Genomic DNA, 53255 nt, shown 5'->3' with positions numbered 1-53255 from the left:
CGGCCGGTGATCCTGCGCTCGATCGTCGCGATGGCGCACGACCTCGGCATGGACGTCGTCGCGGAAGGCGCGGAGACGGACTCCGACGCCGTCGAGCTTTACCAGCTCGGCTGCGAATACGCGCAGGGCTATGCGTTCGGCGAGCCGATGGAAGCCGACAAGGCCGGCAAGCTGATCGGCAGCGAGGCGCCCGTCAGCGGCGGCGCGCTCGCGCGGGAAGCCCGCTAGATTTTCAGAAATCCGAACGCTCAGGCGTGGCCGGCTTCGCTCGACAACATGCCGGGATCGATGCCGATCTTGCGCAACGCGCGGTCGTATTTGGTGTCGATGTCGGCGCCGAAGATGAGATCGGAATCCGCCGTGCAATGCAGCCAGCCGTTGTCCTGGATTTCCTGTTCCAGCTGGCCGGGCGCCCAGCCGGCATAGCCGAGCGCAAGCACAGCGCTCACGGGGCCCTCGCCGCGCGCGATCGCCTTGAGAATGTCGAGCGTGGCAGTCAGGCACACGCCCTCGTCGATCGGCAGCGTCGAATTCTCGATGAAGTAGTCGGACGAATGCAGCACGAAGCCGCGGCCGGTTTCGACCGGACCGCCCTTGAGGACTTTGACGCCTTCCGCGCGGCGCGGCAGCTCGATGCGGTCGCTGTCCGGGATCACGTTGAGCTGCACCAGCAGATCGGGAAAATCGACATCCGCCACCTGCTGGTTGACGATGATGCCCATCGCGCCCTCGGTCGAATGCGCGCAGACATAGATGACGGCGCGGGCGAATCGCTCGTCGCTCATCGACGGCATCGCGACCAGCATCTGCCCGTCGAGAAAGCCGCGGGCCGGCTCGGCAGACATGGATTCAAGCTTGGGTTTCGATTTACGCGGCATATGAAAAGGTTATCCGATCAAGGAGGAGATGGAAGCGAAACTTGCCAAAAATTGCCAATATGTAATTTGACCACGTCCTATTCGAGCAGAATCGTTGGCTGGAATTGTGGCGGCAGATGTGACCGAAACTTAACCGCGATGCTCACAATCAGTTCAATGGCGCGTGTCCGGCGGTCCGGCTAGAGCAAACGGCATGACACGGCTTCCCAACGGTCCCGGCATTGTGACAACCGCGGCGGCCTTGATGGCGGCACTGGCCGCCGTCCTGGTGACGCAGGCCGCGGCTGGCGCGGCGGAGCATTCCTCGATTCGCCTGCTGGCTGGCACAGGACACAACGATGCCGGCCAGTTGCGCGCCGGCGTCGAAATCCGCATGCAGCCCGGCTGGAAAACCTATTGGCGTTATCCGGGCGACTCCGGCGTACCGCCGCGCTTCGACTTCTCCGGCTCGACCAATCTTGCTTCCGCTACCGTGCTGTGGCCCGCGCCGCACATGTTCAGCGACGACAGCGGCAAGTCGATCGGTTACAAGGGCACCGCGATCTTTCCGCTGGCCGTGACGCCGAAGCAAAAAGGGCAACCGGTCACGCTCAAGCTGAAGATCGATTACGCCGTCTGCGAAAAGCTCTGCGTGCCGGCCGAAGGCGAGGCGACGCTGACGCTCGACGGCAAGTCTGGCACATCAGGGAGCGACGACAAGCTGCTCGCCGCCGCGGAGGCGCAGGTGCCGCGGCAGGTCTCCGCCACAGCCGCCGGCCTCACCGTCCAGCGGGCGAGCGGCAAAGCGAAGCCGACGGTCGTCGTTGCGTTGCCGGACGGCAAAGCCCACGAGATCTTCGTCGAGGGGCCGACCGCCGAATGGGCGCTGCCGATCCCCTCAGCCATGCCCGGCGCGCCGCCGGGACGCAGCCAGTTCAGCTTCGCGCTCGACGGCCTGCCCGCCGGGACCGATCCCAACGCGCCGGTTCAATTGACTTTCACGATCGTCGGCGGCGACAGGCCGGTCGAGGTCAAGACGCGTCTCGACTAATTTTCCTAGGCGAGTAAGGTTCGCTCCGAGTTTCAGTCCAACGCGAGAGGAACCCGATGGCGATCAAGGTCGGCGACAAGCTGCCAAACACCACCTTTTATGTCATGAGCCCGGAAGGCCCGAAGGCCCAGTCCACCGACGACGTCTTCAAGGGCAAGAAGGTCGCGCTGTTCGCCGTGCCCGGCGCTTTCACGCCGACCTGCTCGAACATGCACATGCCGAGCTTCGTGAAGAACATCGACGCCATCAAGGGCAAGGGCGTGAACACGGTCGCCGTCACCGCGGTGAACGACGCCTTCGTGCTCGCCAACTGGCTGAAGGCGACCGGCGCCGACGGCAAGGTCGAGGCGCTGTCGGACGGCAACGCGCAGTTCGCCAAGGCGGTCGGCATGGAGTTCGACGGCTCGGGCCGCGGCCTCGGCACCCGCTCCAAGCGTTACTCGATGCTGGTCGAGGACGGCGTGGTCAAGCAGTTCAACGTCGAAGAAAATCCGGGCCAGTGCACCGTGTCCGGCGGCGACACCCTGCTGAAGCAGCTCTAAGGCGACTTTCGCGGCGCGGATGAGAGCGCTCCTCGGGCGCCCGCCCGCGCCGCAACCAGCCCCTCGCGGGCAAGCTCATCGGCACGCTCGTTCAGCGCATGACCGGCGTGACCCTTTACCCAGTGCCATCGCACCTTGTGTTCGGCCAGCGCAGTGTCGAGCCGCTGCCACAGGTCGATGTTCTTGACCGGCTTCTTGTCGGCGGTGCGCCAGCCGTTCTTCTTCCAGCCCTTGATCCACGACGTGATACCGCCGCGCAGATATTCGCTGTCGGTGTAGAGATCGGCTTCGCATGACCGCTTGAGCGCCTCGAGCGCCGAGATCGCGGCCATCAGCTCCATGCGGTTGTTGGTGGTATGCGCTTCGCCGCCCTTCAGCTCCTTGCGGTGTTCGCCGAACATCAGGATCGCGCCCCAGCCGCCGGGGCCGGGATTTCCCGAACACGCGCCGTCGGTGTAGATCGTGATGCGCTCGCCGCTCATTACTATTCAAATCCATAGTCGCGCACGCCCGCCACCGACTGGTGGAAGCGCAGCTTGCGGAAATATTCGAGCGGATCTTTCGGCCGCACCAGCGCGCCGTCCGGCACGCGCAGCCAGTCGACCAGCCGCGTCAGCAGAAAGCGCAGCGCCGAGCCACGCGCGAGCAAAGGCAGCGCCTCGCGTTCCGCCGCGCTTAAAGCCCGCACCGCCGAGTAGCCCTGCAGCAGCGCCCGGCCCTTGGTGACATTGTAGGAGTGATCCGGCTCGAAGCACCAGGCGTTGAGGCAGATCGCAACGTCATAGGCGAGCGTATCGGTACAGGCAAAATAGAAGTCGATCAGTCCCGACAGCTTGTCGCCGAGGAAGAACACGTTGTCGGGGAACAGGTCGGCGTGGATCACGCCCTGCGGCAGACCGCGCGGCCAGCTCTTTTCCAGCGCATCGAGTTCGCGCGCGATCGCCTCGGCGAGTCCGTGCTGCACGCTGTCGGCGCGGCCGTCGGCCTGCGCATAGAGCGGCCGCCAGTCGCCGACGGTCAGCGCATTGGCGCGCGTCATGCCGAAATCCTGGCCGGCGAGATGCAGCCGCGCCAGCGCCTCGCCGACCGCCGCGCAATGCTTGACGCCCGGCCGCCTGATCCACAATCCGTCGAGAAAGGTGACGATCGCCGCCGGCCGGCCGGCGATTTCGCCCAGCACGACGCCCTGCCTGTTATGGACCGGCTGCGGACAGGTGATGCCGCGATCCGCCAGATGCTCCATCAGCGCGAGGAAGAACGGCAGATCGCCCGCCGCCACGCGCTTTTCGTAGAGCGTCAGGATGTAGTGGCCGCGCTCGGCATGGACGAGGAAGTTCGAGTTCTCGACGCCCTCGGCGATGCCCTTGAACGAGAGCAAGGCGCCGATGTCGTATGAGCCGAGAAACCGTGCGAGTTCGTCCTCGCTGACGTCGGTGTAGACCGCCATGAACGCCCTACTCCGCCGCCTGATCCTCCCGCAGCGGCCGTGGCAGCGGGAAGAACACCGCCTCCTCGGCGGCCGAGACGGTCTCGACGTTCACATCGTAACGCTCGGCGAAGGCGCCGATGATTTCCTCGACCAGAATTTCCGGCGCCGAGGCGCCGGCTGTGATGCCGAGGCTGCCGATCGCACCGAAGTCGTTCCAGTCGATGTCGCCGGCGCGCTGCAGCAGCACCGCATGGCGGCAGCCAGCGCGCTCCGCGACTTCCTTGAGGCGCTGCGAGTTCGAGGAGTTCGGCGCGCCGACCACGATCATCGCGTCGACGCGCGGCGCGACGCGCTTGACCGCGTCCTGCCGGTTGGTGGTCGCGTAGCAAATGTCTTCCTTGTGCGGGCCGACGATCGCCGGGAACCGCGCCTTGAGACATTCGACGATCGCCGAGGTGTCGTCGACCGATAGCGTGGTCTGCGTCACATAGGCGAGCTGCGCCGGATCGCGCGGCGCAAAAGCCTGCGCGTCGGCCAGCGTCTCGACCAGGCTGACGCTGCCAGCCGGCAACTGCCCCATCGTGCCGATCACCTCAGGATGCCCGGCATGGCCGACCAGCACGACCTCGCGGCCGCGGCGGTGATGGATCTCCGCTTCGCGGTGAACCTTGGTGACCAGCGGACAGGTGGCGTCGAGCACGAACAGATTGCGCCCCTGCGCCTCCTCCGGCACCGAACGCGGCACGCCATGCGCGGAGAAAATCACCGGCGCGCTGGTCGCGGGAACCTCGGACAGTTCCTCGACGAAGATCGCGCCCTTGGCGCGCAGGCTCTCGACCACGTAACGGTTATGAACGATCTCGTGGCGGACATAGACCGGCGGCCCGTAGACCGTGAGCGCCCGCTCCACGGAATCGATGGCGCGCACCACCCCGGCGCAGAACCCGCGCGGGGAGCACAACAGCACCTTCAGAGGCGGTCTGGCGGGTCCGCTGGCCATGATTTCCCCGGAAATACCGCCCCCGACATGGGCCGGGCGGCTAAAACTGTCAAGCCGAGCCGGTTGCGTGGGCAGGCTTATGTCCCTATATTCCGGCCACTTTTTCCGATCATCACCGATGATCTGGTGCTTCGCCCGGAGGGCGGGCGAAGCGCAAGGGAGATTTTGTCATGGCACAAGCAGCTCCGCTGATGCCCAAGGCCACCGCCGTCTGGCTGCTGGACAATACCGCACTGACGTTCGACCAGATCGCGGAGTTCTGCAAACTGCACCCGCTCGAGGTGAAGGCCATTGCCGACGGCGACGCCGCGCAGGGCATCAAGGGCCTCGACCCGATCCAGACCGGCCAGCTGAGCCGCGAGCAGATCGCCGATGCCGAGGCGCATCCCGACAAGAAGCTGGAAATCGCCACGCCGAAGGTGAATCTGCCGACCCAGGAACGCTCGACCAAGGGCCCGCGCTACACCCCGGTGTCGCGCCGCCAAGACCGGCCGAACGCGATCCTCTGGCTGGTGCGCAATCATCCGGAACTCAAGGACGCGGCCATCATGCGTCTCGTCGGCACCACCAAGAGCACGATCTCCGCGATCCGCGACCGCACCCACTGGAACTCCGCGAGCCTCGCGCCGATGGATCCGGTGACGCTCGGCCTGTGCTCGCAGCTTCAGCTCGACATGGAAGTGAACCGCGCCAACAAAGAGAAGCCGCCGCAGCAGGCCGCCGGCGCGACGTTGCTCTCCGCTGCGGAAACCACCGCGCGCCGCGAGGCGAAGGAAGCCGAAGCAGCCGCCGAAGCCGAAGCGAGCGGCCGTCCGGGCGGCGACATCGACGTCAACGCGGTGTTCGCCAAGCTCAAGCAGCTCGGCGGCAACAAGCCGAGCAGCGACGACGACGGCCAGTAAGACCGCTTCGCGCTCTTTCCCGACAAGTTTAGACAATTGAGAGCGGGTGCGGCGGACGACGCCGCGCCCGTTTTCGCGTCTGCTCCGTGAGAATGCCGATACCGTCGGATGTTTTGCCGACGCAACCCGGCGGTAACACACCGGCAAGGAATTCAGCGCAGCCTTTCAGGGACACTCACCGACCACGCAAGGACAAAAACCATGCGCGATTCAGTCGGAGACCTGAAGGTCAATGTCCGCTGCCCCGAATGCCGGCGGACGTTCCGCGAGCGTATTCGCCGCATCGCGCACAGCGACCCGATCCGGTGCTGCTCCTGCGGCCTCGAAATGCGGTTTCGCGACGTCGGCCACAAGCACGAGAAAGAAGACATCGTGCATTACATCCGCCACGTCGAAGAACGCACACGGCATCCGCATTTCCGCCGCGCCCCATTCATCTGACACTTCCATTCCTGTCCGATCGCGCCAGCATGCGCCCATCGGCCGCATGCGTCGCGCCACGCAATGCGCACCAGGCTGCGCTCCGCAGCCGTTTCCCGGATTCACCAATTAACAGGTTAGGCACGCCGTTAAGTTTATTCGAAATTTATACGCCGTTAGGTTTCGCGTGGGCGACCCACTCACACTGACGAGAACGAGTCCGCGCATGTTCAAACCGCGATCCGAAGCCACCGGAACGCCGCACCGCCGCGGCGTTGCCATCGCCGCATTATTCGCCGTACTTGCCCTCTGCACTGTCGCCGCCGCGCCGGCCGAAGGTCAGACGCGCGGCCGTGCGATCGGAGTCGCCGTTGTCGGCGACTCGCTCGCCAACGATCTCGGCCAGGGCATGGAGGCGCTGCACGCGCGCAACAGGCGCGTCCAGGTCGTCAAGCATACGCGGTTCGCGACCGGTCTCGTCCGCGACGACTACTTCGACTGGAACAAATCAGTCGATCTGTTTCTCGATCATCACCGGCCCGGCATCATCATCGTTGTCATCGGCGGCAACGACCGGCAGACCATCCGCGAAGACGGCCGCCGCTTCGATCCCGACACCCGCGCCTGGCAAAAGGAATACGAGAAGCGGGTCGCGAGCTTCATGAACGAACTGAAGAAGTCGCGCGCCAGGGTCTATTGGGTCGGACTTCCCGCCGTGCGCTCGCCGTCGATGAGCATCAGCTTCCGCATGCAGAATGGCATCTATCGCCGCCAAGCCGCCAAGCACGGCTTCAAATACATCGATATCTGGAACACCTTTCTCGAAGACGGCGCCTACAGCTCGTTCGGCATGAGCCTGTCGGGCGTCAAGCGACAGCTGCGCAAGAGCGACGGCATGCACTTCACCGACGAGGGCAAACTGCGCCTCGCCAACCGCATCAGCCGGGCCATCGGCCTGCGCTAGGGGACGCCGCCATGCTGTTTCCCACCGCCACTTTCGCGTTCTTCTTTTTCACCGTGTTCATCGCGAGTTGGGCGCTGCGCGAGCGCATGGGCTGGCGCAAGCTGCTGCTGCTCGCGGCGAGCTACGTTTTCTATGGCTGGTGGGACTGGCGCTTCATGGCGCTGCTGGCGGGCAGCACGGCATTCAACTATCTGGCGGGTCTCCTGATCGCCGATAGCTCCGGCAAGCTCAGGCAGCGGGTCGTTGTCGCCGCGGTCGCGGTCAATCTCGGCGTGCTGGCGCTGTTCAAATACTACAACTTCTTCATCGACAGCCTGACGGACGTGCTGGTCGCGCTCGACTGGCAGCGCGACCTGCCGTTCCTCGAAATCATCCTGCCGATCGGCATTTCCTTTTTCACGTTCCAGGGCATCTCCTACGTCATCGACGTTTCGCGCCGGCATATCCCGCCGGTGCGATCGCCGGTCGACCTGTTCCTTTACATCTCGTTCTTTCCGCAGCTCGTCGCCGGGCCGATCGTGCGCGCTTCGCACTTCCTGCCGCAGCTCGAGAGGAAGCCGGATCTGTCGCGGACCGCGCTCGCCTGGGGCCTTCTTCTGGTGCTCAGCGGCATGCTGAAAAAGACCGTGATCGCTCATTATATCGCGGTCGATCTGGTCGATCCCGTCTTCGCGCAGCCCGACATCGCCGCGAGCGGCGACCTGATCGCCGCGCACTACGCCTATGCGGTGCAGGTCTATTGCGATTTCTCCGCCTATAGCGACATCGCGATCGGCGTTGCCGCGCTGCTCGGCTATCGCTTCCGCAGGAACTTCGACCGGCCGTTTGCCGCGGCCTCGCTGCAGCAGCTCTGGCAGCGCTGGCACATCTCGCTCTCCACCTGGCTGCGCGACTATCTTTATCGCGCGCTGCGCGGCGACAAGCGCGATGCCGGCTGGCGGATGTATCGCAACATCTTCCTGACCATGCTGCTCGGCGGCCTGTGGCACGGCGCCAACTGGACGTTCGTGCTATGGGGCGCGATCCACGGCATCGGACTTGGGCTGGAACGCTTCGTCAAGACGCGCTGGCACGCGTTCAAAACCGCGCGCGCGGACGCGACACCCCCGCTGCCGAGCCGTCGGCCCGGCGCCGCGCAGCCGCCGGCGGATACCGCTTCGGCCTGGGCCGGCGCGTTCACCGGCTGGTTCGTGACCTTTCATTTGTTCACGCTGTCGGCGATCTTCTTCCGCAGCCCGGACATTCAGGCGGTGTGGAGCTATTACGCCAAGATGCTGTCCTTCACCGGCGGCTTTGAAGCGCTGACGCCGTTCCTGCTGCTGCTGACCGCGGGCGCGGTCGCCGTCCAGTTTTTGCCGGGCAACCTGTTCGAGCGCGCCGCCGACAAACTGTGCGACGCACCGGCATTCGTATTCGGCCTGATGCTCGGCGGCGGGTTGGTGCTGATCGATATCGCCGGCCCCGAGGGTGTCGCACCCTTCATCTATTTCCAGTTCTGACCGGGAGCGCACACTGATGGCACACGACGCCCTCTCCTACCGCGCCGCCGACACCGCGGCATTGCGCAAACCGCAACCGGCTGCGAGCCTCTGGCAGCGCATCAAGCGCAGGCCGGAATCCGCCGACAAGGCGACGGAAACGCGCGCCAATGTCCGCGTCGCGATTGCCGCGATGCTGATCGCCTTCGCGGTCTTCGCACCGTTCGGCTCCGCCGGCATGCGGCATGCCGCGCGCAACCTGCCCGGCAACGCTGTCAGCGATATCATCGTCGACGCTGCCGACCGCTGGCATGCCGCGATGGAGCGGCTAGGACCCGCCCGGCTGCGCGTCATCGTGCGCAACGCCATCGACGACTTTCGCATGGCGCAATGGCCGTGGCGGTGATCTGACCGCCGCCATTTCCCGTCAGCGGCTTCCTGCTATCATCGTCACCTGAAACGCTGCCTCATGAGCGGCGTGTTTGCGGGAGGCGTATGCGATGCCGGTTGCGACTGTCCGGGGCGTTGAAATCTTCTACCGCGTGATCGGCAAGGACGGCCCGTGGATCGCCATGATCCCCGGCGGCCGGCGCGGTCACGACGAATTCGTGCCGCTGGCGGAAAAGATCGCCGCGCATGGCTTCCGTGTGCTGCTGCACGACCGCCGCAACACCGGCGCCTCCGGCCTGCAGTTCGATACCACCGACACTGAGGAAGCGATCTGGGCCGACGACCTTTACGACCTGCTGAAGCAGTTGAACGCCTTGCCCGCCTTCATCAGCGGCTCGTCGTCGGGCGCGCGGACCTCGCTTCTGTTCGCGCTGCGCCATCCGGATGCGGTGCGTGCGCTGCTGCTCCTGCGGGTGACCGGCGGCGCTTTCGCGGCGAAACGCCTGCCGGAGATGTATTACGACCAGTATATCCGCGCCGCCGAGCAAGGCGGCATGCCCGCGGTGCTCGCGACCGAGCACTATGCCAAGCTTGCGGCGGCGAACCCGAAAAGCCGCGCGACGCTCGAAGCCATCGAGCCGCACCGGTTCGTTGCGATGCTGAAAGGCTGGCGCGAGAAATTCGTCGCCGGCGCCAACCTGCCGGTGATGGGCGTGACCGACGCCGAGCTCGCGACCATCAAGGTTCCGGTGCTGGTGATCCCCGGCAACGACAACACGCATTCATCGGAAAGCGGCCGGGTCGCCGCGCGCAAGATCGCCGGGAGCACGCTGCACGAACTGCCGATCAAGGACGAGGACGTGCCGATCATCCACTTCGACCAGTGGACCCACCTCGAGCCGGAAATCGCGCAAACCTTCGCCGCCTTCATGCGCAAAAGCGCCTGACCGGCGACCTTGTCTTATCGCTCGCCGTTCCTGCTGCGCTTCGAGCGCTTCGCCGGCGGCTGGTACAGCGGATTGCGCTGGCAGAAGCCGCCGACGCCGCTGACGTTTTCCATGCACTGGCGGTACGTCGAGAAGCCGCAATTTTCCGCGCCGCTCCACGAACTGCCGCCGTAAATGGAGCACCACGGATAGGTCTGCGCGGCTGCCGGAGACGCGGCCATCAGAGGCAAGACGGCCGCGACGGCCAGAACCGGAATGGCGCGACGTAAATTGAATTGCAACATTTCGAAGTGCGACATGGGCGTTCCTCCACTCGATTCACCCTCAACGCGATAACGCATTCGCAAACCCGCAGGTTCACATTCATTGCAAATTCTGGGTTGCAACTGTGGCGCAAATAATGCCGGCGCGCGCCGTCGAACCGGCTACCGGACAAGTGCCTCGCCCCAGCGGCCGATCGTATGCAGCAACGCGCCCGAAAGATCGGCCGGCGCTTCGCCGCCGGCGTCCTGCACCGCCGCGGTGATGCCAATTGCCTCAAGGCCGGTACGCGCATCGTCGTCCTTCATCGCTTGCGCGAGCAGCTTTGCATCGCACCACACCGGCTTGCCGTCGCGCAGACGGGCATAGACCTCTCCGGTTTGGCGGTCGGCGAAATTGATGACGGGAATCCAGCGCACGCAGCGCTTGAGAAAATCGACATTGCGATCCGGTGCGAGATTGCGGCCGCGATAGACGTCGCCGGGCTGGCGCGCCGCGATCTCGACCTTCCGGTAGCGTTCGATGTCGATCATCTTGCCGACATCGAGGATCGTCATCTCGGTGTTCCAGCCGAACGCCACGGTGCGCGGCGCCTCGCCTTCGGCAACGCTGTTGTCGAGGAATTCGTAGTGCACGCGCTTGGCCGCCGCCAGCGCCCAGGTGAAGAACAGCTCGGGCATGCCGGTATAGGCTTCGACATTGTGGGCGAGCAGATCCTCGACCGCCTTGTAGCGCCCGACCTTGAGGCCGCGCAGCCAGGCGCGCTCGACCGTCATCTCCGGCGGCGTGATCATGAAGAACAGGTAGACCAGATCGCCGAAGCGGGTGAGCAGCCGGTTCGAGCCGTGCCCTTCGAGTTCGGGTACGAAACTGTCGAACCGGAAGCGGTCGATCAGCAGATGCGGCATGTCCCCGCGCAAGGCAAGCGCCGCCATGCGGCGGTCGAGTTTCTTGTCGACGATTTCGATCTCGTGGCCCGACAGCGTGCCGGAATATTTGTAGGCCTCGCCCAGCGAATCGTAGTCGAGCAGGAACTTGCGCCAGATGTCCGGGCTGATGAGCGCGAACTCTTCCCACGGGAATTTCAGCTTGCGGGCGAGATCGCGCTGGCGCGGGCGCATCGAGCTTTTGCCGGCGGCCGACGCACCCTTGACGTTCATGACGACGGGATGCTCCTGCCGCGGCAGCAGGCGGAAACCTTCCTTCTCCGCCGCTTCGCGCACATGCGGCGCAAGCGCCTCGCCGATCGCCTCGCTGCCGTAGCTGTTCGACACCAAGGTCACCGCGATTTCGCCGAGCAGCGGGACATTGCCGAACAGCCGGCTCTGCCGGGCGAACACGCCGGTCGCGACCGTATGCAGCGCCTCGAAACACGCAGCCTGGAGCGGATCGCCCGCCGTCTCCGCGGCGTGACGCCAGCGTGCGATGATGTCCAGCTCGCGCTCCGCCGCCGGTTTCGCGGCCGCGCGGGGTGGCGGGTCTTGCGCTCCGCCGAACAGGCGGCGCAAGAGGCCCGGCGCTTTCTCGCGCGGCGCAGCCGGCGGCGCGGCCTGCGCGCGCGCAAGCTCCTCGCCGATGAAAGCCGCCGCGGCGTCGCGCACGCGGGCGAAGGCGCGCAGCACCTCCTCGCGATGCGGCGGGACGTAACGACTGAGGATGGTGGCCGCGATGCCGCGGAAATTGCGGCCGAGGTCCTCGTAATCCACGCCGTCCGGCACCGAAATGCCGGTCGTGACATGGATCAGCGTCTCATGAACGATCAACCGTTCGGGGCGGAACGCGACCAACTCGTGAGGCGGCAGCCCGCACCAGGCGGCAAGCTCGTGAGCCTTGGCGACCGGGGTGGTGACGTTCTCGGCGCGGAACACCGTCGACAGCGGCAGGAAAGCGCGTGGCAGCTCCGACTCGAGGCCGGGGTTCCAGGCGTTGAACGGACCGCCCTGCTGCGTCATGTCCCGCCCGCGGCTATTCGCCCTCGGCCCGCGCGGTGCCGTTGAGCGCCGCGATGTAGCGCGTCACCGAGGCGTCGAGCACGGCCTTGCCGTTCTGGCGGATCGCGCGATCCATGTAGTGGCCGTAGATCCGCTCGAACGAGAACGGCTGCATGGCGCGCTGGATATGCACCACCTCGCGGCCCGACAGCGGAATGAAATTCGGATAGCTGCGCATGAAGGACACGAACTTGTTGTCCGTCGTGACGCTGAGAACGTCGCCGGCGCAGACGATGCCCTTGCCCTCCGCGCCGCCCGCCCAATGCAGCACCGTGCCGCCGGGGAAATGCCCGCCGCAGCGGATGAGCGTGACGCCGGGCAAGAGCGAATGGGTGTCGCCCTCCCAGTGCACGATGTTGACATCCGGCCGCATCACCCATTTCGCGTCGGCCGCGTGCATGTAGACCTTGCAGCCGAAGCGCTTCGTCCACTCCGCATGCGTCGTGTAGAAATGCGGATGCGAGATCGCGATGGCCTTGATGCCGCCGAGCGCCTCGATGATCTCCACCGTCGCGTCGTCGATGAAAGCGGTGCAGTCCCACAGAATGTTGCCGTTCGGCGTCTGCACCAGAATGGCGCGCTGGCCGATGCCGAAATTCGGCTGCGGACCGAGGCCGAAGACGCCCGGCTCGTAGAGACGGAACGCGGTCTGCCGGTCGACGTGCAGCCGCTCCAGCGTCGTCCAGCCCTGCCCGGTGGACGGCACGTATTGCCGCTCCTCCTCGCAGATGACGCATTGCTTCGGCGGCGTATCGGACGGCGGATATTGCGTGCCGCAGGCCGTGCAGATGAAAGCGGGCATTTCCATTCCTGTGTTCTTCAATCGTCACCACCGGAAACGGGCGATGACGGCTTTTCGACACCCAGTGTCGGAAATCGGTCGCCGCAGCACAAGCCGGTCGTGACGCAATGCGGCATACGCGCGGCGCGTGCTTGCCTCGCGCCATGGGCGCAATAAGATCGGCGAGATGCTTTAAGTTCAAAATAAATGCCGGCGGCCCCACAGCCGGCACCGAAGGAGGAAGCCCCATGCGCCCTGCTCCCATGCGCCTTGCAACTATCCTGCGCGCCGCGTTCGCCGCCGCCCTGATCTGCGGCGGCGCTGTGACGACGACCCCGGTGCGCGCCGCCGATCCGCCGGCGCTGCCCGAACTGCGCTTCGTCGAGATCCCGGCCGCGGCGCGGGCGAAATATCGCGGCGACCGCTTCAGCTACATGGAGGCCGGCAAACCGGATGCGCCGGCGATGCTGCTGCTGCACGGCATCGGCGCCAATTCGACCTACTGGCGCTACCAGTACGCCGCCTTCGCCGACAAATACCGGCTGATCGCCTGGAACGCGCCGGGCTATTACCTCACCTCGCAGTTGCGCGAGGACAAGCCGAGCTGCGACGACTACGCCGACGCGGCGGAAGCCTTCGCCGACGCGATGGGGCTGAAGCAGTTCATTCTGGTCGGCAATTCGTTCGGCTCCGCGATCGCGCAATGCTTCGTGCGCCGCCACCCGGAGCGCGTGAGCAAGATGATCCTCAGCGGCACCTCGGTCGGCTCCAAGGGCACGCCGCCGGAGGTGCGCGAGAAAACCTTCCAGCGCCGGCAGAAGCAGTTCGAGACCGCGGGCGGCATGAACTACGCGCGCACGGTGATCGGCCTCGTGGTCGCCCCGAACGTGACGCCGGTCGCCAAGCAGCTCGTGATGGAGACGCTCGCCGGCACCAGCGGCTCCGGCTACCTGCAGGCGAGCTTCTACGCCTATGACTTCGACTCGCTGGCCTTTGCCAAGGACATCAAGACGCCGACGCTGCTGGTGCACGGCAGCCTCGACAAGATCGCGCCGATCGAGACGACCTCGGTCGCGCTGTCGAAGGCGCTGCCGAACGCCAAGCTGGTGCGGATGGAAGGCTACGGCCACCTGACCGAAGTGGAGACGCCGGACAAGGTCAACGCCGCCTGGCGCGACTTCCTCGACGGCAAATAGTTGTTGGCGCAAGGCGCCGGCGCGGCACGAACGAAGGCGCGGCGTTCGCGGACGCCGCGCCTTTTTCATTGGCGCAGCGTCGCGCGCGACAGACCGGCGCGCTGACGGCCGCCGGCGAGCGCGCGCAGCGAGCGGGTGAGACGCGGCACGATGGCGTCCCATTTTTTCTTGTCGGCGGCGGGATAGACCAGATTGACGCAGACGACGCGCTCGCCGGCGAAATGGCAGCGGTCGTAGAAGATCGCCGCGCCGTCGCGGCCTTGTTGCCGTCCCGACGCGACGAAGGAGTCCTGCTTCACGGCGGAGTAGTCGAGCTTCTTGCCCTCATAACGCTCCTTGAGCAGCGCGCGCGGCCGCTGGTGGTCGTTGTTCCAGAAGCCGAAGGCGCGGAACGCGACGCCCTCGCCCGCCGCGTTGAACGTCGCGCCGTCGCTGTTGTCGGACTCGACATAGCTCGGGAACAGATCGGCCGGATAATCGACCGCGAAGGCAAAGCGGACATTGGTGTAGGTGAGCCATTTCGCCTGCGCGTGGGAGGCGGCGGGCGTGAAGGCGGCGAGCGCCACGGCGAGGATCGCCGGCAGGACGCCGAGACGAATGTGCGCAGCGCGGACGTGACGATGCATGGCGACTCCTGACGGCTTTGTGGCGGAGGATAACGGCGGATGTGCGGGAGCGCCCGTGTTGTTTAGACGGCGCCGGGGACGCCCGCTTCCGTTGATCCCTCGCGATACCGCGCTTGGGGCTTGCCCCATTCGCGGCAAGAAAAGTGAGGGGATGGAGCGCCGTGAAGCGCACCTTGGTCTCCGCGCTTGCGAGGCGCGGGGTGGATCTTGCGATCGATCCACTCGCCTCACGGCGCTCCACTGACGGCTTATCTGGTCCGGGCCGCGCGATCGGGACCGGCGCGCCGCCGCCGATTAAGGCGGTCGTTGCCGGGCCGTACCTGCGAGCTCCTCGCGTCCGGCCCGTAGTGGCCGGAGGGCGGAACTCCCGAACCACCCGGGGCTGTGCCTGCGGGGCACAAACGCGGGGGCCGCACCCGCTCCACTTCAAAGAACGCCTCTAGAAGCGCCCCTCGTGAGCGGGTGATAGGAATATAGTCCAATTTGGGAAAGTGTCAACTGCAGGCACAAGGCATGGGAGAATTTGACTTCTTTACCGCGCCTCACTGCTCCGACATACTTTCTACCGTACTTACTTTCTCTCGTAAGTTTTCTTGAGTGCGATTGAATAGCTGGTGTTTTTATGTCTGACTTTCTAGTCGCAGCACTGGTTCTAAATTTCGCGGGATCTATGGGAGCAGCGGTTGAATTTACACCGCGCCACCAATGGTCGCGAATTACATTCGAACTTCGAGGAGTTCTTGTAGCACTCGGCGTGATCAGCACTTTTCTCGCGCTGTACTTGTTCATTAAAGACAGGGGCATTATAGCGGGGCTACTTTATTGGTTCATTTCAAGCGTCGTGTACTTGGCAATAGCGAAGTTTATTCTAATGGAAGGCCTCCGAACCGTCGCAGGAATAGCTGCCGCCGTCATCGGTGGCTATTTGGCAGCACAAGCTTTGCTTTGAGACTCTTAGATGAGCTTGCCCTTGAGAGTCGTTAAATGGCACGTAAACTCTATTCCGAGAAACGTGACTTAATTCTCAAAGCTCGCGAGGCGATGCTCTCTGCAGTTCAAATCTACAACAATCCATTGATATCTTTCAAAACGGAATCGTTCATTGTTTTGTCGATCATAGCGTGGACATATTTGCTGCACGCTCATTTCCGCGCCAACCGAATCGAATACCGATATTTCACGAAGAAGGGACAGCGAAAGAGATTTGTTCGAAATGCAGATGGTAGCATTCGATACTGGGATCTAAAGGAGTGCGTTTCGAAGGAAAGCGCAAAGCTAGATATAGACACGAAAAACAATCTTGAATTTCTAATTGGGCTACGCAATCAAGTCGAACATAAGAAAGCAGCTGGGCTCGACTCTTATCTGTCAGCCCGCTATCAAGCCTGCGCTCTGAATTTTAATTTTTATCTAAAGAAACTGCACGGCGATAAATTTGGACTAGACCACAATCTGGCACTGAGCCTGCAATTTGCGGAGTTAGACCAATCACAAGAGAAAATTATAAAGGACAAAGAAGATATGATTCCAAAAGGAATCATATCTTACATATCGGCTTTCGATAGCAGGCTTTCAACAGCCGAGATCGAAAGTCAGCGATTTGCCTATCGCCTTCTGTTCGTTCGTGTCGCTGCAAAACGAAAGGGACAAGCAGACAGAGTAATAGAGTTCATCGATCCCAACTCCGAACTCGCCCAGAATATTTCAAGAGAGTATTGGGTAAAAGAGGAGACTGAAAGACCGAAACTGTCGGCGACGCAAGTTGTAAAGAAAGTACGCTCAGAAGGATTTTCTGACTTTGGAATGCATCAACACACTCTATTTTGGAAAGAGCATGATGGAAAGAATCCCGCGCGCGGATTCGGAACCATGGTTGTAAAAAGCTGGTATTGGTATCAGCACTGGCCAACTTTTATTATCAGCGAGCTTTCAAAGCTGAGAGAAAAATCGCCTCGCGATAGTACCGAGACAGATGCAGCGATTTTTGCCAGCTAGCTTATCCCCCCACACCCTTCCCCTTCAGCGCCGCCCCAATCTCCTCCAGCACCTTCGGGTCTTCAATCGTCGCCGGCATGGTCCACGGCTCGCCGTCGGCCATTTTCTTGATGGTGCCGCGCAGGATCTTGCCTGAGCGCGTTTTCGGCAAACGGGGAACGGTGATCGCGAGCTTGAAGGCCGCGACCGGGCCGATCTTGTCGCGCACCAGCGCGACGATTTCCTTCTCGATCTCGGCGGGCGATTTGGTCACGCCGGCCTTGAGCACCAGGAAGCCGCAGGGCACCTCGCCCTTCATCGCGTCCGCGATGCCGAGCACGGCGCATTCGGCGACGTCGGGATGCGAGGCCAGCACCTCCTCCATGCCGCCGGTCGAGAGGCGGTGGCCGGCGACGTTGATGATGTCGTCGGTGCGGCCCATCACCCACACATAGCCGTCGTCGTCGATGTAGCCGGCGTCCGCCGTCTTGTAGTAGCCGGGGAACTCCGCGAAGTAGCTCTCGGTGCAGCGCGCGTCCTGCTGCCACAGCGTCGGCAGCGCGCCCGGCGGCAGCGGCAGCTTGACGACCAGCGAGCCGACCGTGCCGGCGGCGACGGGCTTCGCGGCTTCATCCACCACCGCCATCGCGTAGCCCGGCATCGGCACCGTGGCCGAGCCGTGCTTGACCGGCAGCGTGCCGAGGCCGACCGGATTGCCGCAGATGCACCAGCCGGTTTCGGTCTGCCACCAGTGGTCGATCACCGGGCGCGACAGCACTTTCTCCGCCCAGGCCACCGTCGGCGGGTCCGCGCGCTCGCCGGCGAGGAACAGCGTGCGGAAGTTCGTGAGGTCATGCTTCTTGATGTGCGCGCCCTCGGGATCTTCCTTCTTGATGGCGCGGAACGCGGTCGGCGCGGTGAACAGCGCCACCGCCTTGTGCTCGGCGATGACGCGCCAGAACGCGCCGGCGTCCGGCGTGCCGATCGGCTTGCCTTCGTACATGATCGAGGTGCAACCGTAGATCAGCGGCGCATAGACGATGTAGCTGTGGCCGACCACCCAGCCGATGTCGGAGGCGGTCCACCACACCTCGCCCGGCTTGATGCCGTAGAGGTTCCACATCGACCAGTAGAGCGCGACCATGTGGCCGCCATTGTCGCGCACCACGCCTTTCGGGATGCCGGTGGTGCCGGAGGTGTAGAGAATGTAGAGCGGGTCGGTGGCGGCGACGGTGACGCAAGCGGCGCTCTTGTTCGCCTTGAGCGCGGCCTCGCGCAGCGCGGCCCAGTCGTGGTCGCGGCCGTCCTTCAGCGGCGCGTTCGCCTGCGGGCGCTGGAACAGGATGACGCTCGACGGCTTCGCCTTGGCGAGATCGATCGCGGCATCCAGCAAGGGTTTGTATTCGACGACGCGGCCCGGCTCGATACCGCAGCTCGCGGTGAGGATCAGCTTGGGCTTGGCATCGTCGATGCGGGTCGCAAGCTCCTTGGCCGCAAAGCCGCCGAACACCACGGAATGAATGGCGCCGAGCCGCGCGCAGGCCAGCATGCCGAACACGGCTTCCGGGATCATCGGCATGTAGATGATGACGCGGTCGCCCTTCGTCACGCCGTGGTCCTTGAGGATGGCGGCGAGCGTTTTCACCTCGTCAAGCATGTCGCGGTAGGTGAACGTGCGTTTGGTGTTGGTGACCGGCGAGTCGTAAATCAGCGCGGTCTGGTCGGCGCGGCCGCGCTCCACATGGCGGTCGAGCGCGTTATAGCAGGTGTTGCATTCCGCGCCGGTGAACCAGCGGCCATAGAGGCCTTGGCTAGCGTCGAACACCTTGTCGGCCGGTTTCACCCAGTCGATGTCCTTGGCGGCCTCGGCCCAGAAACCTTCCGGGTCGCGCTGCCAGCGCCCATAGACATCGTGGTAGCGGCTCGTGCGGGCGTCCATGATTTCCTGTTCCTCCGTTCCTCATCCTGAGGAGGCGCGCAGCGCCGTCTCGAAGGATGAGGCCTCCCCCTTCGAGACGCGCCTTGCGGCGCTCCTCAGGGTGAGGCGTTGTTTTGGTTTCCTGCGATTGTGGAGCCGCGGACGCCCGCATTCAAGGCATGCGGAAATCGTGCTGGCGCGGAAAAGCGGCTTCGGCTTTGATCCGCGGCCACCGCGCGTTACGACTTTGGTTCAATCCGCGTTTTTCCCGCCCTCATCCATCGGATATCCACCTTGTTTTTGCGCATGATCTTGCCCGACCCGAAGGGCTGCGCCAGCAAAAACCGGTGCCCACTTTTCGGGATCATGCGCTAGTGCCGACCGACCTCGCCTTCTGGCTCGCTCTCGTCACCGCCATCACGCTGGTGGGCCTCGCCAAGGGCGGCTTCTCCGGCGTCGGTTCGGCGGCGACGCCGCTGCTCGCGCTGGTGATGCCGCCGCTGGAAGCCGCCGCGCTGATCCTGCCGCTGCTGCTGCTGCAGGACACGATCTCGGTCTGGGTCTATCGCAAGGACTGGGACGGCTGGAACGTCGCGGTGCTGACGATCGGCGGCGCGGCCGGCATCGGCCTCGGCTGGTCGATCGCGGCGATCGTCTCCGACGACGCGATCCGCCTCACCGTCGCGGCGATCGGGCTCGCCTTCGTCGCCAACGCGCTGCTGCGGCGCGGCCCGGCGGAGCCGGCGAAACCCTCCGCCGCCTCCGGCGTGTTCTGGGGCGCGGTGTCCGGCTTCTGCTCGGTGCTGGCGCAGGCCGGCTCGCCGCCGTTCCAGATGCACATGCTGCCGCAGCGGCTGCCGAAGATGACTTACGTCGGCACACAATCGCTGTTCTTCGCGGCGAGCAATGTGATGAAGGTCGCGCCCTACTTCGCGCTCGGGCAATTCACCACCGACGGGCTGGGCCTGTCGCTCGCGCTGCTGCCCTTGTCGGTCGCGACCAACTTCCTCGGCATCTGGCTGGTGCGCCGCACGCCGCAGGACTTGTTCTACCGCATCGCCTATACGCTGATGGTCGTCATCTCGCTCGCCTTGCTCTATCAGGGCATCAGGGGGATGTTCTTCGCATGACCGCCTGCCGCAACGAGAGGCGCGCGTGCAAGGTGCGCACTTGATCGTCACCGATCCGCTGTTCTACGCGCTCGCCGTACCCGGCGTGCTGGCGCTCGGCCTGTCGAAAGGCGGCTTCGCCGGCATCGGGCAGATGGCGACGCTGCTGCTCGCCATCACCATGCCGCCGCTGGAGGCCGCCGCGATCATGCTGCCGATCATGATCGTCCAGGACATGACCGCGATGTGGGTCTACCGCAAGGACTGGAACGGCCGCGTGCTCGCCATCATGATCCCCGGCGCGATCCTCGGCATCGGCCTCGCCTGGCTGGTCGCGGCACGGATCTCCGACGACGCGGTGCGCGTGTTCATCGGCATCGTCACCATCGGCTTCTGCGTCTACAACTGGCGCGGCCTTGCGCGCCGCTCGGCGGAAGCGCCGCAGCCGCCGAAACCGCTGCCGCTCCGCGGCGGGGTGTTCTGGGCAACGGTGTCGGGCTTCACCTCGACGATCTGCCAGGCCGGCGGGCCGCCCTACCATGTACAGGCGATGCAACTGCGGCTGCCGAAGATGGTCTATGTCGCGACCGCGGCCTTCTTTTTCGGCACGATGAACATGCTCAAGGTCGTGCCCTATCTCGCGCTCGGCCAGTTCTCGGCCACGGGCTTCGCCACCTCGGTGGCGCTGCTGCCGCTCGCGATCGCCGCCAACGCCTTCGGCTTCTGGGTGGTGCGGCGCACGCCGGAAAAACTGTTCTTCCAGATCACACTGATCCTGCTGTGCGTGATCTCGCTGGCGCTGCTGTGGCAGGGCGGGGCCGGGCTGCTCGGCCTTTAAGGAGTCATTGATACGCCCCCTCTCTCTTGGCTAACGTCGCCTCAGAGGGGAAACGACCAATGACAAGCCTGAAGGCGCAAACGCCTTACGATACCGATCTCGACCGCAACCCGGCCAACTACCAGCCGCTGACGCCGCTCGCGTTCCTGGAGCGCGCGGCATCCGTGTTCCCGGAGCACACGGCGATCATCCACGGCCCGCTGCGGCGCAACTACGCGGAGTTCTACGCCCGCGCGCGCCGCCTCGCCTCGGCGCTGGCCAAACGCGGCATCAAGCGCGGCGACACGGTGTCGGCCATGCTCGCCAATACGCCGGCGATGCTCGAATGCCACTACGGCGTGCCGATGGCGAAGGCCGTGCTGAACACGCTGAACACGCGACTCGACGCCGCGGTCATCGCCTTCTCGCTCGACCACGCCGAGACCAAAGTGCTGATCACCGACCGCGAGTTTTCCAAGACGGTGAAGGAGGCGCTGGCGCTGTGCAAAGTGAAGCCGCTCGTCATCGATTACGACGACCCGGAATACGCGGGGGGCGGCGAACGGTTGGGCCAGATCGGATACGAGGACTTCATTGCCGGCGGCGACGCGGACTTCGCGTGGTCGATGCCGGACGACGAGTGGGACGCGATCTCGCTCAATTACACGAGCGGCACCACCGGCGACCCCAAGGGCGTCGTCTATCACCACCGCGGCGCGTATCTCCTGGCCACCGGCAACATCGTCACCTGCGGCATGACCAAGCATCCGGTGTATCTGTGGACGCTGCCGATGTTCCACTGCAACGGCTGGTGCTTCCCGTGGTCGATCTCGGTCGCCGCCGGCACCCATGTGTGCCTGCGCCAGGTGCGCGCGCCGGCGATGTATGACGCCATCGCCAACCATAAGGTCACGCATCTGTGCGGCGCGCCGATCGTGATGGCGACGCTCTTGAACGCGCCGGCCGAGGAGAAGAAGCCGCTGCCGCATGTCGTCGAGTTCTTCACCGCCGCCGCCCCGCCGCCGGAAGCGGTGCTCGCGGCGATGGAGGAGGCCGGCTTCAACGTCACCCATCTCTACGGGCTGACGGAGACCTACGGCCCCGCGGTGGTGAACGACTGGCAGGCGGCGTGGGACGCGCTGCCGCTCGCCGAACAGGCCGCGAAGAAGGCGCGGCAGGGCGTGCGCTATCTGCCGCTCGAGGAGCTCGACGTGCTGGACCCGCAGACCATGCAGCCGGTGCCGCGCGACGGCGCGACGATGGGCGAAGTGATGTTCCGCGGCAACGTCGTGATGAAGGGCTATCTCAAGAACAAGACGTCGTCCGAGGCGGCCTTCGCCGGCGGCTGGTTCCATTCCGGCGATCTCGGCGTGCGCCACCCGGACGGCTATATCCAGCTCAAGGACCGCTCCAAGGACATCATCATCTCCGGCGGCGAGAACATCTCCTCGATCGAGGTCGAGGACGCGCTCTACAAGCACCCGGCGGTGCAGGCCGCCGCCGTCGTCGCCAAGCCCGACGACAAATGGGGCGAGACGCCCTGCGCCTTCATCGAGCTGAAGCCGGGCGCAGAGGCGAGCGCCGACGACATCGTGCAATGGTGCCGCAAGCATCTCGCGAGCTACAAATGCCCGCGCTATGTCGTCTTCACCGAGCTGCCGAAAACCTCGACGGGGAAGATCCAGAAATTCAGGCTGCGGGAGATGGCGAAGGAAGCGTGAGTTCAATCCGCCTCACGCTGCTTCGGCCTCCATCACTCCCACCACCAACCTCTTGCCGAGCGCGCGCAATGCAGCCGTCAAGGCGGGCAGCTTGGTCGGATGTTTCGGATCGAGGATACGGCGTACCTCCTTTTCGTCTTTGCCCAGGCGGCGTGCGAGTTCGCTCTTCGAAAGGCCAGCAGCGATAAAAGCTTCAAGCACCGCAAGCTTTGCGGCCACTTCCGGCGCAACCGCGATAGCCACGAGGCTACGTCCCCTCGAACGTGACTTCGGCAACGGCAGACCGCGCGTGGGATAAGACAATAGTGCCAGTCCGAGAGCTTCCTCGGCCATTCTGCGAGCATCAGCCCTATCGCCCCCTTGCGTGATCGCCTCCGGCACATCTGGAAAGCTAACCACCACGCCGCGCCGCGTGCCGCGCTCAAATTTTGCGCGATACACATAAGATCGCATCTTTTATCCTCATAAGCGCTTCGGCCTATTCCGAAACGAACTCCCTTGCTAAATCAGACCCAACTGCTTCCTGATTTTTCTCGCTGTCTTCGGGTCGATCTCGCGTGACGGCACAGTGGTCAGTTTCTCACCGACGAATACCATCATGTGTCCGCCCTTGCCTCGCCATGCCTCGGCTCGGAACGACAGGCCTCGCCGACGGGCCTCATCCCGCAACTCGGCGATGAACCGATCGCGCTTATTCATGACCAGATCGGCCTTCTTCCGAGCGGCACGATTCAAATATCGGACAAAAATGTCCGGAACTCAAGTGAAATCGTTCCCCGCCGAGCGGGTCCACGTTTATCCGCGCTTCTTTCCCAAGCTCGATTTTAACGCCGCGTTGGCGCGATTTGACGCAGCGCAAGGACAGCGGGGCGCCGCGCCTGGATACTTGCAAAACAAGGCTTTGAGATCACAATAGAACGATTACAAGAAACTGTGCCGGAGACGAGAATGCTGACAGGGCTTGTGGCAAAACTGCGCGAATGGCTGATCCTGATTGTCGGCCTGGTTGTCATCGTCACCGGGCTGGCCGCCGCGTCCTTCGTTCCCACGCATTTCGAGCAGGCCGCGACCGCATCGACAGCGCCGGCCGCGAGCGCGCAGGCCCCGTCGCCGAACACGCCGCCGCCCGCCGCTCAGGCCAGCAAGCCGGCGGCGGCGAACCAGACCGCCAACAAGGCGCCGGCGAGCCAGCCGCCCGCCAAGACGGCGGCGGCCGAGCCGCCCAAAGCCGCCGCGCCCGCGGCCGCCCCGCCGGCCTCGCCGCACGCGCATATGCAGGCCCAGGCCGGCAAGCCGGCCACCTCGCCGGCGGCACCCGCCGCCGCGCAGACGGCCCAGGCGTCACAGCCGGCGCGGACCGCCGCGGCCGCGCCGAGCGGCGACGCCGCCCGGGGCGCCGCCGTGTACCGCAAGTGCCAGGCCTGCCACTCGCTGCAGCCCGGCAAGAACGGCGTCGGCCCCTCGCTCGCCGGCATCGTCGGCAAGAAGGCGGCGAGCGTCGCCAACTACAACTACTCGCAGGCGATGCGGGACAGCCATCTCACCTGGGACGCCGCCACGCTCGACCGCTATCTCAACGACCCGCAGAAGACCGTGCCCGGCAACAAGATGCCGTTCCCCGGCCTCAAGACCGAGAATGAACGCTCGGCGCTGGTCGCCTTCCTCGTCGCCGAATCCGCGCCGGCCCCGGCCGGGACTGCGCCCGCAACCGCGCCGCCCGCGGCGGCGCCCGCCACCCCGCCGCCCGCGACCGCCGCACGGCCGGCGACCCCCGCACCGTCGGCTCCCGCCGTGTCGGGCTATGTCCCGGGCATCCGCTACACGCTGAAGTCCGGCATCGCCGAGGGCCGCATGGTGTTCATCGGCGTCGGCGGCACCATCGACGGACAGGTCAATCCCGTGCTGTCGGCGGCGGAAGGCCAGCTGGTGCAGGTCACGCTGATCAACGGCGAAGGCGCCGAGCACGACATCGTGTTCGCCGACCAGGGCCCGGCCGGCAGCTCGCCGCACGTGTTCGGCAAGGGCGCCAGCACCAACATCGCCTTCGTGGCCGGCAAGGCCGGCGACTACGCCTATTTCTGCAGCGTGCCCGGCCACCGTCTCGCCGGCATGGAAGGCCAGTTCCTCGTCACGCCGCAGCCGCCGCCGCAGACCGTGGTCGAGGCCGACATCTCGCATCAGGCGAACGACGTGCCGCCGCCGATCGGCAAGCGCGATCCGCAGACGGTGCGGGTCGATCTCGTCACCGTCGAGCAGGAGGCGCGGCTCGCCGAAGGCACCACGTTCGGCTACTGGACCTTCAACGGCAAGGTGCCCGGCCCGATGCTGCGCGTGCGCGTCGGCGACACCGTCGAGGTGCACCTGAAGAACGCCGACAACAGCGCGATGGTGCACTCGGTCGACTTCCACGCCGCGACCGGCCCCGGCGGCGGCGCGGTCTCGACGCAGGCCAATCCCGGCGAGAGCAAGACCTTCAAGTTCAAGGCGCTGGTCCCCGGCCTCTATGTCTATCACTGCGCAACGCCGATGGTGGCGCATCACATCGCCAACGGCATGTACGGGCTGATCCTGGTCGAGCCGGAAGAAGGCCTGCCGAAGGTCGATCACGAGTTCTACGTGATGCAGGGCGAGATCTACACCGAAGGCGCGTTCGGCCAGCGCGGCAGCCAGGAGTTCAACGTCGAGAAGCTGTTGAACGAACGGCCGGAATACTTCGTCTTCAACGGCTCGGTCGGCGCGCTGTCGAAGTTCCACCCGCTGCAGGCGAAGGTCGGCGAGACGGTGCGCATCTTCTTCGGCGTCGGCGGACCGAACTTCACCTCGTCGTTCCACGTCATCGGCGAGATCTTCGACAAGGTCTACAATCTCGGCGGGGTCCTGAGCGAGCCGTTGCGCGGGGTGCAGACCGTCACGGTGCCGGCCGGCGGCGCGGTCATCACCGAGTTCAAGGTCGACGTGCCGGGCAACTACATCCTGGTCGATCACGCGCTGTCGCGGATGGAGCGCGGCCTCGTCGGCATCCTGCATGTCGAGGGGCCGCCGAACCCCGAGATCTACGACGGCAAGGTGGAGCCGGGCTCGGGGCATTGACGCCCATCTCCGCTCAAAGGCAAAAAAGCCCGGCACGCGCCGGGCTTTTTTGCATCCTTGCAATATGCATCAATCAATCTCCACCTCCCCCTCGATCTCCACCGAAATGTCGAACGGCAGTTCGGCGACGCCGATGGCGGAGCGCGCGTGCTGGCCGCGCTGCGGACCGAACACCTCGAGGATCAGATCGGAAAAGCCGTCGATGACGGCAGGCGTCGCGTCAGCGCTTCGGCGGCTCGTGAAAATTGAGCGTGGTCTGCTGCACGACCGCGCCGCCGGCATCGAGCACGAATCGCACCCGCTTGCGGCCGCGGAAGAAGGTCAGCCGCCGCCGGCCGGCGTCCGCATCGATGCCCTGCTCGGCGCGGCCGGTAATCGCACCCTGCCGCAGTTCGCGCATCACCTGCTCCGGCGTCAGGTCGAACGCGGCGCCAAGCAGGACAGCATCGATCTCGGCGCCGGCATCGTCCGTCATAACGACAACCGCCGTGCGCTTGCGACGCGCCGCGGCGGCGCCGGCGGATAGGCGCATTCGGCCAGCGTGGTGTCGTCGAGCGTGCGCAGGAACGCCTCCCGCGCGGCGGCAAGCTTGCCCTTGAGCCGGCAGCGCGGCGTCAGCGCGCAACAGCCGCCGTCGTCGCGGAAGCATTCGACCAGCGCCTGACGCTGCTCGAGGCTGCGCACCACCTCGCCGAGCGTGATCTCCTCCGGCGCGCGCGCGAGGCGGAAGCCGCCACCGACGCCGCGCTGGGTTTTCACGAAGCCGGCGTCGGCGAGGTCGCGGATCACTTTCGTCAGGTGATGGCGGGAAATGCCGAATTCGGCGGCGATGTCGCCGGTCGAGAACGACCGGTGGGTGTCGGCGGCGAGCCGCATCAGCGCGCGCAGGCCGAAGTCCGTGAACTGGGTCAGGCGCATGGCTGCTCTCTCGTCCGCGACGCAAATCGGTATTTACAAATCAGATTTTAGCAGCCTAAATAGGTATTAGAAATACCTATTTTAACATGGCGTGGATCGGCGGGCCTGAAGCGGCATGAGCGACAGTTTCACGGAGATGGAACAGCGGCGGGCGCGCGCGGTGGCGGAGATCGTCGCCCGCACCGGCATCGACGAACCGATGATCGAGCGCGTGGTGCGCGGCTTTTACGCCAAGGTGCGGCAGGACCCGATGATCGGACCGGTGTTCGAGGCGCGCATCGCGGACTGGGAGCCGCATCTGCAGCGGATGTGCCAGTTCTGGTCGTCGGTGGCGCTGATGTCGGGGCGCTACCACGGCAGCCCGATGGTCAAGCATCTGCCGCTGCCGGTCGACGCCGCGCATTTCGACCGCTGGCTGGCGCTGTTCCGGGAAACCGTGCGCGCGCTGTGCCCGCCGGCGGCGCAGACGCATTTCATCGAGCGCGCGGAGCGGATCGCCGAAAGCCTCGAAATGGGCATCGCCAGCTTTCACCGCGTGATGCTGCGGCCGGGCGAACGCTTCCACCGTACGGAGCAGGGAAACGAGTCATGAGCAATCGGGACAGCCGACTCGCCGCCGCTGCGCAGGACGGCAATTCCGGCGCCAACCTGGTCCGGATGCTGATCGTGGGACTGGCGCTGATCGTGCTGGGCATGGTCGCGGTCGTGCTCATCGTCTGAGGCGGCGCCCGCGTACTTGCGTAACGCGGCGCGCCGTCCCAAAGCAGCGTCATGGCCGGGCTTGTCCCGGCCATCCACGTCTTTCCTATCTCAAGTCGTGGATGCCCGGCACAAGGCCGGTCATGACAGTTTCTTGCTACGCCCGGCCTTCCTTGATGAAGGTGCCGGCCCGCAATTCGTTCACCGCGGTCCGCAACTCGTCGTCCGAGTTCATCACGATCGGACCGTGCCAGGCGACCGGCTCGTTGAGCGGCCGACCCGACACCAGCAGGAAGCGGATGCCCTGCTCGCCCGCCTGCACGGTGACCTCGTCGCCGCTATCGAACAGCACCAGCGAACGGTTGCCGGCCGTCTCGCGCACGGTGATTTCGTTGCCGGCGCCGTCCTGCTTCTCGGTCAGGACGCCGAACGGCTGCGACGCGCCGGAGAACCTACCCGAGCCCTCGAACACATAGGCGAAGGCATGACGATCCACCTCAACGGGGAGCGTCTTGCGCTGGCCCGGCGGCACGAAGATGTCGAGGTAACGCGGATCGACCGTACCGCCGTCGACGGGGCCTCGTCTGCCCCAGAAGTCGCCGGTGATGATGCGCACATGGGTGCCGTCATCGTCGGTGACTTCGGGAATCTCCGCCGCCTTGATGTCCTGATAGCGCGGCTTGGTCATCTTCTGCGACGAGGGAAGGTTCGCCCAGAGCTGGAAGCCGTGCATCCGGCCTTGTGTGTCGCCCTTCGGCATCTCCTGATGCATGATGCCGGAACCGGCGGTCATCCACTGGACGTCGCCGGCGCCGAGCAAACCGCGGTTGCCGAGGCTGTCACCGTGATCGACGGTGCCGGCCAGGACATAGGTGATCGTCTCGATGCCGCGATGCGGATGCCACGGAAAACCGGCGCGGTAATCTTCCGGCCGATCGTTGCGGAAATCATCCAGCAACAGGAACGGATCGAACGCTTTCTGGTCGCCGAAGCCGAAGGCGCGGTTGAGATGCACACCGGCGCCTTCCATCGTGGGCCTCGACTGCGTGATGCTTCTGACGGGACGAATGGACATGATTGCGGTCCTTTGACTGCGGAGCCTGATCCGCTCCGCTCATGACGATGTTGATCTCATAGACAGGATGCTGCGCATTACTTTTTCAGGCGATCGATCAGCGTGACGAAGCTGTCGAGGAAGCCGCCGAGAAACTTGCGGGTCGACTCGTCGGCGATCTCGCCCTTGGCGTCGAGCAGCTCCGGCTTGAACAGCAGATAGGCTTCGCCGCCGGCGAGCGTGACGCCCTGCGCGCCGAGGATCTGGCGCAGGTGCTGCTGGGCAAGCGCGGTGCTGATCGCGCCGCCGGAGGTGCCGGTGACGGCCGCGACCTTGCCGGTCCAGCTGTTCTGGCCCCAGGGCCGCGCGCCCCAGTCGATGGCGTTCTTCAACACTGCGGGGATCGAGCGGCTGTGCTCGGGGGTGACGAACAGCACGCCATCCGCCGCGGCGATCGCCGCCTTGAAGCGCTTCACGCTGTCGGTGAGGTTCTGCTCGTCGTCCTGGTTATAGATCGGGAAATCGTCGATCTTGACGATCTCGCCGTCGAACGTGTCGCGGCCGAGCGCGATCAGCGCCTGCGCCAGCTTGCGATTGATCGATTCCTTGCGGTTGCTGCCGACGATGACGGCGATCTTGTGCTTGGCCATGGGAATGGTTACCTTTCCTTCGTAAGTATCAATTTGATACCGAGGATAGATAAATGACCGCGGTTCGAAAGCAAGAAGGCACACCGGTGTTACCCGGTACCCTGCATGAGCCTACCGAGTGCCGGGCGATCAGCGAGGTGCTGTCGCGGGTCGGCGACAAGTGGACGGTGCTGGTCGTGGAACTGCTGGGCGGCGGGCCGAAGCGCTTCAACGAACTGCGCCGGGCGCTGGGCTCGATCTCGCAGCGGATGCTGACGCTGACGCTCCGCGCGCTCGAGCGCGACGGACTGGTGACGCGCACCGTGACGCCGACCATTCCGCCGCGCGTCGATTACGAACTGACCAAGCTCGGCCACTCGCTGCTGACGCCGGTCAATCACCTCGCCGACTGGGCGCGCGAACACGCGCAGGCGATGCAGAAGGCGCGGGCGAAGTTCGACGCCACCGAGCGCACCTGATGAGCGCGGCGATCGTCACGGCATCGGTCATCACCTGCCCGCATTGCGGCACGGCGAAGGAGGAAACCATGCCGGCCGACGCCTGCCGGTTCTTCTATGACTGCACCGGCTGCGGCAAACGTTTGAAGCCGAAGCCGGGAGACTGCTGTGTCTTCTGTTCCTATGGCTCGGTGCCCTGCCCGCCGATCCAGGCAGGCGGCAAGAACTGCTGCTGAACCTCTCAGCGCTTGACGCCGACCTCGCGCACCAGCGGCCACCACTGGTCTTCCTGCTTCTTGATATAGGCCGCCGAGTCCGCCGGGCTGAGCCAGTGCGGATAGGTGCCGATGGCGGCGAACCGCTTGGCCACCGCCGGATCCTCGACGATGCCGCGCAGGTCATTGGCGACCTTCTGCACGATTGCATCCGGCGTGCCGGCCGGCGCCATCAGCATGATCCAGCCTTGCGACTCGAAACCGGGCACTGTCTCGCCGATGGTCGGGATGTCCGGATAGTTCGACAGCCGCTTGCCGGAACCGACGCCGATGACGCGCACCGCACCGCCCTGCATCGCGCCGGCAACGCCGGCGATGCCTTCGAACATCATCGGGATTCGCCCGGCGGTGACGTCGGTGACCGAGGTCGCCGCGCTCGGCCCGTGGATATAGGTCATCTTCACGCCGGCCTTGCGGGCGAACAATTCGCCGGTGAGATGCGACTGGCCGCCGCGATTGGACGCCGCGAACTGCACGGTCTGCGGCTGCTTCTTGATGTAGTCGATCAGCTCGGCGACGGTTTTCACCGGGATCGCCGGACTGACCGACACGGCAATCGGCTGCTCGGCGATCAGCGCGATCGGCACGAAGGTCTTGAGCAGCGGCCCCGCCTTTTCGGCCTGGGTGACCGGCAGCACGGTGAAGGTCGAAGCCTGCGTCATGTAAAGCGTGTAGCCGTCGGGCGTGACGGTCGAGGCCGCCTGCGCGGCGAGCAGACCGCCGGCACCCGGCCGGTTCATCACCACGATCTGCTGTTTCCAGAGCGCGCCGAGACGGTCGGCGATGAAGCGCGTCGCAACGTCGGGACTGTTGCCGGCGGCGGCGGGCGTGATGAAGGTCACCGGCCGGTTCGGATAATCGTCGGCGGCGGCGGGCGATGCCGCGAACACGGCGACGGCGACGGCAGCGCAAACAAAGGTGCGGCGGAGCGCGGTTTGCCGGCTATGCATGGCTTCTCCTTGTCGACGAACGTTCCCCGGCGAGAGGCTAACATGGTAGACCTGTCGCGGATACCGGCGGCGGACGCAGACGCAGCGGAGCAAGCCGCTGTTATCGCCAATTGAAAATTGCCGATTAAAAAACGCAATCGGCCCAGATGAGATTCCCATAATGGTGTTCTCATGGCACATGAAGCTCTGAAGCGGAAACTGATCGTCGGCGGCAAAATCCTGGTCTGCGAAGGCCACGACGATTTCACCCGCGGCCACATCTCGGTGCGCGTGCCGGGCAAGCCGAATCTGTTTTACATGAAGCCGCACAGCGTCGGCTTCGACGAGATCACACCGAAGAACATCCTGACCATCGATCTCGACGGCAAGGTGGTGACCGGCAAGGCGCGCCGCCACAGCGAAGTCTTCATCCATTCGGAAATCTTCCGCGCGCGGCCGGACGTGCAGAGCGTGATCCATGTCCACTCGCCCTATTCGGTGGCGCTGTCGGGCACCGGGCGGCAGGTGATGGCCTACAGCCAGCCGGGGGCGCTGTTCGCCGGCGATGTCGGTCTCTACGACGACACCATCTTCCTGATCCGCACGCCGGAGATGGGCGCGCGCGTCGCCAAGGCGCTCGGACCGCATCGCGCGGTGCTGTTGAAGAACCACGGCGTGGTGATGACCGGCGGCGCGATCGAGGACGCGGTGATCGGCGCGATCATGCTGGAGAACGCCGCGCAGGTGCAACTCGCGATCGAGGCCACCGGCGACGCGCTGCCGGAATTTCCGGCACCCGATCTCGCCAAGCTGCGCGACGTGCTCGCAAGTCACGAGCAGTTCGCCATCAATTTCGACTATCTCGCCCGCCGCGTGAAGCGACGAAAGATATAGAGTCTGATTCAACTCCTTGAATCAAATCTTTGCTTATTAAGGGCATGATCTTATCCGAAAACCGGTTTCCACTTTTCGGGATCATGCCGTCATCTGGCGCTTCAGCTCGCCGATGACGCCCGGCAGTTCGGCCAGCGTCGCGCAGGCGCCGAAGATGTAATAGTCCGGCCGCTTGACGATGGCGTCGCAGCCGTATTCGTCCATCAGCCGCGTGTAGATGCCCTCACTGTCCTCGATGGCTCCCTTGCCAAGCGTGACGAAGCCGCCGCCGAGGCTTTCCCAATAGGCGCGCTGCGCGGCCGGCAGCGCCGCCGCTGCATCGCCGTTGCGCGCCACGATGGTCCAGCCCCGCCCGGCGACGTCGTCGAAACGGCCGACGCCGCCGCGCCCGCGCACGTCGCCCTGCGGGAATGAATCGCCGGCGGCGCGCGCGCTGCCGGCGCGAAAGCCCTGCTCGTAGCCCGGCACGCGGAACGCGATCAGCGCCTTTTGGCCCTTCGCCTTCTCAAGCTCGGCCTGCATCACGGCAAGCCGAGCGTCGCGCTCCTTCGCCTTCTGGTGATCGCGCTCGATGACGTTCTGTCCGACGCGGGCGCTTTCGACGATGGTGGCGCGGGCATTGGGCGCGCGCTCCGCCTCGTAGGTATCGAGCAGCGCGTCGCCCGCCTGCCCTTTCAGCACCGCATCGAGCTTCCACGCCAGATTGTAGGCATCCCGCAGGCCGGTGCAGAGGCCTTGCGCGAGGAACGGCGGCATCAGATGCGCCGCGTCGCCGGCCAGGAAAACGCGGCCGGCGCGCCAGCGCGTCGCGATCTGCGAGGTGAACTTGTAGATGACGACGCGCACCAGTTCGAACTCGTCGGGCGTCGCGCCTTCCGGCCGGTCGAGCCTGCGCCACACGCTCGGATACGACACCGCCTCCTCATGCGACTCGCCGGGCATCACCATCATCGACCAGCGGCGATGATGCGCGCCCATCTGCATGGTCATGCCCGGCTGGTCCGGCTCGCACAGCTGGCGCAGCAGCGGCAGGTCCGGCCGCGGCGGCTTCTTCGCCTTGCCGTCGATCACGAGCCAGTCCTGATCGAAACCGAGAAATTCGAAATCGATGCGCAGCGCCTGGCGCACGAAGCTGTTGCCGCCGTCCGAGCCGATCAGATAACGGCCGGCGATGTCGCGGCGCACGCCGTTGACGTCCTCGATGGTGAGCGTCACGGCGGCGTCGTCCTGCGCGATGGCGACGGCTTTCGCACCCTGGAAGACATCGACCGTGGGCAGCGCCTTGGCGATCCTGTCGAGTTCGGCCTCGAAGGCCGGCTGGTAGATCGAGATGAATTCCGGCCAGCCATGCGTCGCCCTGGCCTGAACCTCGTTGGACAGCAGAATCCTGCCTTTGTTCGACAGTTCGTATTTCGGCAGGAAGAAGGTCGCGGGCGCGATCGCCTCGCTGATGCCGAGCTCCTGGAACATCCGCAGCACGTCGTCATGCACGATGCCGACGCGGGCGAGCTTGTACAGATCGCGGTGGCGTTCGACGATCGCGACCCGATGACCGGCCTGACCGAGCTTGACCGCGGCCAGCATTCCGGTCGGCCCGTAGCCGACGATGACGACGTCGTAAGTCTCCGGCATGGCGCGCGTCCCAGTGAATTTCATCGGACAGTGTAAGGGGCCGGGCGCCGCTCGCCCTATGGCCGCGCGGTTGTTGGTGGCGTGCACCGAAGGTTATGGAGCCGCTCCGCGCCGCCGGGCGCGCGAGGAAGCCACGACACAAAACAAAACCGCCGCCTCGCGGCGCGAGCCGGCGGTTCTTCCTACGCTATGACGTTCCGAGGGAGCGTGCGTTCAGTGTACGCTGACGCTGTCACTCGATCTCAATCGGACGATTTCGTCCTTCACCAGCAGTTTCTTGCGTTTGAGTTCGGCGATCTTCAGATCGTCGGTCGACGGGTGGAGCACCGCGTCGTTGATTTCCCGCTCGAGGGCCTCGTGGCGCCTCTCCAATTCCGCAAGGTGCGATTGCATCGACATGTAGGAATGTCTCCTCAATCTATTTTGACAGTGACAGTTTAACCCAGAGTCGGCCGCCGCGCGACCGCCGCAAAGCCGCGGACCGCAACATCGGACGCACGAAATGCCTGATCGGATTGCACAATTTGAACCATACAGGCGGATTGTGGAAAAATTGGTATAATGAATAAAAGTTTGATCGCGGCCGGGTCGGCGGCGGCCGACCGAACATTTGCGTAAGGCGATGGACAGGGACGACGAACGAGCATTGCGGGAGCAGTTGGCGCGCCTCCTGCAGGAACATCGCGATCTCGACGCCGCCATTGCGGCGCTGGTCGCCTCGCCCGCCTCGGACCTGATCCAGATTCAGCGGCTGAAAAAGCGCAAACTGGGACTGCGCGACCGCATCCGGGCGGTCGAGGACCAGCTGACGCCCGACATCATCGCCTGAAGGTATTTTTAGCCGCGCGACGATCTGCGCGCCGCCATTTTGCGCACATACATCGCGCGGTCGGCGGCATCGAGCACCTCTGCGGTGGTGCGGCCGGGCGTCACCGCGGCGGCGCCGGCCGAAGCGGTGACCGACAACACCGCGCCCTCATGCGTCACGGTGGCGGCGGCGACCGCATTCTCAAGCTCGGCCGCCTTGGCCTGCGCCTGCGCCTCGCCGGCGTTCCACAACAGCAGCGCGAATTCGTCGCCGCCGAGCCTTGCCACAATGTCGGAGGCGCGCACCGCGCCGGTCAGCGCGGCGGCGGCGGCCCGCAGCAGCGCATCGCCGGCGCCGTGGCCGTGGCGGTCGTTGACCGCCTTGAAGCCGTCGAGATCGACATAGACCAGCGCGATGGCGCCGCCGTAGCGGTCGAGATAGGCGATCGAACGGGCCAGTTCCCGCTCGAAGGCGCGGCGGTTGAGAATGTCGAGCAGCGGGTCGATGTCGGCGCGAGCCTCGAGTTCGGCAATTCGCGCCTCGGCCCTGACAAGGGCCGCACGCAAGGTGGCGACCTCGGTGGCGACGTCGGCCTCCGGCGGCGTGGCGGCCTCAGCGGCCGGCGTCTTTCCGGCCACCCGCACGGCCGTCGGTCGATTTCGCTGCGTCATGGTATGAGGATAGCGCGCCTGCCTCGCCTTGCCAGCAGGGGTTCCGTACCTATAATCCCCCGCTTTCCGTTCGGGGCGGGTCCGAACCGGGGGGCCGATGGGCACGTCACGCAGGAAAACGACCAAGAAGGCAAGCATGAAGGCTCGGCGCAAGCCGGCCGCGCCGGTCGCCATCATCATGGGCAGCCAGTCCGACTGGGCGACCATGACCTTCGCCGCGAAGACCCTCGACCAGCTCGGCATCAAATACGACGCCCGCATCGTTTCCGCGCACCGCACGCCGAAGCGGCTTTATGAGTTCGCCCACGGCGCGCGCGCGGCCGGCTTCAAGGTCATCATCGCCGGGGCCGGCGGCGCGGCGCATCTGCCCGGCATGGCGGCGGCGATGACATCGCTGCCAGTGCTCGGCGTGCCGATGAACGTCAACCGGCTCGAAGGCAAGGACAGCCTCGCCTCCATCGTGCAGATGCCGGCCGGCATCCCGGTCGGCACGCTGGCGATCGGCAAGCCGGGCGCGATCAACGCCGCGCTGCTCGCCGCGAGCGTTCTTGCGCTCTCCGACGCCGCGGTCGCCAGAAAGCTCGACGCCTTCCGCGCGCGGCAGACCGCTTCCGTCAAGAAAAAGCCGAAAGGCTGACAGGGACAGAACGCAACCGTGCTCAAGAGCGGCGCGACCATCGGGATTCTCGGCGGCGGACAACTCGGCCGCATGCTGGCGCTGGCGGCGGCGAACCTCGGCTACCGCACGCATATCTATTCGCCGGAGGAAAACTCCTGCGCTTTCGATGTCGCCCACGTCATCACGAAAGCGCCTTACGAGGACGAAAAGGCGCTTGCCGAGTTCGCGCAGGTGGTCGACGTCATCACCTACGAGTTCGAGAACGTGCCGGCGGCGACCGCGACCTTTCTCGCCGCGCGCAAGCAGGTGTTGCCCGACCCGCGCGTGTTAGAAGCGACGCAGGACCGGCTGATCGAGAAGGATTTCGTCAAGGGCCTGAAAATCCCGACCGCGCCCTATGCGCCGGTCCATTCGGCCACGCAGCTTGCCGAAGGGATCGAGAAAGTCGGCCTGCCCGCCGTGCTGAAGACGCGCACGCTCGGCTATGACGGCAAGGGCCAGGCCAAGATCGCGAAGGCCGCCGACGCCATCGACGCCTGGCGCAGCGTCAAGAACGCGCCCTGCATCCTCGAAGGCTTCGTCAAGTTCCAGCGCGAGGTGTCGGTGGTGGCGGCGCGCGACAAGGCCGGCAAGGTCGTCTGCTTCGACATCACCGAGAACCAGCACCGCGACCACATTCTGAAAGTGTCGCGCGTGCCGGCGCGGGTGCCGCCCTCGACCGAGCGCGAGGCGCGGCGCATCGCGACAAAAATTGCCGACGCGCTCGACTATGTCGGAGTGCTGGCGGTCGAGATGTTCGCGGTGAAGCGCGGCCGCGCCACGGAATTGCTGGTCAACGAGATCGCGCCGCGGGTGCACAATTCCGGCCACTGGACGATCGACGGCGCGACGGTGTCGCAGTTCGAGCAGCATATCCGCGCCATCGCCGGCCTGCCGCTCGGCAAGCCGCTGCGGCTCGGCCGCGTCGAGATGATCAACCTGATCGGCGCCGAGATCGAGGAGGCGACGCGCTGGATGAAAGTCCCCGGCGCCTCGGTGCACGTTTACGGCAAGAAGGAAGCCCGCCCGGGCCGCAAGATGGGGCATGTGACGCGGGTGCGGCCGCAACGCTGACCAGCTCGCGCGACGAATCCAATTGTCTGCCGGAGTTACGCCATGGCGCTGACGCTTTATCTGCACCCCCTCTCCTCGTACTGCCACAAGGCGCTGATCGCGCTCTACGAGAACGGCACGCCGTTCACACCGCAGCTCGTCGAGCTGCACAAGCCGGAGAGCCGCGAGGCGTTCTTTAAAATCTGGCCGGTGGGGAAATTCCCGGTGCTGACGGACGGCGAGCGCGTCATTCCGGAATCGACGCCGATCATCGACTACCTCGCGCTGCATCACCCCGGCCCGGCGACGCTGATCCCGCACGAGCCGGAGGCGGCGCTTGCGGTGCGCGCGCTGGACCGCTTCTACGACCTGAACGTCCACACCCACATGCAGAAGATCATCGGCGACCGCATCCGCCCGGAAGGCCGCAAGGACCCGCACGGCGTCGAACATGCGCGCAAGGCGATGCACACCGCGCTCGCCATCGCGGAGAACGACATGGGCGGGCGCGAATGGGCGGCGGGCGGCGGGTTCAGCCTCGCGGACTGCGCGGCCGCGCCGGCGCTGTTCTACATCAACGAGGCGATCGACCCGCTGGCCGGCCGCTATCCGGCGCTGACCGCCTATCTCGGCCGGCTGATGAAGCGGCCGTCCTACGCCCGCGCGCTGGCGGAGGCGCAGCCTTATCTCCACATGCTGCCCCGCTGAAGGCCTGATTTCCGGCTCGGAACCGACGAAAACGCCCGTCCGGCCGCGGAAAGCCACGGAAAGGCTGGCGACAGCAGCCTTTGCATGGACTCTCAGGCCCTTTTCTGCTACCCCCGCCCGACTCGAAGGCCTGTTTTTGGCGGGTTTTCGACCCGGCTTCCAGCCAACCGAATTCGTTCCAACCGGGGCCAAGGACCCAGAGGAGAAAGCGTGCAGGTTCTCGTTCGCGACAACAACGTCGATCAAGCCCTCAAGGCGCTCAAGAAGAAGATGCAGCGCGAGGGTATTTTCCGCGAGATGAAGCTTCGCGGCCATTACGAAAAGCCCTCCGAGAAACGTGCCCGGGAAAAGGCGGAAGCGATCCGCCGCGCCCGCAAGCTCGCGCGCAAGAAGATGCAGCGCGAAGGTCTCATCCCGTCCAAGCCGCGTCCCGCTCCGGGCGCCGCCGGCGCACGCCGCGGACCGGGCTGATCTCCGGTTATCAGGATCGAATTCGGTGAAGCGCGGGCCTTGTCCCGCGCTTTTGCTTTTTGCGGGGCGCCGGTGACGGCCGCCGCCGGCGTCAGCGGCGTCTCGCCGGCTTCACCGACTGCCAGTGTCCGCTTTTCGTCAGCGCATTCGCGTGCTCGCGGATCATCGCCGCCAATGCGGTGACCGCCGGCTGGCCGGCGCGGGCGCGGTTGACGGCGAGCGTCCAGGTCACGTCGAGACCGCGCACAGGCGCCGCGGCGATACGGGACCGGGCGAGCGCAAGCCCGCTCGGCGGCAGCAGCGTGTAGCCGGCGCCGCGCTCGATCAGATCGATCATCAAGGGCAGGGTTTCGAGTTCGACCGCGACGTTGAAGGCGAGCCCGCGCTTGCGCAGCGCCGTCTCGGCGAGCAGCCGCAGATAGTTCGGCGGGCGGAACGTCAGGAGCGGCTGGCCGGCGAGCCGCTCGATCGCGACCGGCCGGTCGGCGCGCAGCCCCGAGCTGCGAGGACCGGCCAGCATCAGCGGCTCGGACGCAAGCGGTGTCAGCGTGACGTTGCGAAGAACCCTGCGGTCCGCGATCAGCACCGCGAGGTCGGCCGCGCCGCTTCGCATCATATCCTCGAGACCCTGCGAGATCGCCTCGTGGACGTGCAGCAGCACGCCCGGATAGTCGCGCGCGAAACGCTGCACCAGCGGACCGCTCATGACGGTCAGAAGCGACGGCGGCAGACCCAGCGACACGGTGCCGCTCGGCGCCTGCGCATGGGCGCTGATTTCACCGCGCGCCTCCTCCAGCACGCGCAGTGCCTGCACCGCGCGGGCGCGGAACAGCACGCCCGCGTCGGTGAGCGTCACGCCGTGGCGGTGGCGCGCGAGCAGCGGCGCACCGACCTCCGCCTCGAGCGCGGCGATCTGCCGGCTCAGGGTCGGCTGGGTCTGGTTCAAGACGGCGACGGCCCGCGCGAAGCTGCCGAGTTCGGCGATGCGCAGGAAGGCCTGGAGCTGACGGACGTCCATGCCGGCCAGTATACGATTTTTGCAAGGATACGATACGAAACATTCATTTTACGAAAGGCCAAGGCCGCCCTAGCCTCGGCACCAACAATCAACCTCAGGGAGACCGCCCATGCCCCGCCTGCGTTACATCGACGACTCCGAAATGACCCCGCAGATCCGCGAGATGGTCGCCTCGGCGGAACGCACCGGCGCGCCGGACCCGCGCGTGGTGCGCATCATGTCGCGCTCAAAGGTCGGCATCGCCTGGATCGAATGCTGGAACAAGGTGCTCTATGAGGGCGTGCTGCCGCACAAGATGAAGGAAATGTGCCGCATCAAGATTTCGGTCGCCCATCAGTGCGGCTATTGCTCGACGGTGCGCTCGAAGGTCGCGCAGGCCGAGGGCCTGACCGAGGAGATCATCGACGACGTGCTCAACGACTATCAGAACAGCAACAAGCTCACGGCGCGCGAGAAGGCGGCGCTGAAATACGCCGAGCTGTTCAAGTCGGGCGAGCACGCAATCGACCGCGACGAGGTTTATCGCGAGTTGCAGGAAACCTTCACCGACGAAGAGATCATCGAACTCGGCCAGCTCTGCGCGCAGACCGACGGCGTCGGCAAGCTCGCGAAGTCGTTCAACGTCATCAGCTGGGAACAGGCCTGCGAGCTCAATCCGCGGCTCGGAACGGCGCCGGCGCAGGCGGCCGAATAGGCCGCCGGACCGGCCGGTCCCCTTTTTCGGGATCGGCCCCTAGAACGCCGCGCAGACGGGGCGCGTGACGACGCCGACCGACTGCTGGTGGAAGCGCGTCTTGTAGGCCTGCGCGATGGCCGCGATGCGCTCGCGCGCGGCCGGCTCGTCGCCGGTCATCAGCACCACCAGCTTGCTCTTTTCCCGCACGATCCGGCCGGTCGCGGTGTCGCGCCACTGGCCGGCGGCGTCGATCACGGTCAGCCCGGCGGGAAAGCGCGGCGTGATCTCCGCCGCCACGAAACGCGCAAAAGCCCGCTCGCTGACGGCGAGACGGCCGCCGATATTGCGGCCGAACAGCAGTTCCGCCCGCATCATCGCCGTCGACGGCAGAGGGCAGCTCAGCCCTTGTGCCGCCGGCACGTCCCGTGCCGCCGGCGCATCCTGCGCGCCCGCCGTTCCCGCCGGCATCGCCGCGGCGAGCGCCACGGCGGCGGCAAATGCTTTCAAGCCCCGCATGGACCCATGTTAGCATGACCCCCGACAGGCTGGAGGCTGGACCGGAATGGACATCAGACCCGCCACCTCGGAGGACGACGACGCAATCTGGCGCGTGCTCCAGCCGGTGTTCCGCGCCGGCGAGACCTATCCGATCCCCCGCGACATCGGCCGCGCCGAGGCCCTCGCCTACTGGCACACCCCCGGCCACCATGTGTTCCTCGTCGAGGACATGGGCGGCGTGGTCGGCACCTATTATCTGCGCGCCAACCAGCGCGGCGGCGGTGCCCATGTCGCCAATTGCGGCTATATCGTCGCCGACGAGCAGACGCACAAAGGCGTCGCGCGGGCGATGTGCATCCACTCGATCGAGCAGGCCAAGCAGCTCAGCTTCCGCGCCATGCAGTTCAACTTCGTGGTCAGCACCAACAGCCGCGCGGTCAAGCTGTGGCAGAGCATGGGCTTCGAGATCGTCGGCAAGCTGCCGCACGCCTTCCATCACCCGACGCGCGGGCATGTCGACGCCTATGTGATGTTCCGGACGCTGTAGATTTCACATCTCGCGGGCATAGACGCGGTAGGTCTTGACCGGACCGCCGAAGAAACCGGTCAGCAGGCGGACCAACGGGCGGTTCTGCTTGAGAACCCAGACGTAATAGATGATGCCCTTCTCGCCGCCCGGGGCATTCCACTGCGGGCAGACCTTCGGGAAGTCGCGCAGGATCGCGAGCCACAAGGCGATTACGGACAGGCCGCCGGGGCTGCCGCTCTGAAACTCCGGGCGCAGCCCGAACAGCACCAGCCGCGACGAGCGTATCCGGCGAAACAAAAACGCTGCCAGGAGCCGGAGCACATTGAAGGGAAACAGGCGCCCCCGGAATGTCTTGATCACCGCATTGATGTCCGGCAGTACGAGCGAAAACCCGGCCTCCTTGCCGTCCACCATGACGAACGCGCCGAACTCATCACGAAACAACGGGCGCAGGCTGCCGACGCCGTAATCGACCTCCGCGCGGCTGAGCGGAACGAAACCCCAGTTGGTCCGCCAGCCGGCATTGAAGATGTCCAGCATCAGGTCCAGTTCGCTGTCGAGCCTGGCGCGGTCGAAACGGCGCACCGTGACCCGCGCCTGCTTCGCGATACGGTCCGTCGCCCATTGAAACGACGACAGCGACGCTTCCGGGTCGTGATGAAATTCCAGCAGGTCGGCGATGCCCGAAAATCCGCGCCGTTCGAGCAGCCCGCTTTGCCACGGCGCCGATTGCGGAACCATGACGGCGGCACGCTTGCCGAAGCCCTCGACCAGAAGCCCGCACTCCTCATTGACCGAAAGGCTGAAAGGACCGGCCATCCGCGTCATGCCGCGCGCGGCAAGCCAGTCGCGCGCCGCATCGAGCAACGCATCGGCGACAGTGCCGTCGTCCGGCACGTCGAAAAACCCGAAGTGGCCTGTATTGTCGCGATGCTGCTCGAGATGCCGCCGGTTGACCTGCGCGCTGATGCGGCCGACCGGCCGGCCGTCCCGGTAGGCGACGAAGAACTCCGCGTCCGCGAAGCGGAAGAAGGGATTGCGCGGATCGATGCGCCGCCGCTCGAAGAAGTCGAGCGGCGCCACCCAATGCGGATCGTCGCCGTAAATCGCGTGCGGCACCCGCAGCCAGCCACGAATGTCTTTCGTCTGCGAGAGCGGGCGAACCTCGACGGCCGGGGTTGCGGCGTCCGTCACCGGAACCGGCCTCACGTCGGCCGGGCTTTGCCGGACAAGACCTCGTGCAGCGCCGTCACCGCAGTGTCGAGATGTTCGATCCGGTGCGCCGCCGAAATGCTGACCCGCAGGTTGATCTGGTTGGACGGCGTCGCCGGCGGCAGCAGCAAATTGACGTAGATGCCGCGATCGAGCAGCGCCTCCCATTGCGCATGCGCGCGATAGGACAGCGGCAGCACCTGGCTTCCGATCGGTCCGTCGCCCGTCAACGGCAGGCCGCACGCTTCAAGCGCGCCGCGCACATAGGCCACGTTGCTCCAGAGCCGCTCGCGCAGGGCGGCGTCCTTCGCAATGATCGCGAGCGCAGCCCGCGCGGCGGCGATGACAGCCGGCGGCAACGACGCGGAATAGATGTAGGAGCGCGCCATCATGCGCAGGCCGCGCAGCGCATCGAGATCGCTGACGCAGAAGCCGCCGATGACGCCAACACTCTTGCTGAAAGTTCCGACGATGATGTCGGCCAGATGCTCGACGCCTAGATGCTCGCAGGCGCCGCGGCCGTTCTTACCGTAAATGCCGAGCGCATGCGCCTCGTCCACGACGGAGACCGCGCCGTGCCGGCGCGCCACTGCGAGCAACGCCGGCAAATTCGCGATGTCGCCCAGCACGCTATAGACCCCCTCCAGAACGACGAGGGTTCGCGCGCCCGGAATTGCCGAGCGCCTGAAGTTGTCTTCCAGACTTCCGGCGCTGTCGTGCTCGAACAGCCGGACCAGCGCCCCGCTCTGTTTCGCGGCGTCGACGATGCTGGCATGCGAATGCGCGTCGAGAAAAATCGCGTCGCCCTTGCCGACAAGCGCAGTGATCAGGCCGAGATTGGCCATGAATCCGGTACTGAACACGGTCGCGTGCCTGCGCCCGTAAAGCGCGGCCACCTCTTGCTCGAGAGCGAGATGCCCGCTCAGGGTGCCGCCGGCGACGCGCGACGCGGTCGAGCCGACGCCGTTGCAGCGCATGGCCTGTTCGGCCGCCGCGATGCAGTCGGGGTGGAAGTTGAGGCCGAGATAGCTGTTGGTGCCGAACAGCAGCGTCCGCTTGCCGCGCACATGGGCCTCGACCGGGCTTTCGATCGAGTCGAGCACGAGCGTGAAGGGATCGATCAGCCCGCCAAGGATACGTTCAACCCGGCGGCTCTGGCGATCGGCGCGATCGAGAATGCCGAGCCGGCCAATGTCGGGGGCAAGCTCGGATATAACCGCAGTCGCCAGCCGGCGAACGGCGCTGTTGTTGGACCACATCGCGGACAGACCGTCATGTTCTCGAGCCGGCAAGCATCGGCGCGTGCGCCCACATTAAGCGGGAATACCCGTTCGCCAAAGCGGCCGCCCAAAGACAATCCGGGCGCCCGAAGGCGCCCGGTGCCGGATCCTAGAACCGGTATTCGAGAACGCCGGCGATCGTGTTGGCCTTCATGTCGAACGAGCCGACGATGCCGCAGACCGTCGGCCCGCAGTCATAACGCTCGCTCGATGCGATCACGCGGTTGTAAACGACGCCCGCGGTCCAGTGCTCGGTGATGGCGACGTTGACGCCGACACCGATGGTCCCGAGCGTATGGGTGTTGGTCACCCACGGCGAAGCGACGCCGCCGGCTGTCGTTTCCCGGCCCTTGATACGCGCCAGACCGAAGCCGCCGGTGACGTAGGGCATGACACGGCCGAACGCATAACCGAGCTGGATCTGACCGAGGACCGAGTAGACCATCTTGCCTTCGTTCAGATTGCCGAAGATCAGCGTGTCGTCCTTGGTGGCGATAAGCGGCGCGCCGAGCTGAGCGCCGAGCACGACATTGTTGGAGAACTGGTGGCGATAGCCGCCCTGAATTCCGGCGAAGGTGGAATTCGTCTTGGTGGACGCCGGCAGCGCGTTGAACGGATTCACCGTCGTATTGATCGTGCCGCTGAGATAGCCAACGTGAGCGCCGAGATACCAACCCGTCCAGTTATAGGTATAGGCCACAGGGGCCGCTTGCACCGAGGCCTTGACCGGCATGTCCGCCGCCTGAGCACCCGACCCGACAAGCAACCCGAAACACGCGGCCACGGCCGCGACTACGGAACGACGCATAAAACCCCCCATCGCGCTTCATAAAAGCGGAACGAGCCTAGCGAGCCGCACCGGAGAAAAATATGTCCTTTTGGCAACACCCCACAGCATTTGGATACGATTTATTAAGGATCGCCGCCGAGACGAAATACGCAGCAAGATCAATATCTTGATTAAAATTCGAGGCGGCTACGATGCTCCCGCGCGAACCGGCGACGCCAAAGCCTGACGCGGCGGCCCGGACGCCGGGGTCTTGCGCCACCGGCAACAAAAACGCGCGCCGCAGAACGGCGCGCGTCTTGAATTCGTGGCGCGCGGAGCGGCGACGCCGATTTCGCCGGACGGCTACCGCCGCTTCTTCCTGCCGGCCGATGTCTTGCGCGCCCGCTTCTTCGATGCGGCGATGTAGGCGCCGACTTTCTTCGACGAACGCCCGGCAGCCTTCACCGCCGCCTTGAGCTTCGCCGGCGTCACCTTGAACTTCTTCGACCAGTAGCGGACCTCGTAGGCCTCCTTGGTCGAGATCAGCGCGCGGTCGCGGGCCTTGTGCTTCTGCAGCTTGATATAGGCCTCGACCTTCTTCGCCGAGCGGCCGGCTTTCTTGACCGCGTATTTCAGCTTGGCCGGAGTGACCTTGAACTTCTTGGACCAGTAGCGGACTTCGTAAGGTTCGCTGATCGCGATCAACGCACGATCGGCGCCACCGCGTTTCGCCTTGTTGTCAGCCATCGGGCAATCCTCCGTTCAGCAATGAATCGGTCCCGTCAGGATAGCCGATTGCCGCCGATTCCCGGAAACGAAAGTCAATCATGCAGCCGCCCCCTTCAAAGCCGGCCGCAGACCTGTATAAGAAGCCCTCGTTTTCGGACCAGTTCACTCCCTTGCCGGACATGCAGACCACCACACGCTGGGGCGCCGTCGCCGCCCTGCTCGTCGCGGGCATCATCGTCGCCTTGCAGATCGGCAAGGCGGTGATCGCCGTGCCGGTGGTGCAGAAGGAACTGGCGATCTCGCTGTCGCTCGCCGCCTGGATCATCGGCACCTACGGCCTGCTCGGCGCGATTGCCGGCCTGCCGACCGGCATCGCGATGTCGCTGGTGTCGGGCAAGAAGGCGCTGACCGGCGGGCTGATCGCCTGCGGCATCGGCAGCCTCGCCGGCGCGCTCGCCGACAACGGCCTGTTTCTGATCGCCACCCGCGCGATCGAAGGCGCGGGCTTCCTGATCGCCGTCATCTCGATCCCGCGCCTGCTTCGCATCGTCACCTCCGCGCGCGACTCCGGCCCGGTGCTGGCGGTGTGGGGCGCCTATATGCCCGTCGGCTCGCTCATCATGATCCTCGCCGGCCCCTGGCTGATGCACTTCGGCTGGCAGACGATGTGGGTGGTCAACGGCGCGATCGCGCTCGGCTATGCGGCGCTGATCGCCACCATCGACTTCCGCGAACCGCCGCCCGGCGCGCGCGACGTCCGCGCCGTGCTCGGCAATGCGCGCGCCGTGGTGACGGAGCCGGGTCCGCTGCTGCTCGCTTTCGCCTTCGGCCTCTACACCTTCCAGTACGCCGCGATGGTCGGCCTGCTGCCGGTGCTGCTGGTCGACCGCATGGGGATGTCGATCGCCGGCGCCGGCGCGATCAGCGCCATCGCGGTCGCCGGCAATGCGATCGGCAACATGTCGGCCGGAATCCTGGTGCGGCTCGGCATCCCGATCTGGGTGGTGGCGGCGGCCGCCTTCGTGTTCGTCGGCTTCGCCGGTTATGGCGTGTTTTCGGACATGCTGCCGGTCGCCGGCATCGCGGTGCTGGCGGCGATGAGCCTCGGCGTCACCGGACTTATTCCGGCGTCCGCCTTCGCGGCGGCGCCGACATTTGCGCGCGACACCACGGTGCTCGCCATCGTGCTCGGCCTGTTCAACCAGGCGAGCAATATCGGCAACCTGCTCGGGCCGATCGGGATGGCGGGCGTGGTCGAGCGGCTCGGCTGGACCTTCGCGCCGCTGCTGTTTGCCGGGATCGGCGTGGTCGGTGTCTCGACGGCGCTGCTGCTCGGCGTCGCGATGACGGCCGGGCCGGCGCGGCGCTGACACCGTCCGACTCAGGCGACCGGACAGGCGATGGTCGACAACAAGGCAAGCGCCGGCTGGCGCGTATCGAGCCGCGTGTGCTGCACCACGACCGGCTGGTCCGCTGCGATGACGCTGGCGAAGTCCGTGCCTTTCGGCACCGGCGCGGGATCGGAAAAATCGTTGAACCGCAGATGCAGTGTGCGCCGCGCGCCGCAGACGAAACGATAAGGCCCGACCGGTTCGCGATCCGCGAAGTAAATGGTGATCTCGATCTGCGCGTCGGCGTCGCCGACGTTGAGGATGCAGACCGTCTCGTGGCTGGTCAGTTCGCGGCTGGTGCCGGTCGACTGCGGCGGAATATAGCCTTCCGCGATGGCCCAGACGCGGTGGCCGACCGGTCCGGTCATGACCTGCGCTCCCGGCCAACGAAGCCACCCACGCGGCCGGTGTGCCGCTCATGGGCGATGCCGCGATCCGCACCGAACGGATGGCCGCCGAAGCCGTGGCGCATCAGGCTCACCGCGCGCGCCGCATCGCGGTCGGCATCGCGCGACGCGATGAGCTGCACCACCGCCTGGGTGATGACCGGGACCGGCACCTCCATGTGCAAGGCGTCGTCGACCAGCCAGTTCACCTCGCCGGTGTCCTCCACGTAAGGCGGCGTCGCGGAAAGCCCGTCCTGCGCGGCATACATCTGCTGCATCAGCTCGATCAGCCAGGAGCGGATCACCGAGCCGTGGTTCCAGCACTGCAGGATGGCGTCGACCGGAAGCGGCTCGCGGTAATGCGCGAGCAGGTCCATTCCCTCGCCGATCGCCTGCAGCATGCCGAACTCGATGCCGTTATGCACCAGCTTGACGAAATGGCCGGCGCCCGGCGGTCCGGCGTGGACATAGCCGCCCTCGACCGCGAGCCTGCGCAGCAGCGGCGCGATCTTCGCCACCGGCTCCGCCTCGCCGCCGATCATGAAGCAGGCGCCGTCGCGCGCGCCGCCCGGCCCGCCGGACGTGCCGGCGTCGATGAAGTGCAGCCCCTTCGCTTTCAGCCGCGCGTGGCGGCGAATGGAATCGCCCCAATATGAATTGCCGCCGTCGGCGACGATGTCGCCCGGCGACAACGCCTCCAGCAGCTGGTCAAGCAACCGATCGACCGGCGGACCGGCCGGTACATAGAGCATGATGAAGCGCGGCGGCGGGAGGAGCGCGGCGAGAGCGTCCGAATCTTTCGCGGGCCGGACGCCGGCCTTCACCAGTTCGTCGGAGACCGGCCGGACATCGAGGCCGGCGACCTTGAAGCCATGCGCGAGCGCGTTTTCGGCAAGCCCCGCGCCCATCTTGCCGAGCCCGACGATGCCGAAGCTGCGGATGGAATCGGACATGCTGCGATCTCCGAAAGGACATCGCCCCTGTCCGACAACGCTTCATCCCCCGACTGGTTGCAGGCGGCGTGCCTTACATTCCCGTAACGTGAACGATACGAAAACGGCGCGCATGGCCAGGCCAGCGCGCCGCTGAATTGCATTGCTGGATTGTGACGTCAGCCTACATCGCCTTGACGATCTGCTCGGTCATCTTCTTGGCGTCGCCGAGCAGCATCATGGTGTTGTCGCGATAGAACAGGGGATTGTCGATGCCGGCATAGCCCGAGGCGAGCGACCGCTTGATGAACATCACGGTGCCGGCCTTCCAGACCTGCAGCACCGGCATGCCGTAAATGGGAGAGGTCTTGTCTTCTTCCGCCGCCGGGTTGGTGACGTCGTTCGCGCCGATGACGAAGGCGATGTCGGCCTGGGCGAATTCCGAGTTGATGTCCTCGAGCTCGAACACTTCATCGTAAGGCACGTTCGCTTCGGCCAGCAGCACGTTCATATGGCCGGGCATGCGGCCGGCGACCGGGTGGATGGCGTATTTGACCTCGACGCCTTCCTTCTTGAGATGGTCGGCCATCTCGCGCAGCGCGTGCTGCGCCTGCGCCACCGCCATGCCGTAACCCGGCACGATGATGACCTTGGAGGCGTTCTTCATGATGTAGGCGGCGTCTTCCGCCGAGCCGAGCTTGACCGGGCGCTGCTCCGCCGCGCCGCCGCCCGCCGCCACCTCGCCGCCGAAGCCGCCGAGGATGACGGAGATGAACGAGCGGTTCATGCCCTTGCACATGATGTAGGACAGGATCGCGCCCGAGGAGCCGACCAGCGCGCCGGTGATGATGAGCGCCGAATTGCCGAGCGTGAAGCCGATGCCGGCGGCTGCCCAGCCGGAATAGGAGTTCAGCATCGAGATCACCACCGGCATGTCGGCGCCGCCGATCGGGATGATGATGAGGATGCCGAGCAGCAGCGACAGCGCGACGATCAGCCAAAAATCCATCACCGACTGCGAGACGAAGAAGCCGTAGATGAAGAACACCAGCGCCGCGGCGAGCCCGATGTTGATGATGTGGCGGCCCGGCAGCGTGATCGGCTTGCCGCTCATGCGGCCCGACAGCTTCATGAACGCGATCACCGAGCCGGTGAAGGTGATGGCGCCGATGGCGACGCCGAGCGACATCTCGATCAGGCTCTGGCCGTGGATGTGGCCATGCGATCCGATGCCGAAGGCGGTCGGCGCGTAGAACGCGCCGGCGGCGACCAGCACCGCGGCCATGCCGACCAGCGAATGGAAGGCGGCGACCAGTTCCGGCATCGAGGTCATCGGCACCTTGCGCGCGATCACCGCGCCGATGCCGCCGCCGATGGCGATGCCGCCGATCACCAGCGCCCAGGCAAGCCCGTCAGCCGGCGGCTGCGAGGCGAGCGTGGTCAGCACGGCGATCGCCATGCCGATCATGCCGAACATGTTGCCGCGACGGCTGGAGTCCGGGCTCGAGAGGCCGCGCAGCGCCAGGATGAACAGGACGCCGGCGACGAGATAGAGCAGCGCGACGATATTGGCGTTCATGTGATGCCCCCGCCGCCCTTATTTCTTTTTCTTCTGGTACATCGCCAGCATGCGCTGGGTGACCAGGAAGCCGCCGAAGATGTTGATCGAGGCGAACACCAGCGCGACGAAGCCGAGAATGCGCGACCACAGCGGACCCTGGTCGTTCACCGCGAGCGCGACGCCGACCGCGAGCAGCGCGCCGACCACGATCACCGAGGAGATCGCGTTGGTCACCGACATCAGCGGCGTATGCAGCGCGGGCGTCACCGACCACACGACGTAGTAGCCGACGAACATCGCCAGCACGAAGATCGACAGCCGGAACACGAAGGGATCGACGGCGGTGGCAAGCTGGTCCATGGGCGGCTCCCTCAGCTTTTCGGCTGGAAATTCGGGTGGATCACCGCGCCGTCGCGGGTGAGCGCGGTGCCCTTGATGATCTCATCATCCCAGGCGACCGCGATCTTCTTCTCTTTCTTGTCGATCACGACCGTCTCGAGGAAGGTCAGCAGGTTCTTGGCGTAGAGCGCCGAGGCCGAGGCCGCGAGGCGTCCCGGCACGTTGAGATAGCCGACGATCTTGACCTCGCCGGCCTTCGCCACTTCGCCGGCCTTGGCGCCCTCGACATTGCCGCCGCGCTCGACCGCGAGATCGACCAGCACGGAACCGGGACGCATCGAGGCGACCATCTCCTTGCTGACCAGCTTCGGCGCCGGACGGCCCGGAATGAGCGCGGTGGTGATGACGATGTCCTGCTTCTTGATGTGCTCGGCGGTGAGCGCGGCCTGCTTGGCCTGATACTCTTTCGACATTTCCTTGGCGTAGCCGCCGGCGGTCTGCGCGTTCTTGAATTCCTCGTCCTCGACGGCGAGGAACTTGGCGCCGAGGCTCTCGACCTGCTCTTTCGTCGCCGGGCGCACGTCGGTCGCGGTCACGATGGCGCCGAGACGGCGCGCGGTGGCGATCGCCTGAAGGCCGGCGACGCCGACGCCCATGATGAACACCTTGGCGGCCGGCACGGTGCCCGCCGCGGTCATCATCATCGGCAGCGCGCGGCCGTATTCCTCCGCGGCGTCGATCACCGCGCGGTAGCCCGCGAGGTTTGCCTGCGAGGACAGCACGTCCATCGACTGCGCGCGGGTGATGCGCGGCATCAGTTCCATCGCGAAGGCGGCGACGCCGGCATCGGCAAGCTGCTTCAACGCCGCGTCGTTGCCGTAAGGGTCCATGATGGCGACGACGATCGCGCCCTTCTTGTAGGACTTGATCTCCTCGGCCGACGGCCGTCGCACTTTCAGGACAATGTCCGCGTCCTTGACGCCGCCGGCGGCGACTTTCGCGCCCGCCGCTTCATAATCGGCATCGAGAATGCCGGAGGCGACACCCGCGCCGGGCTCGACCACGACTTCGGCGCCAAGCGCGACGAATTTCTTGGCAGTCTCAGGCGTTGCGGCAACGCGCGGCTCGGCCGCGTCGGTTTCGCGTGCGACGGCTATGCGCATTCAGCCCCTCCCCGCCCCTGTACGGTCCGAATCTGTTCGCTCAAACCGCGAGCAGAACGAAGACGACGAAGCAGAAAGCGGTCGCGAGCATGATCGGCAGGCGCGCGCCGGCGAAGAACCCCGGAACCGCGGCGATGCTGCCGATGATGAAGAAGGCCGCCGCCCAGAACCAGTGCCCCATCACCCCGCCGACCGTGAGGCCGAGTACGATGGTGATGACGTGAAGGATGCCCACCACGGTGAAATTGATGAAGCTTTCGTAGGTGCTCTCGTGCGCCGGATAGTCGTTACCGGTCGCAGTGGCGTATTCGACGGTGCCGTGGTCGGCCATGGGAAGTCTCCGGAAGGGTCGAAAACAGTCGGTTGCACAGGGGTTACCGCAATTGCGGCATCAGGGCAACGGCGCGGCGCCGCAGGGCGCTGAGGCAGAATGACATTTCCCCGAATCTTCACGCCCTGCCGCAGCCTTTTGTTTGAGCATGATCTTTTCCGAAAACCGGTTCCCACTTTTCGGGATCATGCTCCCGGGGATGGCAGGCCGGCGGCCGCCAGCGCCGCCTGCTGGCGCGATTTGACCGCGTCCACGGAGAAACTTTCAATCGCTTCGTTGAATAACTTGTAGAAATTCAACTCCGCGGCGAGATGCAGGAACACGGCGCCGAGCCCGATCGCCGCCCGGTCCATGAAGACGAATTCGCGCGGCACCGTCACCGGCCCCTGCTTCTTCAGCGCCTGGTGGACCTGGAACGCCTCCCGCCGCCCATAGGCGGAGGGCTTGACGCCGTCGGCGATGGTGCGGACCCGGTCGTCGAGCAGCGGGCCGTAGATAAACCGCGCCCAGATGTTGAGCGTCTCGATCAGGCTCTTGTTCAGCCGGCGAAAGCCCCAGGTCTCGTAGGCATGCACGACCCGCGCTTCGTCGCCGGTTTCAAGGCCGCGATAAAGATCGACCACCCCGCCGACGAAGCGGGGCGGGAAAATGCGGATGCAGCCGTAGTCGAGCAGGTTGATGCCGCTCGGAGTTCGAGTCGCCTTACGCGGACTGTCTCCGTCCCCTTCATCAAAGACAGAATAGTTGCCGAGATGCGGATCGCCGTGGATGACGCCGTGGCGCGAGAACGGCAGCCACCAGGCGGTGAACATCGCGGTCGCGAGCCGGTTGCGGGTGGCGAGCGGATCGTCCTTGTGCGCGAGCAGCTTGCGGCCCTCGAGCCAGTCCATCGTCAGCAGCCGGCCGGTCGACAGCTCCGGCCATACACCGGGAACGCGGATCGCGGCCTCGTCCTTCAGCATGTGGGCATAGAGCGCGATGTGTTTCGCCTCGCGGCGATAGTCGAGTTCTTCTCGCAATCTTGCTGCGATCTCCTGCGCGATCTCTCCGGTGTCGATCGCCGGATCGAACCGGCTGCGCAGCGAGAACAGCAGCCGCAATTGCCGCAGATCCGCTTCGACCGCCGACTGCATGTCGGGATATTGCAGCTTGCAGGCGAGCGCCTCGCCTGAGAGCGCGACGGCGCGATGCACCTGGCCGAGCGAAGCGGCGGCCGCCGGCTGATGCTCGAAGCTCGCGAACTTCTTCTCCCAGCCGGCACCAAGCTCCGCCTGCATGCGGCGCTTGACGAAGGCCCAGCCCATCGGCGGCGCTTCGCTCTGCAGCTTGATGAGTTCACCGGCGTATTCGGGCGGCAGCGCGTCGGGAATGGTGGCGAGCAGTTGCGCCACCTTCATCAGCGGACCTTTGAGGCCGCCGAGCGCCGCGGCAAGCGCCATCGCGTTGCCGGCGCGCCCGCCTGTCGTGCCGGTGAGCCGCTGGCCGGCGATGCGCGCGGCAACGCCGCCGACGCCGGCGCCGACTTTGGCGTAGCGGCGAGCGCGGGCGGTGAAGCGGTTTTTCTCGGCGTCGGGCGGTTGGTCGGCCATGCTTGTCTCAGTTAGGCACGGCGAGGCGCGGACGCCACCCGACTAACCGCGCTCCAGCGCCTCGAGTTCGTCGATCAGGTGACTGATGACCGAAAGGCCGCCATCCCAGAACTTCGGATCGCGGGCGTCGAGGCCGAACGGCGCGAGCAGATCGGCGTGGTGCTTGGTGCCGCCGGCGGCGAGCATCGCGAGATAGCGCTCGGCGAAGCCCTCGTGCGATTTTTCGTAAACCGCATAGAGCGAGTTCACCAGGCAATCGCCGAACGCATAGGCGTAGACGTAGAACGGCGAATGGATGAAGTGCGGGATGTAGGTCCAGAACGTCTCGTAGCCGGCTTTCAGTTCGATGGCCGGACCGAGGCTTTCGCCCTGCACCGACATCCAGAGTTCGCACAGCCGGTCGGAGGTGAGTTCGCCGGAGCGCCGCTCGGTGTGGACCTTGCGCTCGAACGAGTAGAACGCGATCTGCCGCACCACCGTGTTGATCATGTCCTCGACCTTGGCGGCGAGCATGGCCTTGCGCTGCTTCTTGTCTTTCGTCGCGGCCAGAAGCTTGCGGAAGGTCAGCATCTCGCCGAACACGCTCGCGGTTTCCGCAAGCGTCAGCGGCGTCGGCGCCATCAGCGCGCCGTTCGGCGCGGCGAGCACCTGATGCACGCCGTGGCCAAGCTCGTGCGCGAGCGTCATCACGTCGCGCGGCTTGCCCTGATAGTTCAAGAGCACATAAGGATGCGCCGACGGCACGGTCGGATGCGAGAACGCGCCGGGCTGCTTGCCCTCGCGCATCGCGGCGTCGATCCAGCTGCGCGCGAAGAAGCGATCGGCGATCTCGGCGAGCCTCGGCGAGAACGCGCCATAGGCGGTGAGCACGATGTCGCGCGCCTCGCCCCAGGGAATCGTGCGCTGTGCGACCTGCGGCAGCGGCGCGTTGCGGTCCCAGTACGGCAGCGATTTCTTGCCGAACCACTTGGCTTTCAGCCGGTAGTAGCGGTGCGACAGCTTCGGATAGGCGGCGCGCACGGCTTCGACCAGCGCATCGACCACCTCGCGCTCGACGCGGTTCGAGAGGTGGCGCGCGTCGGCGACGTCGCCGAAGCCGCGCCAGCGGTCGGAGATTTCCTTGTCCTTGGCCAGCGTGTTGGTGATGAGCGTGAACGGCCGCAGGTTCTCCTTGAAGGTTTTCGCCAGCGCCTCGGCGGCGGTTTTGCGCTTCTTGCCGTCGGCGTCCTGCAGGAGATTGAGCGCCGGCTCGATCGACAGATCCCTGCCGCCGATCCGGAAGCGAAGGCTCGCGATCAACTCGTCATATTGCCGATTCCACGCCGAATAGCCGGTGACGGATTTCTCGTGGAACAGCTGCTCGATGCGGTCCTCGAGCTGATAGGGCTTCTCGCGGCGAATGTCCTCGAGCCACGGCCGGTAGTGGCCGAGCCCCTGCTCGCGCGCCATCGCGTCATCGAGCACTTTGTCCTCGACGCGGTTCAGCTCCAGCGTGAAGAACAGCAGATGGATCGAGGCCGCGGTGATGCGC

Annotated in this window: 62 protein-coding genes (2 of these 62 running past the window's edge); 29 read left to right on the top strand and 33 right to left on the bottom strand. The window is 65.6% G+C overall.

Features of this window, described 5'->3' with window-relative positions; translation table 11 throughout:
• A protein-coding gene (locus AB7F10_RS01120; protein ID WP_428558410.1) for an EAL domain-containing protein crosses the window boundary here: on the top strand, window positions 1-228 show its 3' portion. Its footprint begins 2631 nt before the window's first position; 228 of the gene's 2859 nt are visible here — the last part of the coding sequence; its start codon lies off the left edge, out of view; it ends in the stop codon at window positions 226-228.
• 20 nt (window positions 229-248) lie between these two features.
• Here the strand turns inward: AB7F10_RS01120 and AB7F10_RS01115 are convergent, their stop codons facing one another.
• On the bottom strand, window positions 249-845 hold the full coding sequence (locus AB7F10_RS01115; RefSeq protein ID WP_428558149.1) for a YqgE/AlgH family protein: 597 nt from the start codon (window positions 843-845) through the stop codon (window positions 249-251).
• Window positions 846-1071: 226 nt separating this feature from the next.
• On the opposite strand from AB7F10_RS01115, the gene AB7F10_RS01110 reads away from it, so the two are divergent.
• A complete protein-coding gene (locus AB7F10_RS01110; RefSeq protein ID WP_428558150.1) occupies window positions 1072-1908 on the top strand; it encodes a protein-disulfide reductase DsbD domain-containing protein in 837 nt (278 codons plus the stop codon).
• A 56-nt stretch (window positions 1909-1964) separates the two neighbouring features.
• Entirely contained in the window at window positions 1965-2450 is a 486-nt protein-coding gene (locus tag AB7F10_RS01105; RefSeq protein ID WP_428558151.1) for a peroxiredoxin, read from the top strand.
• On the opposite strand, the gene rnhA is transcribed toward AB7F10_RS01105, so the two are convergent.
• From rnhA to ispH, 3 genes are read right to left on the bottom strand one after another with little or no spacing between them, the layout of a single operon-like run.
• On the bottom strand, window positions 2447-2932 hold the full coding sequence (gene rnhA, locus AB7F10_RS01100) for a ribonuclease HI (protein WP_428558152.1): 486 nt from the start codon (window positions 2930-2932) through the stop codon (window positions 2447-2449). The two genes, AB7F10_RS01105 and rnhA, sit on opposite strands and share 4 nt — an antisense overlap.
• Window positions 2933-2934: 2 nt before the next feature.
• Complete coding sequence (locus AB7F10_RS01095; protein ID WP_428558153.1) at window positions 2935-3897, bottom strand: homoserine kinase; 963 nt, start codon at window positions 3895-3897, stop codon at window positions 2935-2937.
• 7 nt (window positions 3898-3904) lie between these two features.
• A complete protein-coding gene (gene ispH / locus AB7F10_RS01090; RefSeq protein WP_428558154.1) occupies window positions 3905-4879 on the bottom strand; it encodes a 4-hydroxy-3-methylbut-2-enyl diphosphate reductase in 975 nt (324 codons plus the stop codon).
• A gap of 170 nt (window positions 4880-5049) precedes the next feature.
• Between ispH and AB7F10_RS01085 the strand changes: the two genes are divergently transcribed.
• From AB7F10_RS01085 to AB7F10_RS01060, 6 genes are all read left to right on the top strand, one after another.
• A complete protein-coding gene (locus AB7F10_RS01085) occupies window positions 5050-5781 on the top strand; it encodes a DUF1013 domain-containing protein (RefSeq protein WP_428558155.1) in 732 nt (243 codons plus the stop codon).
• 201 nt (window positions 5782-5982) lie between these two features.
• A complete protein-coding gene (locus AB7F10_RS01080) occupies window positions 5983-6222 on the top strand; it encodes a hypothetical protein (protein WP_428558156.1) in 240 nt (79 codons plus the stop codon).
• A gap of 205 nt (window positions 6223-6427) precedes the next feature.
• Window positions 6428-7165 carry an SGNH/GDSL hydrolase family protein gene (locus AB7F10_RS01075; RefSeq protein WP_428558157.1) on the top strand — a complete coding sequence of 246 codons (738 nt, stop codon included), beginning with the start codon at window positions 6428-6430 and terminating at the stop codon, window positions 7163-7165.
• A gap of 11 nt (window positions 7166-7176) precedes the next feature.
• A complete protein-coding gene (locus tag AB7F10_RS01070; protein ID WP_428558158.1) occupies window positions 7177-8664 on the top strand; it encodes an MBOAT family O-acyltransferase in 1488 nt (495 codons plus the stop codon).
• 16 nt (window positions 8665-8680) lie between these two features.
• Window positions 8681-9049, top strand: a complete 369-nt coding sequence (locus tag AB7F10_RS01065) for a hypothetical protein (RefSeq protein WP_428558160.1) — start codon at window positions 8681-8683, stop codon at window positions 9047-9049.
• 94 nt (window positions 9050-9143) lie between these two features.
• Window positions 9144-9980 (top strand): alpha/beta fold hydrolase, encoded by an 837-nt coding sequence (locus AB7F10_RS01060; RefSeq protein ID WP_428558161.1) that lies wholly within the window; start codon window positions 9144-9146, stop codon window positions 9978-9980.
• A gap of 14 nt (window positions 9981-9994) precedes the next feature.
• Here AB7F10_RS01060 and AB7F10_RS01055 read toward each other — a convergent pair whose 3' ends face one another.
• From AB7F10_RS01055 to AB7F10_RS01045, 3 genes are all read right to left on the bottom strand, one after another.
• Window positions 9995-10279 carry a DUF3551 domain-containing protein gene (locus AB7F10_RS01055; RefSeq protein ID WP_428558162.1) on the bottom strand — a complete coding sequence of 95 codons (285 nt, stop codon included), beginning with the start codon at window positions 10277-10279 and terminating at the stop codon, window positions 9995-9997.
• A 126-nt stretch (window positions 10280-10405) separates the two neighbouring features.
• Complete coding sequence (locus AB7F10_RS01050) at window positions 10406-12193, bottom strand: hypothetical protein (protein WP_428558164.1); 1788 nt, start codon at window positions 12191-12193, stop codon at window positions 10406-10408.
• Window positions 12194-12206: 13 nt separating this feature from the next.
• Window positions 12207-13040: an MBL fold metallo-hydrolase gene (locus tag AB7F10_RS01045; protein ID WP_428558165.1), complete on the bottom strand. Its 834-nt coding sequence runs from the start codon at window positions 13038-13040 to the stop codon at window positions 12207-12209.
• A gap of 221 nt (window positions 13041-13261) precedes the next feature.
• Between AB7F10_RS01045 and AB7F10_RS01040 the strand changes: the two genes are divergently transcribed.
• Window positions 13262-14209 carry an alpha/beta fold hydrolase gene (locus AB7F10_RS01040; RefSeq protein WP_428558166.1) on the top strand — a complete coding sequence of 316 codons (948 nt, stop codon included), beginning with the start codon at window positions 13262-13264 and terminating at the stop codon, window positions 14207-14209.
• Between the two features lie 65 nt (window positions 14210-14274).
• Here AB7F10_RS01040 and AB7F10_RS01035 read toward each other — a convergent pair whose 3' ends face one another.
• Window positions 14275-14835: a hypothetical protein gene (locus AB7F10_RS01035; RefSeq protein WP_428558167.1), complete on the bottom strand. Its 561-nt coding sequence runs from the start codon at window positions 14833-14835 to the stop codon at window positions 14275-14277.
• Window positions 14836-15457: 622 nt separating this feature from the next.
• Here AB7F10_RS01035 and AB7F10_RS01030 point away from each other — a divergent pair.
• A complete protein-coding gene (locus tag AB7F10_RS01030; protein WP_428558168.1) occupies window positions 15458-15784 on the top strand; it encodes a hypothetical protein in 327 nt (108 codons plus the stop codon).
• A gap of 35 nt (window positions 15785-15819) precedes the next feature.
• Window positions 15820-16830, top strand: coding sequence for a DUF3644 domain-containing protein (locus AB7F10_RS01025; protein ID WP_428558169.1), 1011 nt, complete (start codon window positions 15820-15822; stop codon window positions 16828-16830).
• A 1-nt stretch (window position 16831) separates the two neighbouring features.
• On the opposite strand, the gene AB7F10_RS01020 is transcribed toward AB7F10_RS01025, so the two are convergent.
• Complete coding sequence (locus AB7F10_RS01020) at window positions 16832-18748, bottom strand: propionyl-CoA synthetase (protein ID WP_428558170.1); 1917 nt, start codon at window positions 18746-18748, stop codon at window positions 16832-16834.
• A 326-nt stretch (window positions 18749-19074) separates the two neighbouring features.
• Between AB7F10_RS01020 and AB7F10_RS01015 the strand changes: the two genes are divergently transcribed.
• Genes AB7F10_RS01015 through AB7F10_RS01005 form a run of 3 tightly spaced genes read left to right on the top strand, consistent with a single transcriptional unit; the run spans window position 19075 to window position 22374 of the window.
• Window positions 19075-19857: a sulfite exporter TauE/SafE family protein gene (locus AB7F10_RS01015; RefSeq protein ID WP_428558172.1), complete on the top strand. Its 783-nt coding sequence runs from the start codon at window positions 19075-19077 to the stop codon at window positions 19855-19857.
• A gap of 25 nt (window positions 19858-19882) precedes the next feature.
• Window positions 19883-20674: a sulfite exporter TauE/SafE family protein gene (locus AB7F10_RS01010; protein WP_428558173.1), complete on the top strand. Its 792-nt coding sequence runs from the start codon at window positions 19883-19885 to the stop codon at window positions 20672-20674.
• A gap of 59 nt (window positions 20675-20733) precedes the next feature.
• On the top strand, window positions 20734-22374 hold the full coding sequence (locus AB7F10_RS01005; protein WP_428558174.1) for an acyl-CoA synthetase: 1641 nt from the start codon (window positions 20734-20736) through the stop codon (window positions 22372-22374).
• A gap of 12 nt (window positions 22375-22386) precedes the next feature.
• Here the strand turns inward: AB7F10_RS01005 and AB7F10_RS01000 are convergent, their stop codons facing one another.
• On the bottom strand, window positions 22387-22827 hold the full coding sequence (locus AB7F10_RS01000; protein WP_428558175.1) for a type II toxin-antitoxin system HicB family antitoxin: 441 nt from the start codon (window positions 22825-22827) through the stop codon (window positions 22387-22389).
• 48 nt (window positions 22828-22875) lie between these two features.
• A complete protein-coding gene (locus tag AB7F10_RS00995; protein ID WP_428558177.1) occupies window positions 22876-23073 on the bottom strand; it encodes a hypothetical protein in 198 nt (65 codons plus the stop codon).
• 249 nt (window positions 23074-23322) lie between these two features.
• Between AB7F10_RS00995 and nirK the strand changes: the two genes are divergently transcribed.
• The gene (nirK, locus tag AB7F10_RS00990) at window positions 23323-25464 is read left to right on the top strand and encodes a copper-containing nitrite reductase (protein WP_428558178.1); all 2142 of its coding nucleotides are present in this window, start codon (window positions 23323-23325) and stop codon (window positions 25462-25464) included.
• Between the two features lie 220 nt (window positions 25465-25684).
• On the opposite strand, the gene AB7F10_RS00985 is transcribed toward nirK, so the two are convergent.
• Together AB7F10_RS00985 and AB7F10_RS00980 are read right to left on the bottom strand one after the other, a co-directional pair.
• Entirely contained in the window at window positions 25685-25939 is a 255-nt protein-coding gene (locus tag AB7F10_RS00985; protein ID WP_428558179.1) for a DUF6522 family protein, read from the bottom strand.
• The gene (locus AB7F10_RS00980) at window positions 25936-26382 is read right to left on the bottom strand and encodes an RrF2 family transcriptional regulator (RefSeq protein ID WP_428558180.1); all 447 of its coding nucleotides are present in this window, start codon (window positions 26380-26382) and stop codon (window positions 25936-25938) included. The genes AB7F10_RS00985 and AB7F10_RS00980 overlap by 4 nt, the downstream gene beginning before the upstream one ends.
• 115 nt (window positions 26383-26497) lie before the next feature.
• Here AB7F10_RS00980 and AB7F10_RS00975 point away from each other — a divergent pair, with 115 nt between their 5' ends.
• Both AB7F10_RS00975 and AB7F10_RS00970 read left to right on the top strand, forming a co-directional pair.
• On the top strand, window positions 26498-26974 hold the full coding sequence (locus AB7F10_RS00975; protein ID WP_428558181.1) for a group III truncated hemoglobin: 477 nt from the start codon (window positions 26498-26500) through the stop codon (window positions 26972-26974).
• A complete protein-coding gene (locus AB7F10_RS00970) occupies window positions 26971-27102 on the top strand; it encodes a hypothetical protein (RefSeq protein ID WP_428558182.1) in 132 nt (43 codons plus the stop codon). Before AB7F10_RS00975 ends, AB7F10_RS00970 begins: the two co-directional genes overlap by 4 nt.
• Before the next feature lie 136 nt (window positions 27103-27238).
• Here the strand turns inward: AB7F10_RS00970 and AB7F10_RS00965 are convergent, their stop codons facing one another.
• Window positions 27239-28156 carry a pirin family protein gene (locus tag AB7F10_RS00965; protein ID WP_428558183.1) on the bottom strand — a complete coding sequence of 306 codons (918 nt, stop codon included), beginning with the start codon at window positions 28154-28156 and terminating at the stop codon, window positions 27239-27241.
• A gap of 77 nt (window positions 28157-28233) precedes the next feature.
• Window positions 28234-28785, bottom strand: coding sequence for an NADPH-dependent FMN reductase (locus AB7F10_RS00960; RefSeq protein WP_428558184.1), 552 nt, complete (start codon window positions 28783-28785; stop codon window positions 28234-28236).
• A 53-nt stretch (window positions 28786-28838) separates the two neighbouring features.
• On the opposite strand from AB7F10_RS00960, the gene AB7F10_RS00955 reads away from it, so the two are divergent.
• Window positions 28839-29243 carry a winged helix-turn-helix transcriptional regulator gene (locus AB7F10_RS00955; protein ID WP_428558185.1) on the top strand — a complete coding sequence of 135 codons (405 nt, stop codon included), beginning with the start codon at window positions 28839-28841 and terminating at the stop codon, window positions 29241-29243.
• Window positions 29243-29458 carry a GDCCVxC domain-containing (seleno)protein gene (locus AB7F10_RS00950; protein ID WP_428558186.1) on the top strand — a complete coding sequence of 72 codons (216 nt, stop codon included), beginning with the start codon at window positions 29243-29245 and terminating at the stop codon, window positions 29456-29458. The genes AB7F10_RS00955 and AB7F10_RS00950 overlap by 1 nt, the downstream gene beginning before the upstream one ends.
• Window positions 29459-29463: 5 nt before the next feature.
• Here the strand turns inward: AB7F10_RS00950 and AB7F10_RS00945 are convergent, their stop codons facing one another.
• The gene (locus AB7F10_RS00945; RefSeq protein ID WP_428558187.1) at window positions 29464-30447 is read right to left on the bottom strand and encodes a Bug family tripartite tricarboxylate transporter substrate binding protein; all 984 of its coding nucleotides are present in this window, start codon (window positions 30445-30447) and stop codon (window positions 29464-29466) included.
• A 171-nt stretch (window positions 30448-30618) separates the two neighbouring features.
• On the opposite strand from AB7F10_RS00945, the gene AB7F10_RS00940 reads away from it, so the two are divergent.
• Window positions 30619-31320, top strand: coding sequence for a class II aldolase/adducin family protein (locus tag AB7F10_RS00940; RefSeq protein ID WP_428558188.1), 702 nt, complete (start codon window positions 30619-30621; stop codon window positions 31318-31320).
• An 81-nt stretch (window positions 31321-31401) separates the two neighbouring features.
• Here AB7F10_RS00940 and AB7F10_RS00935 read toward each other — a convergent pair whose 3' ends face one another.
• Together AB7F10_RS00935 and AB7F10_RS00930 are read right to left on the bottom strand one after the other, a co-directional pair.
• On the bottom strand, window positions 31402-32952 hold the full coding sequence (locus tag AB7F10_RS00935; RefSeq protein WP_428558189.1) for a bifunctional 3-(3-hydroxy-phenyl)propionate/3-hydroxycinnamic acid hydroxylase: 1551 nt from the start codon (window positions 32950-32952) through the stop codon (window positions 31402-31404).
• A 213-nt stretch (window positions 32953-33165) separates the two neighbouring features.
• Window positions 33166-33351 (bottom strand): YdcH family protein, encoded by a 186-nt coding sequence (locus tag AB7F10_RS00930; RefSeq protein WP_428558190.1) that lies wholly within the window; start codon window positions 33349-33351, stop codon window positions 33166-33168.
• Window positions 33352-33574: 223 nt separating this feature from the next.
• On the opposite strand from AB7F10_RS00930, the gene AB7F10_RS00925 reads away from it, so the two are divergent.
• Window positions 33575-33781, top strand: coding sequence for a YdcH family protein (locus AB7F10_RS00925; RefSeq protein WP_428558191.1), 207 nt, complete (start codon window positions 33575-33577; stop codon window positions 33779-33781).
• 8 nt (window positions 33782-33789) lie between these two features.
• On the opposite strand, the gene AB7F10_RS00920 is transcribed toward AB7F10_RS00925, so the two are convergent.
• On the bottom strand, window positions 33790-34398 hold the full coding sequence (locus tag AB7F10_RS00920; protein WP_428558192.1) for a GGDEF domain-containing protein: 609 nt from the start codon (window positions 34396-34398) through the stop codon (window positions 33790-33792).
• 169 nt (window positions 34399-34567) lie between these two features.
• On the opposite strand from AB7F10_RS00920, the gene purE reads away from it, so the two are divergent.
• From purE to rpsU, 4 genes are all read left to right on the top strand, one after another.
• Complete coding sequence (purE, locus tag AB7F10_RS00915) at window positions 34568-35068, top strand: 5-(carboxyamino)imidazole ribonucleotide mutase (RefSeq protein WP_428558193.1); 501 nt, start codon at window positions 34568-34570, stop codon at window positions 35066-35068.
• Between the two features lie 18 nt (window positions 35069-35086).
• Complete coding sequence (locus AB7F10_RS00910; RefSeq protein ID WP_428558194.1) at window positions 35087-36163, top strand: 5-(carboxyamino)imidazole ribonucleotide synthase; 1077 nt, start codon at window positions 35087-35089, stop codon at window positions 36161-36163.
• Between the two features lie 42 nt (window positions 36164-36205).
• Window positions 36206-36850 (top strand): glutathione S-transferase family protein, encoded by a 645-nt coding sequence (locus AB7F10_RS00905; protein ID WP_428558196.1) that lies wholly within the window; start codon window positions 36206-36208, stop codon window positions 36848-36850.
• 210 nt (window positions 36851-37060) lie between these two features.
• Complete coding sequence (gene rpsU / locus AB7F10_RS00900; protein ID WP_428558197.1) at window positions 37061-37321, top strand: 30S ribosomal protein S21; 261 nt, start codon at window positions 37061-37063, stop codon at window positions 37319-37321.
• Between the two features lie 91 nt (window positions 37322-37412).
• On the opposite strand, the gene AB7F10_RS00895 is transcribed toward rpsU, so the two are convergent.
• Window positions 37413-38339 carry a LysR family transcriptional regulator gene (locus tag AB7F10_RS00895; protein WP_428558198.1) on the bottom strand — a complete coding sequence of 309 codons (927 nt, stop codon included), beginning with the start codon at window positions 38337-38339 and terminating at the stop codon, window positions 37413-37415.
• Between the two features lie 109 nt (window positions 38340-38448).
• On the opposite strand from AB7F10_RS00895, the gene AB7F10_RS00890 reads away from it, so the two are divergent.
• A complete protein-coding gene (locus AB7F10_RS00890) occupies window positions 38449-39033 on the top strand; it encodes a carboxymuconolactone decarboxylase family protein (protein ID WP_428558200.1) in 585 nt (194 codons plus the stop codon).
• A 39-nt stretch (window positions 39034-39072) separates the two neighbouring features.
• On the opposite strand, the gene AB7F10_RS00885 is transcribed toward AB7F10_RS00890, so the two are convergent.
• A complete protein-coding gene (locus AB7F10_RS00885; protein WP_428558201.1) occupies window positions 39073-39531 on the bottom strand; it encodes a DUF3574 domain-containing protein in 459 nt (152 codons plus the stop codon).
• A gap of 46 nt (window positions 39532-39577) precedes the next feature.
• Between AB7F10_RS00885 and AB7F10_RS00880 the strand changes: the two genes are divergently transcribed.
• Window positions 39578-40060, top strand: coding sequence for an N-acetyltransferase family protein (locus AB7F10_RS00880; protein ID WP_428558202.1), 483 nt, complete (start codon window positions 39578-39580; stop codon window positions 40058-40060).
• 3 nt (window positions 40061-40063) lie between these two features.
• On the opposite strand, the gene AB7F10_RS00875 is transcribed toward AB7F10_RS00880, so the two are convergent.
• The 4 genes from AB7F10_RS00875 to AB7F10_RS00860 all read right to left on the bottom strand — a co-directional run bounded on the left by AB7F10_RS00875 (window position 40064) and on the right by AB7F10_RS00860 (window position 44050).
• Entirely contained in the window at window positions 40064-41236 is a 1173-nt protein-coding gene (locus tag AB7F10_RS00875) for a hypothetical protein (RefSeq protein ID WP_428558203.1), read from the bottom strand.
• Window positions 41237-41247: 11 nt separating this feature from the next.
• Window positions 41248-42513, bottom strand: coding sequence for an aminotransferase class I/II-fold pyridoxal phosphate-dependent enzyme (locus AB7F10_RS00870; protein ID WP_428558205.1), 1266 nt, complete (start codon window positions 42511-42513; stop codon window positions 41248-41250).
• Between the two features lie 130 nt (window positions 42514-42643).
• On the bottom strand, window positions 42644-43267 hold the full coding sequence (locus AB7F10_RS00865; protein ID WP_428558206.1) for an outer membrane protein: 624 nt from the start codon (window positions 43265-43267) through the stop codon (window positions 42644-42646).
• A gap of 399 nt (window positions 43268-43666) precedes the next feature.
• Window positions 43667-44050 carry a DUF3606 domain-containing protein gene (locus AB7F10_RS00860; RefSeq protein ID WP_428558207.1) on the bottom strand — a complete coding sequence of 128 codons (384 nt, stop codon included), beginning with the start codon at window positions 44048-44050 and terminating at the stop codon, window positions 43667-43669.
• Between the two features lie 80 nt (window positions 44051-44130).
• Between AB7F10_RS00860 and AB7F10_RS00855 the strand changes: the two genes are divergently transcribed.
• The gene (locus tag AB7F10_RS00855) at window positions 44131-45402 is read left to right on the top strand and encodes an MFS transporter (RefSeq protein WP_428558209.1); all 1272 of its coding nucleotides are present in this window, start codon (window positions 44131-44133) and stop codon (window positions 45400-45402) included.
• 11 nt (window positions 45403-45413) lie between these two features.
• On the opposite strand, the gene AB7F10_RS00850 is transcribed toward AB7F10_RS00855, so the two are convergent.
• From AB7F10_RS00850 to AB7F10_RS00815, 8 genes are all read right to left on the bottom strand, one after another.
• Window positions 45414-45791: a sensory rhodopsin transducer gene (locus AB7F10_RS00850; protein ID WP_428558210.1), complete on the bottom strand. Its 378-nt coding sequence runs from the start codon at window positions 45789-45791 to the stop codon at window positions 45414-45416.
• Window positions 45788-46762 carry an NADP-dependent phosphogluconate dehydrogenase gene (locus AB7F10_RS00845; protein WP_428558211.1) on the bottom strand — a complete coding sequence of 325 codons (975 nt, stop codon included), beginning with the start codon at window positions 46760-46762 and terminating at the stop codon, window positions 45788-45790. The genes AB7F10_RS00850 and AB7F10_RS00845 overlap by 4 nt, the downstream gene beginning before the upstream one ends.
• A 163-nt stretch (window positions 46763-46925) precedes the next feature.
• Entirely contained in the window at window positions 46926-48320 is a 1395-nt protein-coding gene (locus AB7F10_RS00840; protein ID WP_428558212.1) for an NAD(P)(+) transhydrogenase (Re/Si-specific) subunit beta, read from the bottom strand.
• Window positions 48321-48338: 18 nt separating this feature from the next.
• Window positions 48339-48662 carry a proton-translocating transhydrogenase family protein gene (locus AB7F10_RS00835; protein ID WP_428558213.1) on the bottom strand — a complete coding sequence of 108 codons (324 nt, stop codon included), beginning with the start codon at window positions 48660-48662 and terminating at the stop codon, window positions 48339-48341.
• A gap of 11 nt (window positions 48663-48673) precedes the next feature.
• A complete protein-coding gene (locus AB7F10_RS00830) occupies window positions 48674-49804 on the bottom strand; it encodes a Re/Si-specific NAD(P)(+) transhydrogenase subunit alpha (RefSeq protein WP_428558214.1) in 1131 nt (376 codons plus the stop codon).
• Between the two features lie 40 nt (window positions 49805-49844).
• Window positions 49845-50135 (bottom strand): aa3-type cytochrome c oxidase subunit IV, encoded by a 291-nt coding sequence (locus AB7F10_RS00825; protein WP_428558215.1) that lies wholly within the window; start codon window positions 50133-50135, stop codon window positions 49845-49847.
• A gap of 185 nt (window positions 50136-50320) precedes the next feature.
• Window positions 50321-51724, bottom strand: coding sequence for an ABC1 kinase family protein (locus AB7F10_RS00820; RefSeq protein ID WP_428558216.1), 1404 nt, complete (start codon window positions 51722-51724; stop codon window positions 50321-50323).
• Window positions 51725-51766: 42 nt separating this feature from the next.
• Window positions 51767-53255, bottom strand: the 3' portion of a protein-coding gene (locus AB7F10_RS00815; RefSeq protein ID WP_428558217.1) for a M3 family oligoendopeptidase. It continues 443 nt past the right edge of the window; 1489 of the gene's 1932 nt are visible here — the last part of the coding sequence; the start codon falls outside the window, past its right edge; it ends in the stop codon at window positions 51767-51769.

Origin of the sequence: Pseudolabrys sp. (genome assembly GCF_050250095.1) — a bacterium.
Classification (GTDB): Bacteria; Pseudomonadota; Alphaproteobacteria; order Rhizobiales; family Xanthobacteraceae; genus Pseudolabrys.
This window is presented reverse-complemented; position numbering and strand designations above follow the sequence as displayed.

What these genes read in the sequence shown, in the direction of transcription:
- AB7F10_RS01115 (WP_428558149.1), bottom strand. Translation starts at nt 845, where the DNA reads ATGTCTGCCGAGCCGGCCCGCGGCTTTCTCGACGGGCAGATGCTGGTC.
- AB7F10_RS01110 (WP_428558150.1), top strand. Translation starts at nt 1,072, where the DNA reads ATGACACGGCTTCCCAACGGTCCCGGCATTGTGACAACCGCGGCGGCC.
- AB7F10_RS01105 (WP_428558151.1), top strand. Translation starts at nt 1,965, where the DNA reads ATGGCGATCAAGGTCGGCGACAAGCTGCCAAACACCACCTTTTATGTC.
- rnhA (WP_428558152.1), bottom strand. Translation starts at nt 2,932, where the DNA reads ATGAGCGGCGAGCGCATCACGATCTACACCGACGGCGCGTGTTCGGGA.
- AB7F10_RS01095 (WP_428558153.1), bottom strand. Translation starts at nt 3,897, where the DNA reads ATGGCGGTCTACACCGACGTCAGCGAGGACGAACTCGCACGGTTTCTC.
- ispH (WP_428558154.1), bottom strand. Translation starts at nt 4,879, where the DNA reads ATGGCCAGCGGACCCGCCAGACCGCCTCTGAAGGTGCTGTTGTGCTCC.
- AB7F10_RS01085 (WP_428558155.1), top strand. Translation starts at nt 5,050, where the DNA reads ATGGCACAAGCAGCTCCGCTGATGCCCAAGGCCACCGCCGTCTGGCTG.
- AB7F10_RS01080 (WP_428558156.1), top strand. Translation starts at nt 5,983, where the DNA reads ATGCGCGATTCAGTCGGAGACCTGAAGGTCAATGTCCGCTGCCCCGAA.
- AB7F10_RS01075 (WP_428558157.1), top strand. Translation starts at nt 6,428, where the DNA reads ATGTTCAAACCGCGATCCGAAGCCACCGGAACGCCGCACCGCCGCGGC.
- AB7F10_RS01070 (WP_428558158.1), top strand. Translation starts at nt 7,177, where the DNA reads ATGCTGTTTCCCACCGCCACTTTCGCGTTCTTCTTTTTCACCGTGTTC.
- AB7F10_RS01065 (WP_428558160.1), top strand. Translation starts at nt 8,681, where the DNA reads ATGGCACACGACGCCCTCTCCTACCGCGCCGCCGACACCGCGGCATTG.
- AB7F10_RS01060 (WP_428558161.1), top strand. Translation starts at nt 9,144, where the DNA reads ATGCCGGTTGCGACTGTCCGGGGCGTTGAAATCTTCTACCGCGTGATC.
- AB7F10_RS01055 (WP_428558162.1), bottom strand. Translation starts at nt 10,279, where the DNA reads ATGTCGCACTTCGAAATGTTGCAATTCAATTTACGTCGCGCCATTCCG.
- AB7F10_RS01050 (WP_428558164.1), bottom strand. Translation starts at nt 12,193, where the DNA reads ATGACGCAGCAGGGCGGTCCGTTCAACGCCTGGAACCCCGGCCTCGAG.
- AB7F10_RS01045 (WP_428558165.1), bottom strand. Translation starts at nt 13,040, where the DNA reads ATGGAAATGCCCGCTTTCATCTGCACGGCCTGCGGCACGCAATATCCG.
- AB7F10_RS01040 (WP_428558166.1), top strand. Translation starts at nt 13,262, where the DNA reads ATGCGCCCTGCTCCCATGCGCCTTGCAACTATCCTGCGCGCCGCGTTC.
- AB7F10_RS01035 (WP_428558167.1), bottom strand. Translation starts at nt 14,835, where the DNA reads ATGCATCGTCACGTCCGCGCTGCGCACATTCGTCTCGGCGTCCTGCCG.
- AB7F10_RS01030 (WP_428558168.1), top strand. Translation starts at nt 15,458, where the DNA reads ATGTCTGACTTTCTAGTCGCAGCACTGGTTCTAAATTTCGCGGGATCT.
- AB7F10_RS01025 (WP_428558169.1), top strand. Translation starts at nt 15,820, where the DNA reads ATGGCACGTAAACTCTATTCCGAGAAACGTGACTTAATTCTCAAAGCT.
- AB7F10_RS01020 (WP_428558170.1), bottom strand. Translation starts at nt 18,748, where the DNA reads ATGGACGCCCGCACGAGCCGCTACCACGATGTCTATGGGCGCTGGCAG.
- AB7F10_RS01005 (WP_428558174.1), top strand. Translation starts at nt 20,734, where the DNA reads ATGACAAGCCTGAAGGCGCAAACGCCTTACGATACCGATCTCGACCGC.
- AB7F10_RS01000 (WP_428558175.1), bottom strand. Translation starts at nt 22,827, where the DNA reads ATGCGATCTTATGTGTATCGCGCAAAATTTGAGCGCGGCACGCGGCGC.
- AB7F10_RS00995 (WP_428558177.1), bottom strand. Translation starts at nt 23,073, where the DNA reads ATGAATAAGCGCGATCGGTTCATCGCCGAGTTGCGGGATGAGGCCCGT.
- nirK (WP_428558178.1), top strand. Translation starts at nt 23,323, where the DNA reads ATGCTGACAGGGCTTGTGGCAAAACTGCGCGAATGGCTGATCCTGATT.
- AB7F10_RS00985 (WP_428558179.1), bottom strand. Translation starts at nt 25,939, where the DNA reads ATGACGGACGATGCCGGCGCCGAGATCGATGCTGTCCTGCTTGGCGCC.
- AB7F10_RS00980 (WP_428558180.1), bottom strand. Translation starts at nt 26,382, where the DNA reads ATGCGCCTGACCCAGTTCACGGACTTCGGCCTGCGCGCGCTGATGCGG.
- AB7F10_RS00975 (WP_428558181.1), top strand. Translation starts at nt 26,498, where the DNA reads ATGAGCGACAGTTTCACGGAGATGGAACAGCGGCGGGCGCGCGCGGTG.
- AB7F10_RS00970 (WP_428558182.1), top strand. Translation starts at nt 26,971, where the DNA reads ATGAGCAATCGGGACAGCCGACTCGCCGCCGCTGCGCAGGACGGCAAT.
- AB7F10_RS00965 (WP_428558183.1), bottom strand. Translation starts at nt 28,156, where the DNA reads ATGTCCATTCGTCCCGTCAGAAGCATCACGCAGTCGAGGCCCACGATG.
- AB7F10_RS00960 (WP_428558184.1), bottom strand. Translation starts at nt 28,785, where the DNA reads ATGGCCAAGCACAAGATCGCCGTCATCGTCGGCAGCAACCGCAAGGAA.
- AB7F10_RS00955 (WP_428558185.1), top strand. Translation starts at nt 28,839, where the DNA reads ATGACCGCGGTTCGAAAGCAAGAAGGCACACCGGTGTTACCCGGTACC.
- AB7F10_RS00950 (WP_428558186.1), top strand. Translation starts at nt 29,243, where the DNA reads ATGAGCGCGGCGATCGTCACGGCATCGGTCATCACCTGCCCGCATTGC.
- AB7F10_RS00945 (WP_428558187.1), bottom strand. Translation starts at nt 30,447, where the DNA reads ATGCATAGCCGGCAAACCGCGCTCCGCCGCACCTTTGTTTGCGCTGCC.
- AB7F10_RS00940 (WP_428558188.1), top strand. Translation starts at nt 30,619, where the DNA reads ATGGCACATGAAGCTCTGAAGCGGAAACTGATCGTCGGCGGCAAAATC.
- AB7F10_RS00935 (WP_428558189.1), bottom strand. Translation starts at nt 32,952, where the DNA reads ATGCCGGAGACTTACGACGTCGTCATCGTCGGCTACGGGCCGACCGGA.
- AB7F10_RS00930 (WP_428558190.1), bottom strand. Translation starts at nt 33,351, where the DNA reads ATGTCGATGCAATCGCACCTTGCGGAATTGGAGAGGCGCCACGAGGCC.
- AB7F10_RS00925 (WP_428558191.1), top strand. Translation starts at nt 33,575, where the DNA reads ATGGACAGGGACGACGAACGAGCATTGCGGGAGCAGTTGGCGCGCCTC.
- purE (WP_428558193.1), top strand. Translation starts at nt 34,568, where the DNA reads ATGAAGGCTCGGCGCAAGCCGGCCGCGCCGGTCGCCATCATCATGGGC.
- AB7F10_RS00905 (WP_428558196.1), top strand. Translation starts at nt 36,206, where the DNA reads ATGGCGCTGACGCTTTATCTGCACCCCCTCTCCTCGTACTGCCACAAG.
- AB7F10_RS00895 (WP_428558198.1), bottom strand. Translation starts at nt 38,339, where the DNA reads ATGGACGTCCGTCAGCTCCAGGCCTTCCTGCGCATCGCCGAACTCGGC.
- AB7F10_RS00890 (WP_428558200.1), top strand. Translation starts at nt 38,449, where the DNA reads ATGCCCCGCCTGCGTTACATCGACGACTCCGAAATGACCCCGCAGATC.
- AB7F10_RS00885 (WP_428558201.1), bottom strand. Translation starts at nt 39,531, where the DNA reads ATGCGGGGCTTGAAAGCATTTGCCGCCGCCGTGGCGCTCGCCGCGGCG.
- AB7F10_RS00880 (WP_428558202.1), top strand. Translation starts at nt 39,578, where the DNA reads ATGGACATCAGACCCGCCACCTCGGAGGACGACGACGCAATCTGGCGC.
- AB7F10_RS00870 (WP_428558205.1), bottom strand. Translation starts at nt 42,513, where the DNA reads ATGTGGTCCAACAACAGCGCCGTTCGCCGGCTGGCGACTGCGGTTATA.
- AB7F10_RS00865 (WP_428558206.1), bottom strand. Translation starts at nt 43,267, where the DNA reads ATGCCGGTCAAGGCCTCGGTGCAAGCGGCCCCTGTGGCCTATACCTAT.
- AB7F10_RS00860 (WP_428558207.1), bottom strand. Translation starts at nt 44,050, where the DNA reads ATGGCTGACAACAAGGCGAAACGCGGTGGCGCCGATCGTGCGTTGATC.
- AB7F10_RS00855 (WP_428558209.1), top strand. Translation starts at nt 44,131, where the DNA reads ATGCAGCCGCCCCCTTCAAAGCCGGCCGCAGACCTGTATAAGAAGCCC.
- AB7F10_RS00850 (WP_428558210.1), bottom strand. Translation starts at nt 45,791, where the DNA reads ATGACCGGACCGGTCGGCCACCGCGTCTGGGCCATCGCGGAAGGCTAT.
- AB7F10_RS00845 (WP_428558211.1), bottom strand. Translation starts at nt 46,762, where the DNA reads ATGTCCGATTCCATCCGCAGCTTCGGCATCGTCGGGCTCGGCAAGATG.
- AB7F10_RS00840 (WP_428558212.1), bottom strand. Translation starts at nt 48,320, where the DNA reads ATGAACGCCAATATCGTCGCGCTGCTCTATCTCGTCGCCGGCGTCCTG.
- AB7F10_RS00835 (WP_428558213.1), bottom strand. Translation starts at nt 48,662, where the DNA reads ATGGACCAGCTTGCCACCGCCGTCGATCCCTTCGTGTTCCGGCTGTCG.
- AB7F10_RS00830 (WP_428558214.1), bottom strand. Translation starts at nt 49,804, where the DNA reads ATGCGCATAGCCGTCGCACGCGAAACCGACGCGGCCGAGCCGCGCGTT.
- AB7F10_RS00825 (WP_428558215.1), bottom strand. Translation starts at nt 50,135, where the DNA reads ATGGCCGACCACGGCACCGTCGAATACGCCACTGCGACCGGTAACGAC.
- AB7F10_RS00820 (WP_428558216.1), bottom strand. Translation starts at nt 51,724, where the DNA reads ATGGCCGACCAACCGCCCGACGCCGAGAAAAACCGCTTCACCGCCCGC.